Raw genomic sequence first — 57,671 nt, forward strand, 5'->3', positions numbered from 1 at the left:
TTACCAAAAATTGGCGATGTGTTAAATCATGGTATTTATGAATCATTTAAGAAAAGCCTGCAAAATTTATCACTAAAAAAAGGTTACTTTGATGCCAATATGCCTAAACATCAACTAGCTGTATCTATGTCTGAACATCAAGCCTTTTGGAATATTGATTATACAACAGGTAGACGCTATCGATTTGGTAAAGTTACTTTTCATAATGCCAAAATTCGTGATGACTATTTAGCTAATATTGTGCCGTTTAAAGACGGTGAAGAATATACAGCAGAACAATTGTCATTACTAAATAGACGCCTTACTTCTACAAACTGGTTTAATTCAGTGGTTGTTGTCCCAAATTTTCCTCATCTAACCGAAGATAGAGTTCTTCCCATTGATGTAGAAACCTCACCCCGAAAAAAAAATAATATGGACTTAGGGTTGGGCTTTTCAACAGATAACGGCGTGCATGGTAAGATTGGTTGGAATAAACCTTGGATCAATAGTCGAGGGCAAAGTTTTCAAAGTAACTTATCGTTATCTTCGCCAGAACAATTGGTGACCATGAGTTACAAAATCCCTTTAAAAAAATCACCTTTAGAGCAATATTACACTATTCAAGGTGGTTATAAAAAGATAGATAATAATGATACCTACTCACGTTCTTATACGTTCGGGGCTTTGCGAAACTGGGATAATTTTTATGGATGGCAAACGGCATTAGGATTAAATATGTTAAATGATGACTTTACCCAAGGTGATTCAAGTTTTAAAACATTTTTGTATTACCCATCGCTTAGCATATCAAGAATCCGTTCTGATGGTAGTTTATTAGCAATGTGGGGCGATTCACAACGTTATTCTATTGAAGCAGCTGGAGAACAATTAGGTTCAGATATTAATCTAGTGCGATTTCAGGCACAACAAGCATGGATTCGCTCCTTAAAAAAATCGCATCGATTTATAGCTCGTGGCAATTTTGGCATTATACAAGCGAGCAATTTTGACCGTGTTCCACCATCATTTAGATTTTTTGCTGGTGGTGAACGCAGTATTCGAGGTTACAGTTATCAGTCTATTTCGCCTAAGGATAAAAAAGGTAAATTAAAAGGAGCTTCTAAACTCATCACAGGTTCACTTGAATATCAATATAATTTATCTGGATCATGGTGGGGAGCTGCATTTGTAGATACAGGTGAAGCTATAGATAAAGTTGATAAAACTAAATTTTATACAGGAACTGGTTTTGGCATTCGTTGGGCTTCTCCGGTTGGACCAATAAAGGTTGATTTAGCAACACCACTTAACAAAGATACAGGCTCTATTCACCTATACATTGGCTTAGGAAGCGAATTATAATATGACTAAAAATTCAGCTAGAATTAAAAAAGTAAAAAAATTAAAGCGGATACGTAAATGGAAAAAACGAAGCATCGCCATTTTATCTGTTATCGCCTTTCTAATTGTTTTTGTTATTTTGTTTATATACACCAGTCTTGGTGTAAAATTAAGTACCTATGTTTTAAATAAATTTCTACCTGAGTTAAAAATAGCTCAAGTTGAAGGCTCCTTTCATGATTTGCATATACAAGGACTTTCGCTTGAATTACCGAGTATTAATGTTCAAGTTAATGATGCTTCATTTTCACTCACAGGACTTTGTTTATTAAAGACTGAAGTCTGCGTCAATCAATTCAATGCCAATGGTGTAAATGTTTCAATTAACACTAAAGAAATCGAAAGTTCACCAAGTGAAACTACTATTGATACTACCGCAAAACAACATTTTGTTCTCAAAACTCCATTACCTATAGAGCTTAACAGTACACACCTTATTAATGTAAAAGTCACTGTTGATGATATGCAATTTGGAATGTCTGACTTTACGGGTAAAGCCACATGGGTTAATAATCAGATTCATGTTTATCCTGCTGTTGCCACAGGGTTAAAAGCTATTTTTACAGATAATAAAGCAGCAAATGTACCAGTAAAAACAACCGATAAAGATATCGCACTTAATGAAAAAATAGCCCAACTTTTTAATCAACCGCTGATTGAATCATTACCTCAAGTTAATATTCCATTAGATATTAATGTAACTAATTTAAGAGGGACTAACTGGCTATTACATATGGGGGGGCATGATTACCTATTTGATAACGTTGCAATTCAAACCAATATTGTTAACAGCCGTATTATTATAAAACAATTAGATACTGATGCTATAACACCCTATGCTAGCGGACATGCTTCACTTTCAGGCGAAATAACATTACACGATGACTGGCCAATATTAGCTTTAATAAAAGCAGATACTGAACAAAACCGATTGGAAGCACAGTTTTCTGGTAAATTGCTTGGTGAGTTATTAACCAATATAAACCTTGATGGTTCGAATCAAATGGTGATGAGTGGACATATCAATTTTATTGAAAAATACTTACCTGTAATCACTCAAATTGAAGGTAAGCATATTCAATGGCCAATTGAAGGAAAAGCTCAGTATCAATTAAATGATTTTTCCGCATCAATAAACGGTAATGTAAAACAGTTTCAAATGTCAGCCAAAGGTATTATTGAAGGAAAAGAATTAACTAATACCTCGTTTGATATTGTTGGTAAAGGAACTAATCAAGATGCAAGTATTGATCATGGCATCATTAAATTACCTCAAGGTGAAATTAATATAGATGGAAATATAAGTTGGCTACAAGCATTACAATGGGATATCAGCATAAAACTAAATAATGTTGATATGTACAAAGAACTACCTAACTATCCGATTCGATTAAATGGTCAATTTAAAACTACAGGCGTACTAGACAAAGATAAATGGGCGTTTGATTTTTCCAATCTACAATTAAAAGGTAATATTAACCATGCTAATTTTTTAGCATCTGGTAACGTATATGTTGATTCTGAAAACTTAGCCACTGCAAATAATTTTGCAATCAATTGGGGTAAAAATCAGATCGATTTAAATGGTTCAGCAGAAAAAGGCAATTTACTGGCAAAATTAAATCTCGAATCATTATCCTTATTAGTTGATGGTATGCAAGGTTCAATTTTGGGTAGTATAAAACTTAACCGCATACCTAATAATGCAATTATAGATACTAATTTAGCCATTAATTCACTGTCTTTTAATACTATCAAAGTAGCTAAAGCTAATCTTACCGGTAAAGTTGAGTATAAAGAACAGGCCAGTGGCAACATTAAACTCACTGGGCAATCAATAGAACTTTCAAGCCAAACTATAAAAAGATTAAATGTAGATCTAACTGGAAGTGAAAACCAACATATATTAACCGTTAATATTGATGGTGAACCTGCATCACTAAAAACATCGTTAACAGGAAAACTTGATAAGAAACGCACAAAGTGGAACGGAACCATTTCAGGTGCGCTACTCAATTTAAACAAAAATAACAGTTGGCAATTAGCTAAATCTGTTGACTTATCTTATGATGTTAAAAATCAAATCCCAGCAATTAATGCTCATTGTTGGATTAATGGGAAGTCAAGCATTTGCCTCGATAAGCAATTTTTGTTAGCCAAAAACACTAATACAAGTATCACTTTAAAAGACATTAATCTATCTAAGCTACCAATACAAAATGACGGTGAAACCAAACTTGCTGGTAGTATAAATGGAAAAATAACTATTCAATTTAATAATGACAATACAATACCATTAATAAAAGCAAATTTAACAAGTTATGATGTTTATATTCAACAAATGGTTACCTCTCAATCATTACTATTGCCTTTTGATGTTTTCAAAATAGATGCTGAATTTAATGAACAACAAGCTAAATTGGATTGGAAATTTGGTCTAAATAAATTAGGAAAAATAAACGGTAATCTTGTTATTACTGATCCAATTGAACAAAAAAAATTAAGTGGTCAATTAAGTATCGATCACTTAGCTTTAGCAATTATTAACCCATTATTAGATAGCAAAGACTATGCTAAAGGGGCTATTAATGGTAACGTTAAATTTTCTGGCTCATTAAATGAGCCATTGCTAACAGGAAATATTAACTTACAAAATAGCGAAATCAAATCTAGCCAATTACCAATTGATATTAAATCAGCTAAATTTGACCTCAATTTCAATGGTAAATCATCCTCATTAAAAGGTATTTTAACAACTCAAGCTGGCAATGTTAATATTAATGGTAATGCCAGCTGGAATACTATAGATAAATGGCAAGCCTCGTTAGCTGTTAATGGCGCTGCCATGGAAGTTACTGTGCCACCAATGATTGTTATGTCAATTGTTCCCGATATTAAAATCAATGCAACACAAGATGAATTAACGTTATTAGGTAAAGTTAGCATTCCAAAAGGAAAAATAACAGTTGAATCACTACCAGCATCAAGTGTTGATGTCTCACCAGATGAAGTAATGCTCGATATAAATCGGAAACCTCTGAGGCCTCAGGAATTTGGCATTAAAATCAATAGTTATCTTGAAATCGATATTGGAGATAAAGTTGTCGTCGATGCATTTGGGCTAAAGGCATCACTTAAAGGTAACTTAATTGCAGCACAAACTAATAAAGGACTTGATCTACATGGTGAAGTTTTGACTCCAACAGGTCGATTCCATGCCTATGGACAGGATTTGGTTATTCATAAAGGTATCATTACTTTTTCAGGATCGGCAGATCAAGCTACACTCGATATTGAAGCAATTCGTAATCCAGAGGCAATGGAAAATAGCAATATCATGGCAGGAATTCGTATTACAGGATCTTCTGAATCGCCAAAAATTGAAGTATTTTCAGATCCCGCCATGTCACAGCAAGAAGCGCTCTCTTACTTAATCCGTGGACAAGGTCTTGATAGTGCAGAACAAAACGATAGCGATATGATGACAGCATTGCTGGTTGGTATTGGCACAGCGAAAACAGGTAAATATATTGGCGATATTGGTAATGTATTTGGTATTAAAAATCTAACACTTGATACTCAAGGTGCTGGTAATAACTCTAAAGTTGTGGTTAGTGGCTACATATTACCTAATTTACAACTTAAATATGGTGTAGGTATATTTGATTCGCTGGCAACCTTTACTTTGCGTTACAGACTAATGCCTAGTCTCTATTTAGACGCTACATCAAGCTTAGCGCAAACACTGGATCTGATTTATCAATTTGATTTTTAACATTAGCCCAAAGAACTCTATGTCATTACCTTATGCTGTATCTCAATGGAGTAAAATGCTAAAATCAGCCTAGCCTAAAACGTGCACTAAGTTTTACGCTCTAATTAGTGCCAACGAACTCGCTTTTAGCGAGTTCTTTGGCGCTAATTTGTTCCTGTTTAACATGGAGCTATATTAGGTTATTCTTCAATTTTTTTATCAAACCAAGAATACCCCATTCCTCTTTTCGTATAAGCATCCTTTACCTGACTACAAGGATATCCTTCTTTTATTGCTTTTTGTAATTTACTTTCTTTATTCCAGTCTAATTTTTGAGATTTAATTGCTTCTAATTTATCTATGCATGAGTTATATGTAGTAATAAATTCCGCATTATTTTCTGTATAGAATTTAATGTACTTATCATTTTCTTTTTTCCATGCTTTTTCCCAACTAATACTACAAACTGGTAAAAAAACTAGGTCATCTGCACAGTATAGTGATTTTGTTGATTCAATGGTTTGGATATCAGCATTAGCTAATTCATCAGCCGCCTTTTCCTCTAACGCTTTTTCGGCAACACTACAATTAGAACCAGTTCTTTTATCTAATTTACATAAAGACTGCATTTTTTCTTTAATTTCATTAAAAGATAGTTGTTTTAACTCTTTTTTACCTTCATCTACTTGTTCTTTATAAATCGTTTCCCAAGCTTCACATTTCGGGCTTTTATTAAACGAAAAACTACTTTTACATTCATCTACCTTTAAGTATTCATTAACTGATTCGCCCCACGACATACCAGAAATTTGTTTTTTGATAGCACTCATTTCTGATTCTACTGCTTGTTTTCTTTCGTCTTCTTTCCGTTTCTTTTCTAATTCATATTTTATCTTTTTGTCTTTTTTAATTGCAGACATTGCAGCACGACATTCAAGATCTTTTTCTATCTTTTCGATACCGCCTTTATCTCTTGCCATAAATGCCTTTTCTAGATCCTGATTACATTGCTCTACTTTTTTATTTGCTGAGTCTATATTGTTTAAATAATATTCCTCATTTTTTTCTTCACAACCAGTTAAAACCATAGCGGTGGTTAATATAATTAAAACGTTTTTTAAGGCCTTCATCTATTCTCCTATTTAACTTACTTTTATTTTCATAAGTATAATATAAATAATAAATTGTTATTATTGGTTAATATTTTATATGAATTACCTTACCATTTCTAGAAAATTACTTAATAGTGCAAATTACTCATGTTGTTTATCTAATTTGCGAAAAGACTGTAACAAATATACATAAAAACATACTCACTTATAGCCAACTAACATTTCACGTTTTGAACCAAATCCTTTTCGTTTTTGAACGATAAATCCTGCATTAATAAAATGACGACGAACAAATCCTGCTGCAGTAAAAGTAGCAAAACTACCGCCAGATGCTGTCAGGCTAAAACAATTTTTAAATAAACGTTCTGTCCACATATCAGGATTCTTAGCTGGTGAAAACCCATCAAAAAACCAAGCATCAATCAAAACATTTTGCTTTGTTAAAAAATCTGAAAAATTGCTAATATCATCATTACATATCTTTAAACTAACATCGTCAAACTGGAAAGTAGAATCAATTAAAAAAGCCTGAAGTCGTTTTGATAACGAAAGTAATATTTTACTTTTAAAAAACACATTATTATGAATCTTTATTAATTCATCTAACGATAACGGATACTTTTCAACACTAAAAAATGCAAGATGTTTAAGTCTATGATTCGGGTATTGACTTCTAAAATGTAAAAATTTTTCCCATAAAATCAAAAAACTTAGCCCTGAACCAAAGCCTGTTTCGCCAACTATAAATGTATCTTGCTTATGATTCAAAAAACGCTGACGTAAATCATTACCTTCAATAAATACATATCTGGTTTCCTCAATTGCGCCTTCAGTATTAAAATAAACATCATCGAAATGGGTAGAGATAGGAGTTTGATTTTCGTCCCAAGTTATAGTTGGTTTATACATAATCATCCTTTAGAAGAAGCCGTTAACGAACTGTATATTAGCTTAGATTAAGTATATAATACGTAAATTAACTTATGAGGTAAATTATGCTATTTCTTTTTCGCTTAATTAGTGGTGTTATAATTGGTATTATTGTTTGTGTATTAGGCGTCATTTTTTGCCTATTTAACCCAAGAAATCCCAAGAACGTAGCAAGATTTGCTCATTTATTTAGTTTTTTCTTTAAACCTATATTGGGTGTAAAAGTTGATACTCGCACTATCCCTAATATCAATAAAATAGCTAGCTGTATCTATATTGCTAATCATCAAGATAACTATGATATAGTTGTAGCGGGTGATGTTGTGCAATCTAAAACGGTAACAGTAGGAAAAAAAAGTCTAGCTTGGATTCCTTTTTTTGGGCAACTTTATTACCTTACAGGTAACATTCTTATTGACCGAAACAATAAATCAAAAGCTCACGATACAATTGGGCAAGTTGTTAATGAAATTAAAAAGCGTGGCATATCTATTTGGATGTTTCCTGAGGGTACTCGTAGCCGTGGACGGGGATTATTACCGTTTAAAACAGGTGCTTTTAAAGCTGCCATTGCTGCTGGAGTACCAATTGTGCCGATCTGTGTATCGCAAACCAATAATATTAAATTAAACCGCCTAAATAATGGACATATCATTGTTGAAATGTTAGAACCTATCGAAACAAAAAATCTTGGCAAAGAGGATACTAGAGTCTTAATGGAACAGTGCTATAGCCTAATGGCAACTAAAATAGCGCAAATAAATGCTGAAGCAAAACAACTAAACAATCAAAAATAATTCATGAATAAACAAGATCGTAATTTTGATGATATCAGCAATAAATTTGCACAAAATATTTATGGCACAACCAAAGGTCAAATTCGCGAAGCAGTAGTATGGCAAGAATTAGAAAAAGTTTTAGCTACCTATCCACACAATAAATCATTAAATATTCTAGATGCTGGTGGAGGACAAGGTCAGCTCGCCTGTCGGCTGGCCAAACTTGGGCATCAAGTAACGCTTTGCGATATCTCTGAACAAATGCTAGAACTGGCAAAACAAAAAGCTCAATCCGAAAAGATAAATATAGATTGTCTTTGTTGCCCTATTCAGCAGCTTGATAACTTAATAAACAAACAGTTTGATTTAGTCATTTGTCATGCTGTATTAGAGTGGGTTGCTGAACCAATTGAATTAATAAAATCATTAAAACAACACCTTAAATCTGATGGTTTTTTATCGTTAATGTTTTATAACTATCATGCGCTTTTGTTTAAAACGGTCACATTAGGCAATTTTGGTTACACAAAATCAGGGTTAGCTAAGCGTAAGAAAAAGACACTTTCTCCCGATTATCCAAGAGTTCCAACAGACGTATATCACTGGCTTACACAACTTGATTTTGATATTTTGCAAAAAACGGGGATTCGTATTTTCCATGACTATCTAATCAACAAATCCAAAGCAGAAACTCATTTTGAACAACTATTAGAACTTGAACAAAAATACTGCCAAACTGAACCTTATCTTAATTTAGCAAGATATATATTAGTTACTGCAAAAAATAAAATGAATTCACAATAAACTCTTTTTACTCATGCTTTTTTAAATGAGCACTCGTAAAATTTATCATAAATCGTTATTATAAGCAGATTAGTTTTATTGATTAAGGAAAATAATCATGATTGTTGTAACGGGCGGTGCTGGGTTCATTGGTAGTAATATTGTTAAAGGTTTGAATGACCTTGGGCATAAAGATATTTTAGTGGTTGATGATCTAACTGACGGCACTAAATTTTCTAATCTAGCTGATCTAGATATTGCCGATTATATGGACAAAGATGAGTTCATCGCAGCTATTATTAGTCATGAAGATCTTAATATTGAAGTTGTTTTTCATCAAGGTGCCTGTTCGTCAACCACAGAATGGGATGGCAAATTTATGATGGAAAATAACTATGACTATTCTAAAGACTTGTTGCATTACTGTCTCGATTTCAATATTCCATTTTTATATGCTTCATCAGCCGCTACTTATGGTGGGCGCAGTGATAACTTTATTGAAGATCGCTCTTACGAAAAGCCATTAAACGTATATGGATATTCTAAATTCTTATTTGACCAATATGTGAGACAATTACTACCCCAAGCTAATTCGCCTATTTGTGGATTCCGTTATTTTAATGTCTATGGACCACGTGAATCACATAAAGGTAGCATGGCAAGTGTCGCATTTCATCTAAATGAACAAATTAATAAAGGTGAAAAACCAAAACTCTTTGCAGGTAGTGAAAACTTTAAACGTGACTTTATTTATGTTGGTGATGTCGTTGCGGTCAATTTATGGTTCTGGAAAAATAAAATATCAGGAATTTATAACTGTGGAACAGGTCGAGCAGAATCGTTCCAAGCTGTCGCTGATGCGGTTCTTACTTACCATAAAAAAGATGAAATTGATTATATCCCCTTTCCTGAACACCTAAAAGGACGGTATCAAAGCTATACCCAAGCAGATCTGACTAAATTTAGACAAACTAAATGCCCAATTGAATTTAAAAATGTTGCAGAAGGAACTACTGAATATATGAAATGGCTTAATGAACAATAAGATGGAATTGATTAAATGAAAACACTCATTATTGGTCCTTCATGGGTTGGCGATATGATGATGTCGCAAAGCCTGTATCGTACATTAAAACAACTTGATTCTAATAACGAAATTGATGTTTTAGCGCCGGCTTGGTGTCGAGCGCTATTAAATAAAATGCCAGAAGTGAATCAAGCAATTGCAATGCCATTAGGCCATGGTGAGTTTGCTTTAAAAAAACGTCATGAAATAGGTAAATCACTGCGTGATAACCATTATGATCAGGCTATTGTATTACCTAATTCATTCAAATCAGCATTGATTCCATTTTTTGCCAAAATTCCTAAACGTACAGGTTGGAAAGGCGAGATGCGTTATGGTTTATTAAATGATCTTCGTAAACTTGATAAGCAAGCATTTCCGTTGATGGTTGAACGCTATATTGCTCTTGCTTATCCTGATAGACAGATTCATTCGGCTTCCGATTTACCACAACCACTACTATGGCCAAAACTCAATGTCGAACAAGATGAAATAACCCAAGCTCTTTCAACTTTTACTATAACACAAGATGAACCATTAATTGGCTTTTGTCCTGGTGCTGAATTTGGCCCTGCAAAACGCTGGCCCGATTATCATTACGCGGCACTTGCTGATATGCTAGTTAAACAGCACGCTAAAATTATTATTTTTGGGTCCCAAAATGATCGTGAAGTAGGAGAAAAAATTATTGCTAAAATGATACATCGCGATAAATGTATCAATCTAGCAGGTCAAACACAATTAGAACAAGCTGTTAACCTAATTGCTGCTTGTAAAGCCATTGTGACTAATGACTCTGGACTAATGCATGTTGCAGCAGCTTTAGACAGACCACTGGTTGCTCTTTATGGGCCAAGTAGTCCAGATTTTACCCCTCCACTATCAGATAAAGCTGAAGTTATTCGTTTAATTACCGGATACCACCGTGTTCGTAAAGGCGATGCAGAACAAGGTTACCATCAAAGCCTGATCGATATTAAACCCGATATTGTTTTCGAAACCTTGATGAAACTCATCATGCGCTGTAAGAAGAGTAATGAATAATGAGAGTATTAGTGGTTAAAACATCATCCATGGGGGATGTACTTCATTCTTTACCAGCATTAACTGATGCTGCTAACAATTTACCAAATATATCCTTTGATTGGGTAGTAGAAGAAAATTTTGCCCAAATACCTAGTTGGCACTTTGCTGTAAACCAAGTGATACCGGTTGCAATAAGACGCTGGCGAAAAAATTGGTTCGCTAAAGCAATTCGTCAAGAGCGCCATGATTTTATTGATACCTTAAGACGACAACATTATGATGTGATTATTGATGCACAAGGACTCATTAAAAGTGCGTTTCTTATTACTCGTAAAGCACGGGGTATTAAACACGGTTTGGATCGCAAAAGTATCAAAGAACCAATTGCTAGTTGGTTTTATGATGTAAAACACAATGTACCTAAACAAATGCATGCTATTGAACGCGTTAGATTACTGTTTGCAAAAAGCCTACAATATAAATTACCTGATTCAATGGGTGATTATGCAATTGCGCGTCACTTTTTATCTTCATTACCTATCGATAATCAGCAATATCTGATTTTTTTACACGCAACAACACGAGATGAAAAGCACTGGAGTGAAGATGCTTGGCGGAAATTAATTAAATTAGTTGAGCCGACTGGGTTAAAAATAAAATTACCTTGGGGAGCACCACATGAGCAAGCACGAGCAATTCGTCTAGCACAAGGATTCCAACACGTAGAGGTACTTCCCAAACTTTCACTTTCTGATATAGCAACCGTTATTGCGGGAGCAAAAGCCGTTGTTTCGGTAGATACTGGTTTAAGTCATCTAACCGCTGCACTAGATCGTCCGAATTTTACTTTATTTGGCAAAACCGATCCAAAATTAATTGGTGGCTATGGAAAAAATCAATTTAGCATTATCTCAAATGAAAAATGTATGCAAACCATTCAAGCCGAGCAAGTTTACAAACAATTAGCTGGCTTTTTATAAGTGAAATAAAAAAATGAATTTAATGAATAAATATAGCGATCTTATTTATGAAAAATACGCACAAATTGGCAGTAATGATCTCGGTTATATTGATGATGCCTTAGGTGCTGTTATGCAAGTATTAGACGAAGTTGTTCGTAACGAAAATGTCCCACAAGAACTAAAAGATAAAGCCGCTTATGCAGCGGCTAATTTACTGATCAGCGACTTTGATGTTAAATAGTGGTTGGTAAATTAATAATAAAACGGGTTGATTGCTCATCAGACTCAGCGTAAATTGAACCTTTGTGTGTTTCAATAATGGATTTGACGATAGCAAGCCCTATTCCTGTGCCCGAACTATCATTACGATGACGTGATTCGTCAACTCGATAAAACCGATCAAAAAGGTGTGGCAAATGTTTACTGTCAACTTTCTTGCCTGGATTAGAAATAATGATTCGAACGCGCTTTTCACTTACTTGACTTAAAGTTATAGTAGTTGTTTGATTTTCAGGTGTATAACGGATTGCATTGGATAAAATATTACTGATTGCCCTACTTAACATCATCTTATCACCTTGAATATGAGAACAATTACCTTCAAGATTAATAGCAATATTCTTCTCATCGGTAAGTGGCTCAAAATATTCACACATTATTGTTATCAAGCTATGTAAATCAATATCGATTAAATTAGGCACCAATTGATGATTATCTGCTTGTGCTAAAAATAGCATATCAGAAATCATCTGCGACATTTTTTCGTATTCTTCTAAATTAGAATATAAAATCTCACGATATTCATTAGTCGTTCTGGCATTACTCAGTACTATTTGCGTTTGAGTTGTTAAATTGGTAATAGGCGTTCGCATCTCATGAGCAATATCCGCTGTAAAATTACGTTGCCGTTCAAACACATCCTCCATTCGATTAAGCATATCATTAAATGCTTTCACTAAACTGACGTATTTAATTGGTACTAAAGAAGTAGGAATACGGTAATTGAGACTTTTAAAATTAATCTTTTCGATTCTTTTAATCAACCGATTAATCGGTTTTTGAGTAAAATAGACACTAACAAATGAGCCAATTAAAGCCAAAATACAAGCAATAGCAATAAGCAACCCTAAACCATCGTGTAATCGCCGAATGAACTCAAGATGTAAATCACGACCGACAGCAACTATGGTGGTATATTGTCTATCATTTTCAATAGCGACACGAGAAGCTGCAACTCGATATGATGCTTTATCTTGATTCCAAATATCAGTTCTGTGATTTTCAATTATAGTATCAAAATCAATATAATTTTTAGCAACGGTTAGATTGGGACCACGTGTTCGATAAACAATTTTACCATTCTCATCAATGATATAAACAAATAGACGGTGATGTCCAGTCAAAATTAATAATAAATTTTGAATAAATTCGTCACGATTCTCATCTGGAGAATAATAAACAAGTTCACGTTCTATAGAATCAATAACCGAATTAAGTTCAGATACATTTTGTTGGATCGAAATTTTCTCAAAAGAACGTTCAATAAAAAAACTAAAGCAATAAAGTAAGCCACAAGTTAATAAACAAACAATAAGAGGCAAACGAAACGAAATTAACTTATTCTGCTTCATCCAAGACATCTAACTTATACCCCATTCCACGAACTGTATGAATTAATTTTGGCTCGAAATCAGCATCGATTTTATTACGCAACCGCCTAATTGCAACATCAATCACATTAGTATCACTGTCGAAATTCATATCCCAAACTTGAGATGCAATTAATGATCGTGGCAATACTTCACCTGGGTAGCGTAAAAAATATTCTAATAACAAAAACTCTTTATTGGTTAAATCAATGCGTTTATCTCCACGTGTTACCATACGTTTAGGAAGATCCATGACTAGATCCGCAATACTCAATTGAGAATTATTGACTTGAGGAACATTACGTCGAAGCATAGATTTTACACGAGCTAATAATTCAGCAAACGAAAATGGTTTTACTAGATAATCATCAGCACCTAAGTTAAGTCCTTTAACTTTATCATCCACACTCCCCATAGCAGTAAGCAACATGATAGGCGTTTCTTTTCCAGCTTCACGCAATGATTGAACAATTTTCCAACCCACTATATCAGGCAACATAACGTCTAAAATAATTAGATCATAATCTTCTGTCATAGATCTATGATAACCATCAAGACCATTATTCGTTAAATCAACAACAAATCCAGATTCAACTAAACCTTGGCGAAGATACTCACCTGTTTTTTGCTCATCTTCAACTACTAACAATTTCATATTTGAATACTTCCTTTGTTATTTGTCTGGTTGTCGTAATTGCATAATACAACTATAGAATAAATGATAAAAACCAAACCAATCATGATGGTTTAATGACTATTTTGTAATTATGTTGTCATTAATTAGTTGGTTTGTCTTTGCTATAGTAGCTACACAATGATTCATGAGGCTAGACATTATTGTTTCATTGTTTTATTTCCTTTCATCCATTCCTTGCAATTTAATGCAGCCCTAGTTTATCTAGGGTTTTTTTTTGTTATAAATAATTACAAGTTTACATATCCCCAAAACAACAAATTCGTTAGATATAAATTGTGTATATTTTAGCTAAAATACTCTACATTGAATATTACACCCTTTTACTTTTTACACAACACAATCCCCGTCTCGACATGATCTGTATAAGGAAATTGATCAAACATAGCAAAATGTTGAATTGAATGCGTCTTTGTCAACAACTGTAAATTGTCACGCAATGTATTAGGGTTACACGAAATATAAATAATTTTTTTATAATTTTTTACTATATTAATAGTATTTAAATCCACTCCCCCTCGTGGCGGATCTACAAGTACCGTATCACACTGATAATCATCCAAATTAATTCCTTTCAAACGATTAAACTCACGTTCTTTTTTAATTGCACTAGTAAATTCTTCAGCGGACAACCGTACAATATTAAGATTATCAATTTGATTAACTAAAATATTATGCTGAGCTGAATAAACCGATGCCTTGGATATTTCGGTTGCCAATACTTTGCGAAAGTTTTGTGCTAATGCGATCGAAAAGTTACCATTACCACAATAAAATTCAAGTAAATCACCCGCCGAATTTTTAGTGACCGATATAGCCCACTGTAGCATTTTAATATTTACCGCTGCATTTGGTTGAGTAAAACTATTTTCAATCTGGCGATATATAAATGTCTTATCCATTACAGGCAAAACTTCATCAACATAATCAACATCAATTGCTATTTTTTGCTTACTTGCTCGCCCTAAAATATTAGCGATTATGCCTTGCTTAGCTAATTGCGTTTTTAATTTTTTGGCTTCTATAATCCATTCATCACTTAACTTCTTATGATACAAAAGCGTAATTAATAGCTGACCACTTAAAGTCGAAAAATAATCAATTTGAAACAAAAGATGACGCAATAACAGATTATGTTGTAAAAACGGTAAAATAGTTTGCATAGCTTGATTAATTAGCTTAGTTGCAATAGGAAATTCATCAATTCGTATTCGCTTTTTATTTTTTTTATCATACATAATATGATAAAGATCTTCACCATCATGCCAGATTCTAAACTCAGCACGCATACGATAATGGCTAATAGGCGAACAATATACCGATAATTCAGGAAGGGAAAAGTTTGATAATAATGCTTTTAAATTATCTACTTTTTTTTTCAACTGTTGATTATAATTATCATTCGAGAAACATTCGGTCATATTCATTATCTGATAGTTATTAAAGGACTATTATTTAATATGGAAATTTGAGTCAACCCGTGTTAAATCACAAAATAGTTAAACATTAATTAAGCTAATTTAGCCTCAGTAGTATAAATAGTCATTATGTATATTATCTTTATGACCGCATATCATATCACAGACAGCCAAAGATGATAAGTTTTCCCTAGATAAAACATCTATTTTTAGACATAAAACTAGGTTTTAAACGATAAAAACATCACTACAATTATACACTCTATAAAGATCGAATAATACTCCATTACACTTTTATTGATTGTAGTTATAATGATTAACGTTATAATATAACCTATAATTTTAGATAAAAAGAACACTATGACAGCACACACTTTTTCTGATTTAGAATTAGATGATATTTTAATTCATAATCTTCAAACAAAAAATATAAACACTCCAACCTTAATCCAAGCACAAACGATCCCTGTTGCTTTAGATGGCAAAGATATTTTAGGTTCTGCACCAACAGGAACAGGCAAAACGCTAGCTTTTTTAATCCCGACCGTTCAACATTTACTGGATTTTCCACGTCGAAAATCTGGCCCACCACGAATTTTAATTTTAACTCCAACTCGTGAATTAGCCATGCAAATTGCTGAACAAGCCAAATTATTAACCGAATCAACAAATTTAAGCATTGCAACTATTACTGGTGGCGTTGCTTATATGAATCACGCTGAAGTGTTTAGCAAAAACCAAGATATCGTTATTGCTACAACAGGCCGATTATTACAGTATATAAAAGAAGAAAACTTCGACTGCCGAGCGGTTGAAATGCTTATTTTAGACGAAGCCGATCGTATGTTAGACATGGGTTTTTCCCAAGATGTCGAAACTATATCAGCCGAAACCCGTTGGCGTAAACAAACCTTATTATTTTCAGCTACACTGGAAGGTGAAGGACTGCATAACTTTGCTAGCCGCATTTTGAATGATCCAATCGAAATCAATGCCGAGCCTTCACGCAAAGAACGTAAAAAAATCCTGCAATTTTATTATCGTGCCGATGACTTAACTCATAAGGTGGCACTTCTTATTCACTTATTAAAGCAAGAAGTATTAAAAAAAACAATTGTATTTGTTCGTAAACGTGAACGTGTGCATGAATTAGTTAGCCTACTGCATCAAGCTGGTATCCATAGTTGTTATTTAGAAGGTGAGATGGTACAAGCCAAACGAAACGAAGCAATAAAAAGAATTAGTACTAACACTGTAAATGTGCTTGTTGCAACTGATGTTGCTGCACGAGGTATTGATATTGATAATATTACTCATGTTATTAATTTTGATGCGCCAAAAACAGCTGATGTCTATTTACATAGAATTGGGCGCACCGCCCGTGCAGGTAAAAAAGGGACGGCTATTATGTTGGTCGAGGCTCATGATAACGAATTACTACAAAAAATTGAGCGCTATATTAAAGAACCAATTAAATTGAGAACGATTGATGAATTACGCCCTAAAACTAAAGCACCAAAACCAGTAACTAAGAGGAAGCCTTCACAAAAAGCAAAACAAAAAAGTGTAAATAAAAAGCATGAACTAGTAAAAAAGAAAAAGCTAAAACAGCGACATCGTGTCACAAAAAATAAAGGTAAACCCAAGATCAATAAATAACACCAAACAATAACCGACAATTAATAGCTTAAAATTATGATACTAATCGTTTATAACAACTTTGACAATGGATTTTAATTGCTATAATGCTCTGCAACATGAGTTGCAGTTAATTATAAAGGAGAAACACTATGACACTAGTCACCCGCAAAGCCCCAGATTTTACATCAGCAGCTGTTTTAGGCACCGGTGAAATTACAAACAATTTTAATTTATCTCAATATATTAATGGTAAATATGCTGTTGTATTCTTTTGGCCAATGGACTTTACTTTTGTTTGCCCATCTGAAATCATTGCATTTGATCATCGCCTAGAAGAATTCAAAAAACGTGGTGTTGAAGTAATCGGTATTTCAATGGACTCTGAATATGTACATAATGCATGGCGCAATACCCCACAAGATAAAGGTGGTATTGGTGAAGTTAAATTTCCAATTGTTGCCGATATTAAACACTCAATTATGCAAGCATATGGTATTGAACATCCTGAAGCTGGTGTTGCGCTACGCGCTTCATTTTTTATCGATAAACAAGGTATTGTGCGCCACGAAACAATTAACGATTTACCAATTGGCCGTAACATTGACGAAATGATTCGTATTGTTGATGCGTACCAATTCCATGAAGAACATGGTGAAGTTTGTCCTGCTCAATGGACAAAAGGTAAAAAAGGCATGCAAGCAAATCCAAATGGTGTTGCAAGTTTCTTAAAGCAACATGCTGATGAAATTTAATTTAATATTATTTTTTTATTCATTCATATCCTAATTTACGCTTTGCGTTACCGGAGTTGATCTCCGGTTTTTTTATATGTAATCATATAATCACAGCTGATTATAGAGTAGCATGTAAACCTACAACTCCAATGATGATAATTGCTAGTCCAAATAAGCGGGGAAAGTTTTTAGGTTCACTGAATAACAACATATTAGCTAACACTGCACCTGATGTTCCAAGACCAACCCAAACAGGGTATACAATACTTAATTCAAGATAATGGAGCGAAAAATAAAAAAGTATAAAAGAAACAAAAAAACCTCCCCAATACAAAACTAATCTAAACAGACTTCTTTGCTGAGCATATAATTTTAGACCTATCGCGCCAAGTACTTCAAAAACCGATGCTATTAATACCAACAGCCATCCCATGATAAAATTGTCCTTTTTATAATATTAACTGTCGGCACGTTTTAGTTGTACAACACCAATAATAATTATAACCACAAAAAAGAGTTGAATTAACTTAATCTCTTTATTGAAAAGTAGTATATCAATCACCGTTGCACCAACGGCACCAACACCAGAAAATATGGCATAAACCGTGCCTGTTGGTATTTTTTTACAAGCATTAGTTAAAAATGTAAAATCAACAATAATGAGCGATACAATAATAACCCACTGCCAAAGCTCGGTTGCAATGCTAAATCCTAATATCCAACATATTTCAAAAAAGCAGGTTAACACTACAAATGCCCACTCTTTGTTTACGCTAAACATATGGCTCCCTCGTTTATATTACTTTATTTCGTAACCAATTTTTTGCAACAATGTATTTTAAGTATAATGCTTGATTATGCTCAATTACTTATAAAGTAACAGCAAAATTGAAGATGGTTCGCAAATAGAATTTGCCGCCAAAAGATATCAATTGTTATATGACCTTAACTATTAAACCAAAACGTCTAATGCTTATAAAACATTATTACATTTTTATTATTATTTGAACGAATATATAATAAACAAATATAAATTGCAAGAAAAATCAAATAATTCTATAGTGGCAATTTTATTTTTTTATGTTTTTTATCTATAAGTTAAAAAAGAGTTAGTAGAATTTGTTTTTACCTGCTTAAGAGGTAAATTTAGCATTATGCTCCATCCTAAAAAATACTTTTATTAGGAAAAGGGATAACACTATAAGAGAAAGGTTTATTCCTATCCTCCCTCCCCTTTCATTCGCCGATAGCTTATCTTCGGCGAATGAAGACGTCAACAAAAACAATTAATTTTTCATTAATTTATATAACACTGTTAAGCATATGACTTTCTCAAAATTAGAATTTTCATTTCAATGCCAAATGGTTACGATATTCAACAATATCTTCAATAGTCACAACGGGCATATGATGCTGTTTAGCAAATTTAACAACCTCTGACGCTCTTGCCATAGTGCCATCGTCATTGGTTAACTCACACAATATTGCAGCAGGCTTTAAACCCGCTAATGTTACTAAATCAATAGATGCTTCAGTATGACCCCGGCGAACTAATACGCCCCCCTCTTTAGCAACTAAAGGGAACACATGTCCTGGATGATTAAGATCACTTGGTTTGGCGTTATCATTCACAACAGCCTTAATAGTTGTAACGCGATCGGCAGCTGATACGCCTGTTGTAACTCCATTTGCAGCTTCAATTGAGATGGTAAACGCTGTATTATTTTTACTAGTATTATTTTCTACCATCATAGGCAAATTTAACTCATCACAGCGTTTTTTAGGCAAACATAAACAAACAATACCACTGCCATAACGAATGGTTAGAGCCATTTGTTCACTGGTAATGGACTCGGCAGCCCAAATAATATCACCTTCATTTTCGCGATCTTCATCATCTAAAACTAGTACACCTTGACCGGCTTTAATAGAGGCAATTGCTTTTTTAACACGTTCAATGGGCGTTCCAAATTCATTTAAATTAAACTGATTCATGGTAAATACCTATATTTTTATTAACTTATTTATTTCATTATTTATCTAATTAAATTTAAATGGCTATTTGCTATCTAATTAATTAAGTATAAATAAAATACCAGAATCAGGGCAGTGCTTGACCAGCATGACTTTGCCTTTCAGCAAATATTGGAAAGATAAGCAACTCTCTTTTATCCAGACTTTTACTGTCGGCTTTGGAATTTCACCAAATCTGCTTGTCCCCAATCTATCAAAATCTAACCGAGCAATAAAATAACTACTACAGTTAACAAAATAAATTAAGCGCTCGTGGGCTATACCACCGGTGGGGACTTACACCCCGCCCTGAGAATTTTGCCAAAAAATTGACGAATCACACTATAATACAAAATGATAAAAAAGACACGGAGTTTTAAAACGAAATATTGCCGCAAACAGCGGCAATAATAGAAAGAGCAGAGTTTAATTAATGCCTACGAGTTTCACTTATGCGACGCCGTTCGGCTTTACGCATCCATAGCCACGAAATAAAGCCAATAATACCAACAATTAGCAATATAATTGTTGCTAAAGCATTAACCTGAGGATCAACCCCTAAACGTACTTTTGAAAATATCAATTTAGGTAACGTCATAGCACCTGGTCCAGTCACAAAATTAGCAATAACCACATCATCAAGTGACAATGTAAATGCTAAAAGCCAACCTGACACTAACGCTGGTGCGATCATTGGTAATGTGATAATAAAAAATACCTTTAAAGGGTTTGCACCAAGATCTAATGCGGCTTCTTCAATTGACTTATCTAATTCACGCAACCTAGCACTAATTACCACACTCACATAAGCGGTACAAAATGTAGCATGAGCCATCCAAATAGTTATAGCACCACGGTCTTTTGGCCAACCAAGTACCTGTCCCATTCCCACAAATAACAACAGCAAAGCCAAACCAGTAATAACATCTGGCATAACCAGCGGTGCTGTAGTCATAAACGAAAATAAATTAGAGCCTCGGAATCCTCTAAAACGAATGATAGCATAAGCCGCTAATGTACCAAGCACAACAGCAAAAGTTGCAGCACCTGCAGCAATAGATAAACTTAGCCCAACAGCTTTAAGTAATATTTCATTATTAATTAACTCAAAATACCATTTGGCCGAAAAATCCGCCCAAACTGTCACCAAACGCGAACTATTAAACGAATAAACAATCAAAATAATCATTGGGACATATAAAAACGAAAATACCACCAAAAAGATAAGTCCTTTCAAACACCGGAATAACAACGCAATGGTAACTAAAACTGTAATAATGAAACTAAAAACAAAACAGCCATAGTAAAAGCTCCATTCACCCAAAAGCGATAATCCCGATGATGAAATCAAAATACTCAATAAAATCGCACCAAGCAATGACGAGATAAAAACAATCAAAGCCGATCGCATAATAACGGGCAAATCGTTCATCTATTTACCTCCCATTTGTCGATTTTGGAATTTATTGAAATAATAAATAGGCACAATCAATATCATCAACATCACACTAGCTACAGCCGAAGCAGCTGGCCAGTCATGATTATTAAAGAACTCAGTCCAAAGCTGTGTACCAATCATAATCCCTTCTGAAGGGCCTAATAATTCAGGAATCACATACTCACCTACAGCAGGAATAAACACTAACATCCCCCCAGCAATCACCCCATTTTTGGTTAAAGGTACAATGATCTTAAAAAATGTCTTTATCGGTTTACAACCTAAGTCTAATGCTGCTTCGATTAACGTTGAATCGACCTTACTTAACGACGTATAAATTGGCAATACCACAAATGGTAAATAAGAATAAACGATACCAATATATACAGCAAAGTAGGTTTTCATAATAATCAAAGGCTGATCAATAACCCCTAACCACATTAAAAAATGATTTAATAAACCATTAGGATTCAAAATGCCAATCCACGCATAAACACGAATTAAAAACGATGTCCATGAAGGTAAAATGATTAACAACAATAAAATATTACGGGTTGACTGTTTGCATTGAGAAATAGCCCAAGCCAATGGATAACCAATTAAAATACAAAGCACGGTTGAAATCGCAGCAATCTTAAGTGATTGCAAATACGAATCAATATAAATCGTATCGCTAATTAGATTTAAATAATTGCCAAAATTTAACGTAATATTAAGTAAACCATCGTCATAACTTAACAAATCAGTATAAGGTGGTACAGCTAAAGCAATTTCAGAAAAACTGATCCTAAATACAATTAAAAATGGTAACAAAAACAGTAATAGCATCCATAAATAAGGGATCGCAATTACGGTTAACCGTCCATAAAGAGTCATTAAATCCGAATCATCTCGTTGTTGACGCAATTTTTTATATGTATAAAAAATTACAACTAACCCTGCTGGAATAAATAAAATACTGCCAGCAATAATAAGCCGATAAGCAAATTTAGACGGCCTATAATGCGCTAAAAAACAACCAAAGCATGACAATAAAAAGCTCAATGTCATTGCGGTAAATAGCGCATCTAAAAATAAATTGTCAAATGCACCTGTTGTTACAAAACGCCAATAAACATTGAGCAACACAAATGCATTTAACAACAATCCCAATACAATGGATCGCATTATGATATCCTCTTTTGTTTATTCAGTAAGCACAACACAACTGTCAACTTCCCAGCTTAAGTTAACTATATCACCCCAAGTTGGCATTCCTTTACGATAACGATGCTCATTTTGCAATTGTGCAATAATAATTTGCCCACTTGGCAATTTGACATGATAAATCGATAAATCCCCAAGATAAGCGATTTCAACAACTTCACCTGTAGCACAGTTATAGCCATCTTCAGGTAATTGTTCACATAATTGAATTTTTTCTGGGCGCAGAGCAACTTTAATCGGCACACCTTCCACCGCTGGAGAATCATAATCCACTTTAAATGGATGTTTAATAGTAGGACAACTCAAAATCAAACCATCTTCTAACGTATCTTGCAAGATACCGTCAAAGATATTAACCGAACCGATAAACTCAGCGCTATAACGGCTATTTGGATGTTCATAAATTTCTTCTGGCTCACCAATTTGCACAAATTGACCTTTATTCATAATAGCAATACGACCAGCCATAGTCATAGCTTCTTCTTGATCATGGGTAACCATAACGCAAGTTGCACCCACTTGTTCTAAAATGCTCACCACTTCAAGTTGCATTCGATCTCGAAGTTGTTTATCAAGTGCACCCATTGGCTCATCAAGTAACAATAATTTTGGTCGTTTGGCTAAGCTTCTTGCTAAAGCTACACGTTGGCGCTGACCACCTGATAATTGGTGTGGTTTACGTTTACCAAATTGCTCCATATGTACAAGTGCTAACATCTCTTCAACGCGATGTTTAATTTCGCTATTGCTTAATTTATCTTGTTTTAAGCCAAAGGCAATATTTTGTTCAACCGTCATGTGAGGAAATAAAGCATACGATTGGAACATCATATTAATAGGACGATTATAAGGCGGAACCTGTGATAAATCTTTTCCATCTAAAATGATTTGCCCCGAAGTCGGTTGCTCAAAACCAGCAAGCATACGCAATAGTGTTGATTTACCACTTCCAGATGCACCTAATAATGCAAAGATTTCACCTTTATATATAGTCAAATTTACATCATCAACGGCATAATAATCATCATTAAAAACTTTTGTTAAATTTTTGATCTCCAATAAAGGAGTTATCATCTTTTTTTTAGGCTGTACCTGATTTGTTGTTTTATCGTTCACTCTTTTTTCCTCATAACAACAAGCCAAAAAAACGAGACGGAAAGACTCATAGCCTCTCCGTCTTGGATTATTAGTTAAGACTCGATATACAAAATATCGCTTATCTACCTGTTTTGAGCTTAGTCCACGTGCGGGTAATTACACGCTCAAGTTTTGGATCTTTAACTTTTAAAGTGAATAAATTTTTCATCACTTCTGGTTTTGGATAAACTGCTGGATCATTTTTCACTTCTGGTTTTACAAAATTTTCATTAGCAACCTGATTAGCGCTAGCAAAGTTAACATCGTTAGTAACTTGCGCTGCAATTTCTGGTTTCATAACAAAGTTTAAAAACTCATGAGCTTCATCTGGATTTGCTGAATCTTTTGGAATAGCAAAGGTATCAAAAAAGACTAAAGCGCCTTCTTTTGGTATTTGATAACCAATATGCACACCGTTATTAGCTTCGTTAGCTCTATCTCGTGATTGTAAAATATCGCCAGACCAACCCAAAATCACACAAATATCACCATTAGCTAGATCGGTAATATATTGTGAAGAGTGAAAGTAACGAATATTTGGACGAACTTTTTCTAACAACTCATAGGCAGCACCAGTATAATCCTTGGCATCTGTACTATTTGGATCTTTACCTAAATATTGAAGAGCACTAGCAAAAATTTCGGTAGGCGCATCTAAAAATGCCACACCACAATCTTTTAGTTTTTCCATATTTTCTGGTTTAAACACTAAATCCCAGCTATCAACTGGTGCATTATCACCTAAACGCTCTTTAACTTTATCAATGTTATAACCGATACCTGTTGTCATCCATACATAAGGGATAGCATATTTATTATCAGGATCATGCGTTGCCATTAATTTCATTAGATTAGGATCTAAGTTTTTCCAATTAGGCAATTTACTTTTATCTAATGGAAGATAGATATCAGATTTGATTTGTCTAGCTAAAAAGCTATCTGAAGGCGAAACCACATCAAAGCCAGAATGACCCGCCATTAATTTACCTTCAAGAGCTTCGTTAGAATCATAAACATCATAAACCAGTTTAATACCAGTCGATTTTTCAAAATCCGAAATCGTATTAGAACCAATTTGCCCTGCCCAATTGTAAAAATGTACGACACGATCTTTAGCAATAGCAGATTGAGATAACGCTAGTGAAACACCAGCCACGATTGAAATAATTTTTTTACGTTGAGTAAACATGCTCACCACTTCTCCTCTAGTTGTAGGGATATTACATGTTAGACACAAGCCCATTGCAAAGACACAACGGACCCCCAAATTTTACTATCGACATTGTTAACAATAACCAAAATTATCAAAATAACAACCGTCTAGCGAAACCGAGATAATCAGGCAATCACGAGTCATTAATAAAACAAATGAACTAGTAGAGCTAACCTTGCATTACGAGGGATAAAATACCTTTTTTTTTAAAGATGTCCACTTAAAAAATCAAATATTGAAAGTTTAAAGATTGAGTGGTTGTATTTTAACCACTCAGAAAATAAAGAACAGCCAATTAACAATCAAATAACAAAATTATTCAGCACTTGCTTGCATAATTTTAGCATTTGGTTGCCACACACGATATTTAACTTGCAAATCGTTCGGGACATAAAAGACTAAAGGTAATTGGCTGTTATAGCTAAACAAACCTAAATTATGGTTGATTGTCACAAATTGATTTTTATTAGTACCTTCAGGACAAGCCATTAATGTTGAAATATTACCAATAGTTTTTTCAACTACGTAATAAGAGTATCCCCAACCTTTGAGCTCTTCTTGTTTAACAAAACCACCTATATTTTGCAAATTACAGTCAACATTCATTTCTTTACCAATGATCACCTCAACTTTCGCATTATTTTCATCTGCAATAGTTGGTAAATGAATAGCATAACGCGTAAAGCCGACTTGAGCAGCTGGGAATGGTGCTATATCATTGATATTTTGTACAACAGGTTGCTTTTTTGGTGAATTTGCACATGCTGTTAATGCTACACCTAATAATGTTAATAACAATAATTTTTTCATTTTTAATCTCCATTAACTAATTAATCATAAACACCATCATATTAATTTTCAGCGATAATGCGTATAATAACGCTAACTAGATTAATAAATATGGTGTAAAAATGCCAGCAGAAAAAAACACTACCGATTTACTCAAATTGATTTTAAACCTGTTAATTATTGGTTTACTAATCATTATTACCTATCGTGTTGTTGAAGTTTTTTTATTTGGATTTTTCTGGGCTGTTATGGTGGTGATTGCTACTTGGCCATTAATGATAAAAATCCAACAAAAACTGTTTAACAAACGCTGGCTATCACTACTGGTAATGGCACTAATATTGGCCTTTGTTTGCATTATACCTTTCATATTAATTATTAGCTCGGTAGCACAAAATGGTCATCATCTTATTGAATGGGCAAAAACACTATCTCATCAAAAACTACCAACACTTGATTGGCTTGAAAGAGTACCGGCCTTTGGTCTTGAACTACATCAAAAATGGTTAAATTTAATACAAACTGATGGTTCTGATTTAGTTTCAAGCATACAACCTTATATTGGTACCATGATAGGTTGGCTACTTGAGCAAGCTACCAATATTGGTATATTCATCTTTCATGCAGGTGTAATGATTATTTTTAGTCTATTACTCTTTTTAAATGGCGAAAGTATCACCAAATACATTTACCTACTAGCTAACAGATTATCAAAACAATATGGCCAAATCACCGTCACATTAGCAGGGCAATCCATTCGAGCTGTAGCACTTGGTGTTGTGGTTACCGCAATCACCTTAGCCTTAATTGGTGGGTTAAGTTTTATAATAACGGACATGCCTTTACCGGGAGTACTAACACTAATCTTATTTATTTGCTGTGTTGCACAAATTGGTCCCGTGGTTGTAATGCTGGGATGCATCTTCTGGCAATTTTGGGCAGGTAACACCATTGCTGGTATCGTATTAATTGTTGTGGCAATTATCTTAACCACCTTAGATAGCGTAATGCGGGCTTACTTAATAAAAAAAGGTGCCAATTTACCATTTTTACTTATATTATTTGGTGTGATTGGCGGTTTGCTTGGCTTTGGTATAATGGGATTATTTATTGGTCCAGTCGTACTAGCTTTAACTTACAAAATAATTCAAACATGGGTTGATGAACAATCATAAACAATTTATTATCACTCAGTAGGAAGCATAAGAGCATAAAAAAGTTGCTAAAGACATTACTCGACTTAAAGCAACTCAGCTACAATGCATACAAATTAAAAGGAGTGTTATTTTACTGGCTTAACTTATCTTACATTTGAAAACAATTTTTTAATGTAACTTAACAGTTATAATGACAAATAAATCATGCGAATACCATTTATAAAATACAATCACCAAAAACACCTTGACGAATTAGATAAAATTCAGCAAGATGCCGAGCAATATCATATCTGCTATAACCCCAAAGCATATCGACTGGCTTTAATTGAAAATATCAAAAAAGCCCAGCACCGAATCTATATAGTTACACTCTATCTAGAGCAAGATGAAGCAGGTCAAGAAATTCTTAACGAACTGTACCAAATCAAACAGCAACATCCTGATTTAGATATTAAAATATTTGTTGATTGGCACCGTGCACAGCGTGGAAGAATTGGTGAGGACAAAGCCCATACCAATGCTAATTATTATTACCAACTAAAACAGCAATATCCTGATATTGACATTCCCATATATGGTGTACCAGTTAATCGCCGTGAAGTATTAGGCGTGCTGCATCTAAAAGGTTTTATTATTGATAATACTGTCATTTACAGTGGGGCTAGCATTAATAATGTCTACCTACACAAACGTGATAAATATCGTTACGACCGTTATCACTTTATTACCAATCCGTTATTAGCCGACAGCATGGTGCAGTTTATTCACGATCACTTTTTACCATACCAAGCGTTGCAACTACTTAATATTGGCACTCATAAAACTAGAAAACAAATCAAATCTGAAATAAAGGTGTTACGCCAACATTTAATGGATGCCAATTATCAATATAATGCCAATACCGACAACCAAACATTATCGGTTGCACCAATAATGGGGCTTGGTCGCAATAACACATTAAATAAAATCATCCATAACCTAATCAACGTAACCGAACGAAAAATCACCTTTTGCACGCCTTACTTTAATTTGCCAAGCATTTTAGTGCGCGATATCATTCGCTTGCTTCGTAAAGGTCGCCAAGTTGAACTGATTATTGGTGATAAAGAAGCCAACGACTTTTATATTCCACCAGACCAACCTTTTAACATATCAGGTGGATTACCCTACTTATACGAAATCAATTTAAGAAGCTTTATTGAGCGCCTACAATCTTTTATTGACAAAGAGCAACTCATCATACGCCTGTGGAAGGATGGAGGGCAAACCTATCATCTTAAAGGTATCTGGGTGGACAATAATTGGGTACTTATAACAGGTAACAACCTAAATCCACGCGCTTGGCGACTTGATCTGGAAAATGGCATATTAATACATGATCCAAAGCAAGAATTAAGCCATAAATTTAACCAAGAACTTGACACTATTCGTCAAAAAACCACATTGGTCACACATTTTCAACAAATCCAAGCGAGCCAATTTTATCCGAGCCAAGTTCATAAATTAATAAAACGAATTAGCCGCATAAAAGTGGATAGAATTATTAAGCGGTTGCTATAAAAGTTTTCAACTAGACTTTTGCTGAAAAGCTTTGATACTTTTTAGGTGACATTTTCCCTGATAAATAAAGCCCTCCAGAAATGCTTATGTTTCGTGGGCTAACGTTCTTCCTTGTCAACACATTCTGACATAAGATTAATAATTATATTAACCTTTTTAGATTATAAAAATCATCATTTAACGTATTGTTTCTTATTTAACTTTACAAATAAGGGCAAATCATTATAGAGTCTTTAGGTTTCAAACATCATGATCTCTTGATGAAATGAATAACAGTAGTGACAAAACCTGATTTAGCGAGTTCATTTCCCTCTATTAACTTACTCACACATTAGCTATAGAATATAACCTTCAGTTGCCTTCCTCTGTTACTCGTGTCATCCATGTTTGATGCACTAATCAACTCCCTTTGTCGACATATTGTAAGCGCTAGGATAAGGCACCTCAAAACAAACCATCATAAAATCAAACTGAATCATAACAATTTGATTTAAATAAAAATAAAAAAATAAATATTTCAATTAAATTCAAGAAAGAGGAAAATTCCTCCTCTCTCTTTTTATGCTCCAGCTCTGTAATTAGGTGACTCTTTGGTGATAAGTACATCATGCACATGGCTTTCTTTCATTCCAGCACCAGTAATGCGATAGAATTTGGATTTAGTTTTTAATTCATCAATTGTTGCACAACCAGTTAATCCCATGCAAGATCTTAATCCACCCATTTGCTGATGAACAATTTCTTTCAAAGGACCTTTATAAGCAATACGTCCTTCTATACCTTCTGGAACAAGTTTATCTGCAGCATTGTCAGTTTGGAAGTAACGGTCAGAAGATCCTTTTGTCATCGCGCCAAGCGAACCCATTCCGCGATATGATTTATATGCTCTGCCTTGGAATAGTTCTATCTCACCTGGCGCTTCTTCAGTACCTGCAAACATTGATCCAACCATCACACAAGATGCACCTGCTGCAATAGCTTTAGCAATATCACCTGAATATCGAATTCCACCATCAGCAATAACTGGAATATTGTATTTTTGTGCAATTTCGACAGCATCCATTATGGCGCTAATTTGCGGTACGCCAACACCAGTTACAATACGTGTAGTGCAAATTGAACCAGGTCCAATACCTACTTTAACAGCACTAACACCTGCGTCAATTAAGGCTTTAGCACCTTCAGCTGTGGCGACATTACCGCCAATAATTTGTAAATTTGGATAGGAATTTCTTGCTTGGCGAATACGTTCAAGCACACCTTCTGAATGGCCGTGTGATGAGTCAATCAATAATACATCTACACCAGCTTCTACTAATGCTGCAATGCGTTCTTCATTACCTGCCGCTGCACCAACGGCGGCTCCAACAAGCAGACGACCTTGCTCGTCTTTACATGCATTGGGTTTTTGTTCGGCTTTGTTATAATCTTTGACCGTGATCATACCCTTTAGGTGGAATCGACCATCAACAACAAGGACTTTTTCAATCCTGTATTCGTGCATTTTTTGAAGAACGATTTCACGTTGTTCACCTTCATTTACAGTAACTAAGCGTTCTTTTGGTGTCATCACAGCAGTAACAGGTAAAGAGAGATCCGTTGCAAATCGTACATCGCGTGCAGTGATAATGCCAACTAGTTCTTGAGTTTCAGTCACAACCGGAAAACCAGCAAAGCCATATTCTTTAGCTAGTTCGATAACTTGTTGTATAGTCGCAGTTGGTAAGACTGATACAGGATCTTGCACTATGCCACTTTCATGTTTTTTAACACGTTTTACATGATTGGCTTGATTTCCAATTGACATATTTTTATGAATAAAACCAATACCACCTTCTTGAGCTAGTGCAATAGCTAAATCTGATTCAGTTACAGTATCCATTGCGGCAGAAAGCATTGGAATATTGAGCTTGATGGTTTGAGTTAGTTGAGTACTGATATCAGCCGTGTTAGGTAATACAGTTGAGTGTGCTGGAACTAATAACACGTCGTCAAACGTGAGAGCTTCTTTCACTATACGGGACATGACAATATTCACCATTGAGTTAAATTGTTGATAAAATATTGCCTAGGTATTCTACTTACTTTTAACTTAAAAGGCTAGGAGAATTTTATTCTATATTGAAATAAAAAAATAAATAAACATGAAAATACAAAGAAACTAAATATAAATGAAAATATATTGCTCCCCCTCACCAATTAAATAAAACTGATGAGGAAAAAATATACTCTTGATGTTTTATTAAATAAACATATTAATAGCTAAGCATCCTACTAACCCACATACGGAAATTATGGTTTCTAATAGTGACCAAGATTTCATGGTTTCAGAAATGCTTAAATTGAAATATTCTTTAAATAACCAAAATCCAGGATCATTTACGTGCGAAAATACAACACTTCCGGCACCTGTTGCAATAACCATTAATTCAGGACTTACCCCTGTTGAAGCAATTAGAGGGAACACAATGCCACCAGCTGTCAACGCGGCAACGGTGGCAGAACCAAGCGCTAATCGAAGTAATGCAGCAATAAACCAAGCCATTAAAATAGGTGAAATATTCGATGAATGCATCATTTGTTCAATGTAAACTTTTACACCACTATCAACAAGCACTTGTTTAAATGCTCCGCCACCACCAATAATTAATAACATCATGGCAATAATCTTGATTGAATCAACTAAAGTAGCATTAACTTCTGCCATGGAGCGTCCACGTAAAAGCCCAAATGTAAATACCGCAACTAATACAGAAATCAAAGTTGCAATGACTGGATCGCCTAGAAATTCTATATAAGGTAGCACTGCATGTCCTTTATCTAAAGTCATATCGCAAACCGCACGAACTGACATTAAAATAACTGGAATTAAAGCAGTAAAAACACTGACGGTAAAACTTGGCATTTGCTCATCAGTAAATTTTTTAGAATTATATAAACCTTCTTCAATTGGATGATTAATTACGCGAATAAATGGTAATCCTGCTAATACTGGGCCTGCTAAAATTACCGTTGGGATACCGATGATAGTACCATAGAGTAAGGTACGCCCCATATCTGCTTTAAAAATTTCTGCAATAGCTGTAGGACCAGGATGTGGAGGTAAAAAGCCATGCGTCACAGATAAAGCCGCAGCCATAGGAATACCAATATATAGTGGCGATATACGTAACGTTGCGGCAATAGTTAATACTAATGGTAATAAAAGAACAAAGCCAACTTCATAGAAAAGTGCAAAACCAACAATAAAACCAGTAAGTGTAACCGCCCATTGGATTTTCTTGTCACCAAATGTTTCAATTAGTGTTGTTGCTATACGTTGAGCCCCACCACAATCGGCCAATAGTTTTCCTAACATTGCCCCAAAGCCCATAATTAAAGCTAAACTACCAAGTGTACCACCTACTCCATTTTTTATGGATTTCACCACATCCATAACAGGCATACCTTCCATTACACCAACACTTAATGCAACTAGAATTAGAGCAATAAAACCATTGACTCGAAGCGGTAACATTAAAATAAGTAGCAGTGCTACGCCAATAGCAATTATTAATAACGGCATAAATAAATCCTTTAAAATAAAATGGCCCGTGTTATCGGTAACGCGCGAAATTATAGAGAATTTTAAAAAAAATACAGGAAAAAATATCTAAAATGAGAATTTGATCACATTTTTAAAGCAAATCTGATTTTCGTGCCATTAATATATAATTTATATCCACATTTGAACTTAATTTGAATTGATTTTTAAATAAAAGATATTCCATACCAATAATATCCTCTACCTCTAATTTTGCTTGCTCAACAAGTGCCATTAGCTCTGATGGGCGGATAAATCGATTAAAATCGTGTGTACCTTTAGGTACCAAATGAGCAATATATTCTGCACCATAAATCAATAATAATTTGGCTTTATGATTTCGGTTAATAGTTGATAAAAATAGTTTACCTTTTGGTTTAAGTAATTTGGCGCATGCTTGTATGATTGAAAACGGCTCAGGTACATGTTCTAATAATTCCATACAAGTAATGACATCATACTTGGCAGGGTGTTGTTGGGCATGATCTTCAACTGTTTGTTTTTGATAATCGATCGATAGATCATTTTGCGAGGCATGTAATTTGGCAACGGTTAGCGATTGCTCGGCAAGATCAATAGCTGTAACTTTAGCGCCTAATTTTGCTAGACTTTCAGACAATATTCCACCTCCACAACCGACATCAAGCACCAGTTTGTCGGTTAGTGATCCGCATTTTTGTTTTATATAATCCATACGCAATGGATTGATGATGTGTAACGGTTTACATTTACCATTTGGGTTCCACCAATCGGCAGCAAGTTGTGAAAATTTGTTGATTTCGTTTTGGTCGATGTTTTGCGACATAGTGGCTCTTTAATATCAATAAAATCTAAAAATTAACTATATGCTATGTGCTTGTGATTATCAATAAATCAGCCTAATTAATCTTGTTTATTTAAAATAATAACAGATTAAACACTATTGTTTATTATATAATTTATCCTACAAAATATGATTGCGCCTATTAATGAAGCTGTGAGAAGGAATCGTTCTTAAATATGTTTATTTAGTTCAAAACATATCATTATTGTTTAACAAATATAATTGACATTCCTTTAGGTATGGCGCTTTTATTATTTTTTATTGCAGATTTTAACTTTTTAACTGTTTTGAAGATGTTTAATATGGTATAGTAATTACTATAATCACCTTAAAAATAAATATTATACATTCCCATCACTACTCGCTAAATTTTTATACAGATATAACTAATAATTTGCATAATATCTTGTTTATAGAAGTCTTTCATGGCATGATTGAAAAATTCACTTATAAAAGACATACTTTTTTCACAACGCTAATTAAACTATTTTGAGAATAAAGGAAACAATATTAATGAGTACGGGTACTATGAAAAAAAGTCACTCACAGTGGAGTTCGCGCATGGGATTTATGCTTGCCGCAGCTGGCTCTGCTGTTGGATTAGGCAACATTTGGAAATTCCCCTATATGGCAGGTGAAATGGGGGGCTCTGCATTTGTGCTTACCTATTTAATATTTATGTTTATTATTGGCTTGCCAATTTTAGTTTTAGAATGGTTAATTGGTCGTCGCGGGCAAAAAAATCCAATTCATACAATGGAAGATGTCGCTGTTTCAGAAGGCCGTTCAAGATCTTGGCGCTGGGTCGGTATTATTGGCGTAATAGGTTCTTTTTTAATTCTATCATTTTATAGTGTTATTGGGGGTTGGGCGACCGATTACATTGTTTTGGCTACTCAAGGTTCTTTCGAAGGTGCTAATGGCGAAGCTACTGGTCAACTTTTTACCCATTTCCTTGGCGAGGTTAACAGTCTACTAACTTGGCACACCATATTTATGTTTGCTACAGCATTTATTGTTGCTCTTGGTGTTGGTGCTGGTTTAGAACGCGGTTGTAAATTGATGATGCCTGGGCTAGGTGTATTATTACTTGTTTTAGTTGGTTATGCTGCTTATGTTAGCGGTCCATCTTTTTATGATGCTTTTAAATTCTTGTTCACCCCTAATTGGTCTGCAATTAACGGTACAGCAGTATTGGCGGCATTGGGACATGCATTCTTTAGTCTATCTTTAGGTATGGGAATTATGATGGCATATGGTTCTTATCTGGGTTCAGATGTGAACTTACTATCAACTGCACGTACTGTAGTTATTTTAGATGTAATTGTAGCAATGCTATCTGGTATGGCGATTTTCCCACTGGTATTTGCTAACGGTTTACAACCTGGTGAAGGTCCAGGACTTATTTTTGTCACCTTACCGATTGCTTTTGGTAATATGGCTGGCGGCACTGTTTTAGGTGTTTTATTCTTTATTTTTCTTACTTTTGCTGCATTAACTTCTTCTATTTCATTACTTGAACCAACAGTTGAATTGTTAGAAGAAAAAACACCATTGGGTAGAAAATCAGCAACAATTTTAAGTAGTTTAGTTATTTGGGCATTAGGTATCGCATGTATTTTATCATTTAATGAATGGGCTGAAGTGAAACTATTTGGTAAAAATATATTTGATTTGCTTGATTACTTAACTAGTAAAATAATGTTACCTGTTACAGGTTTAGGCACTGTGATATTTGGTGCTTGGATGATGAACCAAAAACGTATCCGTGAAGAATTAAATCTAAGTGATTTTTGGTTTAGTGTTTGGACGGTATTAACTCGTTATATTGTTCCTGTTGCGGTAATCATCATTTTGGTTTATGGATTTTTATAAAACCTAAAGTTAATTTTTAATCCAAATAAAAGCCTTGAGTTATCAAGGCTTTTTTGTTTAAATAAAAAACGATTAGCTTAGAATAAAAGCTATGTGTACTACAATTACATCCATAACAATAACTAGAATATATGCATAAATTTTGTAGGGGGAAATAACTGAAATGAGTAAATTGAACCAAAAATTGGCTGTTCTTATTGATGCGGACAACATATCTTATAGTTTCATATCACTACTACTTGATGAAATTGCTAAATATGGAGTAATTAGTGTCAAACGCATATATGGTGATTGGAGTTCACCTCGATTAAATAATTGGAGAGAACAATTATTAGCTCACGCAATTACACCCGTTCAACAATTTGCTTATACAAAAGGTAAAAATGCTACGGATATGGCTATGGTAATTGATGCCATGGATTTATTATATAGCAATCATTTTAATATCTTTTGTATTATCTCTAGTGATAGTGATTTTACTCGTCTTGCTTCTCGAATAAGAGAAAATGGTATCGCCGTTTATGGTTTTGGTACTGATAAAACCCCCGAATCATTAATAAAAGCATGTGATAAATTTATTTATCTTGATATCCTAACAAAAATTGAAAAAAACGCAACAGTAGCGATATCTGGGCGTAAAACTGCTGATGAATTAAAGAAAGATGAAAAATTAATTAATTTTATTAAAAAAGCCATAAAAGAGAAAGAGGATGAACAAGGGTGGTCACAGCTAGGGGAAGTTGGTCAGTATATGAATAATATTAAATCTGATTTTGACTCTAGAAGTTATGGCTACGCCAAATTATCAGGTTTAATAAAAGCACTTGATGATATATTTGAACTCAGATCAGATGTTTCTACAGCAAAAGTTAGAATTATTTCTAAAGAAAAACACTTTCCTGCTCCCCAAAATACCAATTCCAATAAATTAAAACAAAAAACGGAATTAATTAATCTTATTAAAAAAGCTATTGAAAAAAGAAAAGATAATCTTGGTTGGGCAACACTAGGACTAATTGGTACCCATATTAAAGATACCAAACCTGATTTTAATGTTAAAGATTATGGTCATGCTAAGCTAATAAATTTAATAAAAGCCATTGATATCTTTGAATTTAAATTAGACAAAAATACAGCAAAAGTCAGAGTATGCCCAAAAACAGAAAAATAATCTTTTATAAATAAAATTTAACAGATTAAATCTTGTGCAGGATTTATCTCTATTTGGTATCCTACAAAGTTATGTTTATATATATACATATAACAGTTAAAAAATGTAATCATATTAATTTCATTAATATTCTCCCTTGAAATTCCATTTTTTATTCCCATATAACAATTCATCAATTATTAAACTATTAAACAACTTGTGTCCAAATAGTGTTAAAAATAATTTTATAAAGCAGTACATTAAAAAAATAGAAGGTTAAAATCTATATTGCTGATATTTATTTTTATATTATTAGGGCTAATTAATTTTATGTGAGGAACTCATCGATGAGCAAAATTGGTACTGAAACTCGTGGATTTCAATCCGAAGTTAAACAAATTCTACATTTAATGATTCACTCTTTATACTCAAATAAAGAGATTTTTTTAAGAGAACTTATTTCAAACGCATCCGATGCAGCCGACAAACTTCGATTTAAAGCGTTAGAAAATCCAGATCTATATGCTGGCGATGGTGAACTTGGTGTGCGTATTTCGACCAATAAAGAGGCAGGCACTTTGACTATTGCCGATAATGGTATTGGTATGACTCGTGATGAAGTGATTGAAAACTTAGGTACTATTGCTAAATCAGGTACCAAAGCATTTTTAGAGTCTATTGGTAGCGATCAAGCCAAAGATAGCCAACTAATTGGTCAGTTTGGTGTAGGTTTTTATTCTGCTTTTATCGTTGCCGATAAAGTCACAGTTAGAACGCGCGCAGCCGTCGCAAAAGCCGACGAAGCAGTTATGTGGGAGTCAACAGGTGAAGGTGAATATACCATATCTGACGATAATAAAGAAACTCGTGGTACAGAAATTACTTTACACTTAAAAGAAGATGAAAAAGAGTTTTTAGACGATTGGCGTTTACGCTCTATTATCAGCAAATATTCTGATCACATTTCACTGCCGGTTGAAGTGCAAACTACTGATGAAGAAAGCAAAGAAGTCAAATGGGAAAAAGTTAACAAAGCACAAGCTCTTTGGACTCGTAGTAAATCAGAAGTGACTGACGAAGAATACAAAGAATTTTATAAACATCTATCACATGATTTTGCCGATCCATTAAGTTGGAGTCATAACCGTGTTGAAGGTAAACAAGAATATACTAGCTTACTTTATATTCCAGCAAAAGCGCCTTGGGATATGTGGAATCGTGATAATAAACACGGCTTAAAACTGTATGTACAACGTGTATTTATTATGGATGATGCTGAACAATTTATGCCTAACTATTTACGTTTTGTAAAAGGCTTAATTGATTCAAATGATTTGCCATTAAATGTCTCGCGCGAAATTTTGCAAGATAACAAAATCACCCAAAACTTACGTAATGCATGTACTAAGCGTGTGTTACAAATGCTTGAAAAACTTGCTAAAGACGATAAAGAACAGTATCAACAGTTCTGGAATGAGTTTGGTTTAGTATTAAAAGAAGGTACTGGTGAAGACTTTGCCAACCGTGAAGCAATTGCTAAATTACTTCGTTTTACGTCAACTAACACTGATAGCGATGCGCAAACTGTTTCGTTAGATGATTACTTTAGTCGTATGCAAGAAGGTCAAGAAAAGATCTACTATATTACTGCTGATAGCTATGGTGCCGCTAAATATAGCCCTCATCTTGAGATATTCCGTAAAAAAGGCATTGAAGTATTATTGTTGTCCGATCGTATTGATGAATGGATGATGAGTAACTTAACTGAATTTGATGGCAAACAGTTCCAATCTATCAGTAAATCAGACGAATCAATCGAAAAACTAGCCGATCAAGATAGTGAACAGCAAAAGCAAGTTGAAAAAGAACTTGAGCCATTTATTGAACGTGTTAAAACTGTATTAGGCGATAAAGTGAAAGAAGTAAAATTAACGCATCGCTTAACTGATACACCTGCGATTGTTACCACAGCCGCCGACGAAATGAGCACACAAATGGCTAAATTGTTTGCAGCAGCAGGTCAAAAAGCACCAGAAATCAAATACACGTTTGAAATCAACCCAGATCATAAGCTGGTTAAAAGTATTGCTGATACGCAAGATGAAAGCGCATTTAATGATTGGGTAGAACTACTACTAGATCAGGCTTTACTTGCTGAAAAAGGATCACTTAGCGATCCAAGTAAATTTATTCAAACCATGAATAAATTATTAGCACAATAATAAAATAATAGACTAACCAGCCTCGATACATTAACCCTATCGGGGCTTTTTTTATAGTAAAAGAAAAACAATATTTTTTAAAATATGATGTTTATCACATTTCTCTATATTTTTGCTTCCGATTTTTCTATTGCTATTCATAATAAATAAACAGCTATAATTAATCATATTCAATGAAAGTTTATAAAATATTAAACAACAATGTTATTGTTACACTTGATGCTAAAGGTAATGAATTAATTGTCACCGGCCGTGGAATTGGATTTAAAAAACGTGAAGGTGACTTAATTGATACAAGTCTTATTGAAAAGCAGTTTTCACTCGATAATAAAGAAACATACCCTAAATTTGAAGAATTACTTTCAAAAATTCCTTTTGAGGTATTGACCACATCTGAAATTATTATTAATCATACAAAACAATGCATAGATGGCAAATTACAAGACAGCATTTATATTTCGCTGACCGACCATATCCATTTTGCCATTGAACGCCATAAACAAGGTTTTGATATTCCTAATGGATTTCTATGGGAAATCAAAAAGTTTTACCCTAAAGAATTTCAAATCGGTTTGTATGCATTATCAATAATAAAAGAACGATTATCTGTTGAATTACCTGAAGACGAAGCTGGTTTTATTACTTTTCATATTATCAATGCGCAATTAAATGACACAATGCCCAATATTGTTAATATGACTAAAATCATGCGCGAAATTCTTAATATAGTGAAATATCACTTTAACTTTGAATATGACGAAAATTGCCTATCTTATCAACGTTTTGTTACTCATTTGAAATTCTTTGCTCACCGTATTTTAATAAGCCACAGCAAGCAAACACAACAAGATAATTCTTTGTATGAACTAGTACGACAAAAATACAAACTAGCCTATCTTTGTACTAAACAGATAGATTTACATTTAATACAACAATATCAACATCCACTTTCTGATGATGAAAGTCTCTATTTGACTATTCATATTGAACGATTACGAACTGAACTGAAAAATCAATAATGTGATATAACTCACATTTTAATCATTATATTTAAATAAACTATATTCATTATTCTTAAATCATGCTAATTTTATTAAATCATTTTTGGATTGTTATTGCATAGAAAAGCAGTTAGCTATGCGAGCAAAACCTAAATTCCTTAAATTAAAGGGATTTAGGTTTTTTTTTGCATTGAAAAGGATAAGGTATGAAAAACAAACAGCTTGCCGAATCAATTATTCAACATGTTGGGGGTAAGGACAATGTTATCAGCTTAGTGCATTGTGCTACTCGTTTAAGATTTGTATTAAAGGATGATAACAAAGCCGATGCAGAAACATTAAAAAAGCTAGCCGGTGTGATTACTGTTGTACAAAGTGGAGGACAATTTCAGGTTGTTATTGGTAATAATGTTGCTGATGTATATAGTGACATTATGCAACTGACAAATCTTAATGAAAATAATCAACCAGCCTCGCAATCAGGCAAAAAATCGGGGATTTTCTCTAAATTGATTGATCTGGTTTCGGGCATTTTTATTCCAGCACTTGCTATACTTGTTGCTGGCGGGATTTTAAAAGGTATAATCTCGTTGTTACAAGTAATCAATGTTATTATCCCTGAAACACCTACTTATAATTTCCTATTTGCCATTGCTGATGCACCTTTTTATTACCTACCTATTATTTTAGGATTTTCTGCTGTTAAAAAATTTGGCGGTAACCCCTATGTAGGCATGGCAATTGGCGGTGCATTAGTTCACCCTAATATTGTCGGTATGATGAGAGGCGCATTAGAATTACAAACTGAATTCTTTTCAATCCCAATTAGTCTAATCCCTTATGCATCATCGGTATTTCCAATTATTTTAGCGAGTTGGGTATATTCTATATTTGAACGAGCTTTTAATAAAATATTGCATGATTCATTTAAAAAATTTATCTCGCCATTACTCAGCATATTAATTACCGTACCGTTAACTTTTGCGGTTATTGGCCCAGTTGTGTCAATGTTAAGTGACCTTATTGCCTCTGGAATTATCTTCATCTATCAATTAAACCCTGTAATTGCTTCAATGATTTTAGCCGCTAGCTGGCAAATCATGGTGATATTTGGGGTTCATTGGGGATTAGTACCATTTTCAATGAATAACTTGGCTCTTTATCATGAAGACTTTATGTTACCTATTTTATTACCAGCTGTTTTTGCACAAACAGGAGCTGCATTGGCGGTAATGTTACGTTCTAAAGATAAACAATTTAAAGCATTAGCAAGTTCATCTGTATTATCAGGGATTTTTGGTGTGACAGAACCCGCAATCTATGGCGTGAATTTACCATTAAAAAAACCATTTGTTATTGGTTGTTTGTCTGCCGCAATTGGTGGGGCTATTGTTGGTTATCATCACACTGTCACTTATTCGTTTGGTATGGTTAGTATATTTTCATTTTTACAATTAATTCCAATTGAAGGGGTTGATGCAAGATTTTATGCGGTTGTTATTGCTACAATTATTTCCTTTACAATTGCAACAATCGTTACTTACTTCTTTGGTATATATAAAGATAAATCTCAAACGAATGAAATTGATAATTCATCTTCTAACAACATCGATACTGAAAATAAAACCACGATTTATAGCCCAATGTCAGGCAAAGTCAATCCATTAAGTGAGGTAAAAGATCCAACATTTGCCAGTGAATTAATGGGTAAAGGTATTGCAATCATTCCAACTGTTGGTCAAGCTGTTGCACCTGATGATGGTGAAGTTGTGTCATTATTTCGAACTAAACACGCAATTGGCTTTCAAACCGAATCTGGAGCTGAAATATTAATTCATATCGGTATTGATACCGTTAAATTAGATGGTCAACATTTTGAGGCTCACGTAGAAGCTGGTAGCAAAGTAAAAAAAGGTGATTTGCTAGTCAGTTTTGATATAGAGGCAATTAAGCAAGCTGGTTTTGAAGTTACCACACCAATTATCATTACTAATAGTGATAGTTATCAAGATATACAATGTATCTTTGAACAAGATAATATTCAAAGTGGAGAGGCTTTATTAGCGTTATCCCAAAATAAGGAGTAAAACATGTCAACAAAATTTCCTAATGATTTTCTTTGGGGCGGTGCCATTGCCGCTAATCAAGTTGAAGGGGCTTACCGTGAAGGTGGCAAAGGTTTATCTACATCAGATTGTACGCCAAATGGTTTATTTGGTGACATCATCAATCGCAATGAAACTGATATTGCGAGTATTAAAGACAAAGCTATCGATTTTTATCATCGCTATCCTGAAGATATTGCTCTATTTGCTGAAATGGGTTTCACTTGTCTACGCACATCAATTGCTTGGACACGCATATTTCCTAATGGCGATGAAGAACAACCAAATGAAGTTGGTTTAGCCTTTTATGATAAATTATTTGATAAAATGGCAAAACACAACATAAAACCACTAGTCACTTTATCACATTATGAAATGCCCTATTATCTTGTTACTCAATATGGTGGATGGGAAAATCGTAAAGTCATTGAATTTTTCACTCATTACGCTAAAACTGTTTTTGAACGCTATAAAAATAAGGTTAAATATTGGCTTACCTTCAATGAAATCAACATGTCATTACATGAACCTTTCACCGGTGTTGGTTTGGACAGAAATAGCACCAAACAGCAAATCTACCAAGCAATCCATCATCAATTAGTTGCTAGCAGTCGAGCGGTTAAACTCTGTCATCAAATCATTCCAGATGCAAAAATTGGTAACATGTTATTAGGTGCTGTGGCTTACCCTCTTACACCAAAACCTGAAGATGTTTGGGAAACTCATCAAGAAAATCATGGTTGGTTATTTTTTGGGGATGTTCAGGTGCGTGGTTATTACCCAACCTATATGAATCGCTTCTTTAAAGAAAATCATATTAAGCTTGATATTACTGAACAAGATAAACAAGATCTAAAAGAAACAGTCGATTTTGTTTCATTTAGTTATTACATGAGTTGCTGTGCAACAAATGATGATTCACAAAAAACCAAAGGTAATATTTTAGATATGGTGCCTAACCCTTATCTTAAAGCTTCCGAGTGGGGATGGCAGATCGATCCAATTGGGATTCGTTATCTTCTTAATTTACTTTATGAGCGTTATCAAAAACCGTTATTTATTGTCGAAAATGGCTTAGGTGCTAAAGATAAATTAGAAGTAGACAATACAATTAATGATGATTATCGGATTAATTATATGAATGATCATTTAGTACAAATCAGAGAAGCCATTAACGATGGTGTTGAAGTCATGGGATACACCAGTTGGGGACCAATAGATCTTATCAGTGCATCTAAAGCCGAAGTCACTAAACGCTATGGATTTATTTATGTAGATCTAAATCAAGATGGCACAGGCACATTAAATCGTTATAAAAAGAAAAGTTTCTACTGGTATCAATCCGTGATTTCATCACAAGGTAAAAATTTGAAAGCATAAAATAATCTGGGAGGATTGATGCTACTTATCCCCCTATTATTTTTTAATAAACATGTAACAAGGTAAATAACTAATCGAATAGAGATATAAATTATTTAAATTAATCATATTACTATAAAAACATATATACATAAAAATAAAACAAAACTTTAAATTATTAGATTGTTACTGCTTTTTGGCAGGCAAAACCTAAATATTAATTAGAGAGTTATCTCTGATTTGGTATTTAGGTTTTTAATATAAAAACGATTAGGAAAAAGAACAATGAAAATAAAATATCTCACAACAATGCTATTAGGGATATCAAGTTATTCTATTCTAGCAAATGCAACAACCCAAAACTCAATCCTCGATGATACATTTTTTAAAGACACCAAATTTATATTTTCTACCCGAAACCATTGGAAATATTTAAAAGAAAATGCATCCCAACCTAAAGAGGTACACAGCGCTTGGGGGCAAGCATTTAGTTTTGATTATAAATCAGGTTACTTATTTGACATGATTGGTTTTGATGTCACCTATGATAACATAATAAGATTAGGCGCTAGTGATTACTTTGCGACCCGTAACCTACTTTATAACGATGGTAAAGGCTATAACAAACATAACGCTCACGGATTTAATAAATTTACCCAACGTTATGCCAAAATAAAATTAGGTAATGATGACATTAACTTTAATGGTAAAGCAGGATGGCATAGCTTGAAAGATTTAGGCGTCATAAGTTCAACCAAACATCTTACTCGCAATAGCTATCTTGGTTATAGCGGAATTCTAAAATATGATAACGTTTATTTTTCATTAGCTTATATTGATAGCACCCTACCCCGAGAATCTGCTAAAAAATTGCGTTTTTTAACGGCAGATCGTAAAAAAGTCATTAATAATATTTCAACAGCTGAGATCGCTTATAAAGATAAAGATCTCACTTTAGATTATTCTTATGGTGTTGCTAAAGATTATTTAAGACGCCATGTAATTGAATTGTCTTATAAACCAATACAAAAATTAATCTTAGGTGGACAATTCTACGGAAGTTATGCTCTTGACAATTATGATGCCATGAAACAAAACAAAAAGGAGTTTGAAGATCACGCATGGCACTATGCAACCGATGTCGAATGGAAAGAAGAAGACTGGAGTATTAAAGTCGGTTTAGCTTATACAGATGCTAACAAACATAACGCTATCGGATATTATAATCGACATTTGGGTAAAAATACTCGTGCTCGTTTTAACGGTCTTGCCGCTGCTGGCGCAGATTATTTGCGTGATGGTGAACTGGTACTAACAACAGTAATGAGTTATGATTTTGTTAAAGATAATAGTACAGGCTTATATATGAATTATGGCCAATTTAACTACAAACATAATACATTAAAAAATGGCGAAATTAACGTTTTTGATATATGGAAACCAACTAGTAGCGCTTTTAGAAATTTTTCTATTTTATCGAAGGTTGGATATGGTTGGTCTTATAAAACAGTCAGTGCTTCGGATCTAACACCAAAACTTAGACACGGAAAATACCAACGTTCACCTTCACTTTCGGCGGAAACGGTAATTGATTACCGATTTAATTTATTATAAAGAGGACAAAACAATGAAAAAATTTATTATATTAATTAGTTCATTAATTATTTCAATAACGACCTTATCGCAAGCTTTTGCGGATGATGTATATATCTATGTCACTCGCCATGGTAAAACTATGTTTAATAACGTACACCGTGCCCAAGGATGGTCTGATACACCGCTAACAAAGCCAGGTGTCGAGGTTGCAGAACAATTAGGACGAGGGTTGAGAGATGTCAAATTTATTTCAGTTTATTCAAGTGATTTAGGTAGAGCACGACAAACTGCTAGCATTGTTTTAGAAACTAAAGGCGATAAAATTCAAATTAATGAAATGGAAGGCTTGCGTGAACAGTGTTTTGGCGATTATGAAGGAGATTTTGATCCGAACATGTGGACACCAGCTGCACAGCATTTAGGTTATGCATCAGATAAAGAGCTAATGGCGGATATGGCTCAAGGCAAGGTTACCCTAAAAGCAATGATGGATGCAATCGTCGCAGTTGAGAAATCAGGCGAAGCCGAAGACTACAATAAAGTAAAAAATCGTATGCAAGCATCATTAAAAGCCATTGCTGAATCAGCCAAAGCACAAGGTGGTGGCAACGTGCTTGTGGTATCTCACGGTTTAGCAATTATGGCTATGGTTCAAGAATGGCAAGATAAACCAATTACAGCTGGATTAGGTAACGCAAGTGTTACTAAAATTCGTTACACCGACGATGGTAAATTTATTGTTGAAAGCCTTGGAGATATGAGCTACGTCGAAAAAGGTAAAAATTAAGCAAAATAACTTCAAAATGTATGGCTCACCAATGAGCCATATTCCACATTTACTATTAACTCATAATATTAATCGATAAATTTGTAGTATTTATCGCTATAAACAAGCATAATTTAATAGTGTATTTATTAAATATTACTAAAAGGCCAATATGTTTTATTTATGCAATTACTCATCTCCAGTGGGACTAATAACCCTAGCCAGTCAACAAAATAAGTTAGTTGGGGCTTGGATTGAAGGTGAAAAATATTTTGGTCATATACTCAATACACGAACAGAAGAAAAATCTAATTTAACCATTTTTAACTCAACAAAAAAATGGCTTGATGATTATTTTTTAGAAAAAAGACCGAATCCATACCAATTAGAGCTCGCACCAAATGGCACGCCTTTTCGAAACTTAGTATGGGAAATTTTATGCAAAATTCCATATGGCCAGGTCATTACTTACGGCGATATCGCAAAACAGATCGCCATTAAAACAAACAAAGCAAGCATGTCTAGCCAAGCCGTAGGCGGGGCAGTTGGTCATAATCCCATATCAATCATTATTCCTTGCCACCGAGTTATCGGCGCAAACGGTAATTTAACAGGTTATGCTGGTGGAATAGATAAAAAAATAAAGTTATTAACATTAGAAAGTATTAACACGGATCAATTCTTTATTCCAACCAAAGGGACTGCACTTTAATTTACAAATAGAAAACTGTTGCCAATGTTTTAAGAACACAATCAAATTTTTATTAAAGTGTATGAAAACGCCGAGTTGTTTACACTTCATGGTTAAAATAATCCTCTAAAAACTCATAAGGCGTTTTTCCAAAAATTATTTTATGCGGTTTAACGGTATTATAAAAATTAATAAAGCGTTTAGGCTTTTGTTTTCTCTCATTTGAATCGCTAAATATATTCTGATTATGCCACATCGCAATTCAAAGTTCGTATCACTCTTTCGGCTTTCCCATTAGTTTGCGGACGGGCGGTGTAAATACCCCATAGTTAGTACAAAACAGACGTAGAAAATCATGCTGCTTGTTTTTATATTTTAAATTCAATGGGCGTCATATTATTTAGTGCCTCATGTGGTCTTTCAGTATTATGTTGGCTTGGCTTTCTTTAGGCTAAAATCCACCATAGTTAAATAGCGTAATAAATATCGGCATAATTAGTGTCAATAAAAAACCTTGGGCAATAGCGGCAGGTACAATGGCTATTCCACCACCTTTTTGTAGCATGGGGAGTGTAAAATCCATTGATGTTGCACCACACAGACCTAATGTGGTTAATTGGTAGCGTTTAATTAGTGTTGGGATTAAGATAATTGCGCATAATTCACGCAGAATATCATTTAAAAACGTAGCACTACCAATAATTGGACCATGGGCTTCTGCCATTAAAATACCCGATAACGAATACCAACCAAAACCCGATGACATAGCAAGACCAACTCGTGCGGGCAAATCTAAAACAAATGACACAACAATGCCCCCCCAAAATGCACTTATCGTAACTATTAGCGTTGTAATTATGCCTATTTTGTTGAGCAGAATATGCTTGATTGAAATATTATTACTGCGTAATTGAATACCGACTAAAAACAATAAAAAAACCAATACAACTTGAGTGGTACTTTCTGCATATTGCCAAATAAATAATGGAAATAATCCGCAAATAAACCCGATAATTAATGCAATACAAACACGCAATGACTCAAAAATCATTTTAAAACGTGATTCGTAAGTTTGATCTGTTTTATATGCTTTGGTAGAAAGAAAATAATCAAAAATAATTAAAACAACAAAATTACCGCCAAATGTACAAACAAAAAGAACACCGGTATAACATAAAATCATTTGTAAATCTGTAGTTAAGTTATCTAAATGTGCAAGTTCAGATCCCATAATGAATAAAATAAGGTAAACCATCCAACTCAATGTTTGGTTAATCTTGGTCATCAAATTATCATTTTTAATCTTAATTAAATAACCAATAAACAATGGCACTAACGCAATAAGAATACCAAAATACATATTTTATTCCTTAACTATTCTTGATTTTTATTTTTAAATAATTGGATCAAACCTATGTTTTAAAATATTACTGCTAATCATCAAGACAATGATGCTAATTTTTGCTCAATATTAAGTTGAAGCTGATCCAATAAAGCGTAACGATTTCGATATTCTGAACGTTTTTTACTGGCGATTTCTTCAATGGATTTTCGATTAGTTTGGCTTGGTAATATAAATAAACCATTGGCATCTTGTTTGCTATCAAGTGTTAACCAAAAATCATCATAATCAGACAAAATACGCTCCTGACGGCTGTTATAACGCCAATTATTATATATATGGGTTTTATTGCCCACAGCAACAATTTGCTTTAACTGATAATAACGTGCAATCGTCAACGTAGCCTCAACAGCAATACGTTTAGGAAACAACCCATAGCACGCTTTAGTTGCTTTTTGCACACGCGTGCGCGCATCATCATACCCTGTACCTTGTAAGCCAGCAATAAACAGTGTTGGTTTGGCTTGATATTCAACAATTGAAAACGTCAAAGTGGCTAAGTCGATGCCATCACTATCATAAAAATAAAGGCTGATTTCGCCCTCTCTTGCAAATTTATTACGGGCTTGCACTGCTATTTGAATGTTTTGTTCATTTTTAACCGTTACATCAGCCAATACAAAAGGAAATTGTGGATTATAAAAAGCCTTACTTACGCTGTCAGGTTGTTTAGCTAAAAAATCATAATGATATGCCAAAGCGTCATAACGGGCTTTTTGACTCAAGCAAGAAGCTAAATAAGGCCGCTGTAATTTACATGGCAAATTTGTTTGGCACGAAAAATAATCGCCAAGTAGTGGGTACTGTCTTAATTTATCAAGCCATTTTAAAGTAATTGGACTTAAAAACAAGGTTCTGAAAAAAAACTTATAACGATAAGTCGGATTAAGCCATAATTCGTTTAATGGTAATTTACCAGTATAAAGCCAGTTAAAAAGTTGCCATTTACTTTTTGGCCTAGACATATTCGTAATATTATTCATAAGTAGAAATTAAAATCGAGTTAGTTATTCTGTCAATTACTGGCGATTAAATCAATACGCATTGATATTTATAATCAGCCATAAAAAAATCAAACGATAAGAGTACAACACAACCTAAGTTGGTGCAACTGTTCCTATGATTATGTAAGATTAAATTAAATAAAAATAAAAAACGGTGAGCTAGTCACCGTTTTTTAAGCAATAATATCTTTTATAAACAAGAATTATTGACCTTTAACTTCTTTTAAACCGTTAAATGGTGCTTTTGAACCTAAAGCTTCTTCAATACGGATTAATTGGTTGTATTTAGCAACACGGTCAGAACGGCTCATTGAACCAGTTTTGATTTGGCCAGCTGCTAAACCTACTGCTAAATCAGCAATTGTTGAATCTTCGGTTTCACCGCTACGGTGAGAAATAACTGCAGTATAGCCTGCATCTTTCGCCATTTTAACTGCAGCGATAGACTCAGTTAATGTACCGATTTGGTTTACTTTAACTAAGATAGAGTTAGCGATACCTTTTTCAATACCTTGTTTGAAGATTTTAGTATTAGTTACAAATAAATCATCACCGACTAATTGGATTTTGTGACCTAAAGCTTCAGTTTGGTAAGCCCAACCTTCCCAATCGCTTTCATCTAAACCGTCTTCGATAGATACGATTGGATATTCATTAGTTAAACCTTCTAAGTAATGAGTAAATTCTTGAGCAGTGAATTCTTTGTTACCTTCACCTTTCAATACATATTTACCAGTTTCTTTGTTATAGAATTCAGAAGCCGCACAGTCCATCGCTAAGGTGATATCTTTACCTAAAACATAACCTGCTTTTTCTACTGCTTCTTTAATGCATGCTAATGCTTCAGCATTTGAACCTAAATTAGGTGCAAAACCACCTTCATCACCAACTGCAGTATTCATACCTTTAGCGTGTAATACTTTTGCTAAGTTATGGAATACTTCAGAACCCATGCGAATTGCTTCACGAACTGTTTTAGCACCAACTGGTTGGATCATGAATTCTTGTAAATCAATGTTGTTATCAGCATGCTCACCACCGTTGATGATGTTCATCATTGGTAATGGCATTGAATATTGACCAGGAGTGCCGTTAAGATCAGCAATGTGTTGATAAAGAGGAACACCTTTAGCGGCTGCAGCAGCTTTAGCTGTTGCTAAAGATACAGCAAGAATTGAGTTAGCACCTAAGTTAGATTTAAAATCAGTTCCATCTAAGCCAAGCATGATTTGGTCGATAGCTGCTTGATCTAAAGCATCTTTACCAACAACGGCTTTAGCGATTGGTCCATTTACATTTTCAACCGCTTTTAATACGCCTTTACCTAAAAAGCGAGATTTGTCACCATCACGAAGTTCTAACGCTTCACGTGAGCCAGTTGACGCACCAGATGGCACGATTGCAAGACCAACAAAACCACCTTCTAAATGAACTTCGGCTTCAACTGTTGGATTACCACGAGAGTCGATCACTTCACGACCATGTACTTTAACGATTTTTGCCATGTTATTTTCCTCTATATGACAGATATATTACAATATGTTAATTCAAAACTATTTTTGTTGCTGCTCTTGATAAGCTTTGGCAGCTTTTATAAAACTACTAAATAGTGGATGTCCATCTCGTGGTGTTGATGTAAACTCTGGATGGAACTGACACGCAACAAACCATGGATGATCTGGAATTTCTATGATTTCAACTAGCTTTCGATCCGTTGAAAGACCAGTGACCTTCAATCCTGCTTTAACCACTTCTGGTAATAAATTATTATTTACTTCGTAACGATGTCTATGACGCTCGGTAATCGATTCATTTTTATACATATCATATACTAATGAATTTGGCTCTAAATGACAAATTTGCGAACCTAAACGCATTGTGCCACCTAAATCACTGTTTTCATTACGTTGTACTACATTACCCGATTCATCGCTCCATTCTGTAATTAAAGCAATGATTGGGTTTGCACAATCTTTGACAAATTCAGTTGAGTTAGCATCTTTAATACCCGCAACATTACGTGCATATTCGATCATAGCCACTTGTAAACCAAGGCAGATACCTAAGTACGGGATCTTGTTTTCACGGGCATAGCGAGCTGCCATAATTTTGCCTTCAACACCACGATAACCAAATCCACCAGGAATTAAGATAGCATCTAAACCTTCTAGCAAATCAGTACCGCGTGACTCAAGATCTTCTGAATCAATATAACGAATATTCACCGTTAAACGATTTTTTAATCCACCGTGTTTTAATGCTTCGTTCACTGATTTATAAGCATCGGGTAAAGCAATATATTTACCCACCATACCAATAGTCACTTCACCAACTGGGTTAGCTTCTTCATAAATGACTTGTTCCCATTGAGAAAGATCGGCTTCTTTACAGTCGAGATTGAAACGTTTGCAAACAAAAGTATCTAAGCTTTGTGATTTTAATAATGCCGGAATTTTATAAATAGAATCGACATCTTTAAGTGAAATCACTGCACGCTCAGGCACGTTACAAAATAGTGCAATTTTAGCTCGTTCATGAGCAGGAATAATGCGATCGGAACGGCAAATTAACACATCGGGTTGAATACCAATTGACAGCAACTCTTTTACTGAATGTTGCGTAGGTTTGGTTTTTACCTCACCTGCAGAGGCCAAATAAGGTACTAAGGTTAAGTGCATAAATAATGTGTGTTCACGGCCAACATCAACCGCTAATTGACGAATCGCTTCTAAAAACGGAAGTGATTCAATATCACCAACAGTACCACCAATTTCAACAATTGCAACGTCAAACCCCTTTGCGCCATCAATTACACGTGATTTAATTGCATTAGTGATATGAGGAATGACTTGAACTGTAGCCCCTAAATAATCACCACGGCGCTCTTTTCGTAACACATCAGAATAAATGCGCCCTGTAGTGAAGTTATTTTTTCGCGTCATTTTAGTGCGAATAAAACGTTCATAATGACCTAAATCAAGATCGGTTTCTGCACCATCTTCAGTCACAAACACTTCACCATGTTGAATAGGACTCATTGTGCCCGGATCGACATTAATGTAGGGATCAAGTTTGAGCATGGTGACATTTAAATTGCGGGCTTCTAAAATTGCAGCTAGAGATGCTGCGGCAATGCCTTTACCAAGGGAAGAAACGACACCGCCTGTAACAAAAATATAATTCGTGACCATTAATACCAGACCATTATTAATTTATTAGAACAATATTGCATCGATTTTAAGACATCAAAACCAATACAACATACAAGAATCAGACGGGAATGTAGTATAACAGAATCTGCCTTATCTCACAATTGAATAATGAGTTTTAACTAATTCTTTTAAAAGGGAGCATTAGCCAAATTTGCTCCCATTTTTGAGTTAGCACTTTAACAATATACCAAGAATTTTATTACGTCCATCTAAATCGAGTTATCCTTTATAATTAGCTTCAACACATCACTCTGTCATTTTTTAAGGTGTAAGAATTACTCACGTTGCTTACAGTAATTTGAGAAACTACTGTAATGAATATAAATAAAAAACAAAACTATGATCCTCGCCAAAATATTAGACAGTGCCCACCTCTATCATTTTTTCGTTTTGGTAATATTGTTGTTCATATTGTTCAGGTGATACCCAGCCATTGGCTGAATGACGGCGTATCCGATTATAATAGATTTCAATATATTCAAATAGTGCTTTATTAGCCAGTTTCCTCGTTTTGTAGTAACAGTCATGAATAATGTGTGTTTTGAGTGTATGAAAAAACTTTCAACAACCGCATTATCAAAGCAGTTTCCTCTTCGACTCATGCTTTGCCTTAGCCCATATTGTAACAATAATTGCTTGAAATCAGCACTGCAATATTGGCTTCTTTGGTCACTATGAATGAGTACATTTTTAGGAAGGTGACGCCGAAATAAGACTTGTTTTAATGTATTACACACTAAATGGCGGTCTATGTAGCAACTCGTTTGCCTAGCAATCACTTTTCGTCCATATAAATCGATAATCACCGACAAATATAACCAATCTTCACTCGTTTTGATATAAGTAATATCGGTTACCCCTGTTTTATTAGGCTTATCAGGATTAAATTGCCTATCTAACGTGTTGGGCACAATATTGTGATGAGCCGTGTCTGTTTTATACTTGAATTTACGTGCGGCTTTACTATGCAATCTTAAACTAAGTAATCCCCATTGTTGCAAAACACGGCAAGCTGTCCTTTCTGAAACTTGATAGCCCGCTTCCCTTGCATCATGAAGCAGGATTGGCGCACCTAAACGGGCTTTATGTTGCCAATACTGTTTTTGGATATACTCGCTGAGTTTAGCTGATTTGTTTGCTCTTTTTAACCAAGCATAATAACCCGATGAACTGACACCAAGTAATGAGCATATCCTAGTAACGGGATAGCAGGTTAAATGATTTTTCATATAAGTGTACTTCATCGACTTGGATTGTTGATGATATGCACATGCGCCTTTTTTAGTATATCATTGGCCATTTTCTGTTCTTTAATCTCTTTTTCTAACGCCATAATCCGCTGTTGCTCAGCGGTTAACTCTCGACGGCTAGTTTTATTCGGGGAAAGTTGCCTAATCCATTTATCTAGGGTTGATTTACCCACACCTAGATGATTGGCAAGTTCGCTGATAGAAAGGTGTACATTAGATAACGCATAATCCATTGATTGTTGTTTGAATTCAATACTAAATTTTTTAACCATGATATTTGTCTTCTATGATTCTTGTTTATATCATAGAGGCGACTTTTGTCCACTTTTTTGGCGAGGATCATTAGAATATCTTTTTCCATACGAAGTTGTTTTAGCTCTTTGCACAAAGCGATTAACTCTTGTTCTTGTGGACTGCGATTATCTTTTGTTTTAAATGAGCCACTTTGGCTTGCTTGCGTTATCCAATGGTTCAATTCTGATGGTGTCAAATCATATTCTGCAATGATTTCACTATGTGATTTATATGTTGATAAAGACTGAACATTTGGTGTTTAAAATCGTTATTGAATGCCGTCTTTTGTGTTTAATCTTATTCATATTTGCTCCTTTTTTAGTTGTGATAAGTTTACCTTACCCCTTAAAAAAGTTGTATGATTTAGTGTAGCCGATCCAATATCGATCCCCAAGGACGGTATCGGGTTAAATTTAACTTTGATTTAAAAGCGTGGAAAAGTGGCACGGAAAGCTTATGGCTACGCTTAGCCAAACCGTATGCGGGCAACGCCTATGGCTTTCACTTCCCGTTAATTGACGGCACCGAAGTGGCCATCGCCTTTATGCAAGGCAATCCTGATAGGCCGTATGTTGCCCATGCGATGCATGATAGTGTTCCACCACCATTAACAAACACCGCAATGTCATTCGCACCCCCGCCAATAACAAACTACGCATGGATGATAAACGTGGGCAAGAGCATATCAAACTGGCTATTGAATACGGCAAAAGCCAACTTAATATTGGTCACTTAGTTAACGAAAAAAAAACAACCCCGCGGTGAAGGTTTTGAACTACGCACTGATGAATGGGGGGGGCGATTGCTGCCAATAGAGGCCTATACTTAACCACCCAAACCCAGCCCAAAGCGCAAGGCAAACAGCTCGATATGCAAGCGGCAATAAGCCAACTTGAAAATGCTCTCTCGATTGCAAAATCCCTACAAACGCCACCCAGTCCGAGTCGCACAGCGCCGATACCGACAGCCAAGAGCAACTTAAAGCTAACTTAACTCAGCTAACCCAAAGTGGCCTATTAGCCTATGCGCAAGAAGGTATCGCCCTAACCAGCCCTGAAAACATCCAACTATCGACAGCTAACAGTTTCACCTTAACCAGTGAAGACCAAACCGACATTAACGTCTTAAAAAACGTCACCCTCTCATCGGGCGAGGTGTTTGGCTTATTTGCCCAACAAACAGGCATGAAACTATTTGCCAACCAAGGTGATATTGAGGTACAAGCCCAAAACGCCAACCTCAATATGGCCGCCAAGCAAGATATCAAAGTAGATAGCGTGAATGGTAAGGTGACCATTACCGCCAAAGACAACCTCACCCTTATTTGTGGTGGCTCTTATATCAAAATCAGCAGCGAAGGCATTGAACTGGGCACACAGGATAATGTTTATCTTAAGTGTAATGTGATGCAAAAGGTGGGGCCGGCAACCCAATCTAAAACAATTAGATTAAATTCAAGTGAACTGAATGTAAAACGCTGTGCAGAAACCGATTAAAAATGATTACTGAATTAAATAATCAAAATAACTTTAACAAATATCGCTATTTACTAGTCGATAATTTAGTGTCACTTAATTCAATAAACCCATTGTCACACGACTCATTAGTGAATCAATTTGGTGAAGAAAAACTATTTGGTGAACATAAACTCACTCAGGTATTACGTACCGATTTAGATTATGATCCAAGCATATACCCAACACTAATTAAACTGGCAGAGCCCAATGAATTTTTAGACAGTCCGATCCTTGATGAAATTGGTAAACAGGCTGAAATCGAATGTTTTTGGTCAAAGCGTTATATTTGCGCTTATATTGTTAGCCCCCTTAAACCGTCGATATTGGCAAAACAGGTTGATAGCTATAGGTAATAACATCGCTAAAATATTGCAACAGCCTTATTATCCTTTCTTTGAACCGTTTCGTATGCAATTTTTGCACGAAGTTGCTACCAACCAAGACACCGCATGACTAAAATCGCAATTTGCTCAAATTGAAAACTATTATTATCCGTCCATTCATGCTGGGCAGTTTGTTCGTTTCACGGCCGATAGTGAACTTGAAACGCAAGACCGTTGGAGCACTCATTATTGTCAGCGCTTAAAAAGCTTAAGGTACCAAACTGCTTTTACTCAGCATCCTAAAGTACTTGAGAAAATTGCCAAAGCGCAAAAAGAGCCGAGCACATTGTCAAAACACATTATTGACGCCAATATTAACCTTGAAAACCAATTACTTTCTATTAACGAATAAGACAAGCATTAAAGAGTGTAAGATGAAAAAAACAGCAAACACCGCGATAGAAAATAAAAATGAAGCAGCCGGTCGTTGCCTTGCCTGTGAACGAATAGGATTACAGGTCTTTTTACTGCGTCAAGCAGTGATAAAAACAAAATTAAATAAAATTAAACAGGTTAACCAGACTTATCAAGAACTGGCAGATTATACTAAAACATTAGATGTAGGAAAACGCCGAGTTGTTTATACTTCATAGTTAAAATAATCATCTAAAAACTCATAAGGCGTTTTTCCAAAAATCTCTTTATGCAGTTTAACGATATTATAAAAATTAATAAAGCGTTTAGCCAAAATCAGTGACAGTTATTTTTTCTTTATGATATAAACGCCATATCTATTATCTGTGATAAGGCGTTAGTTTTGTTTTTTTATGTATATTCATTACAGTAATTTCTCAAATTACTGTAAACAACGCTAATAAATCCTACACATTGTTTGATGCAATTTATTATATACAGCTAATAATTTTTGGTGCATTTCAAACTGTTCTAGATTGTTATTGGTCTGTTTTTCGATTTTCTTATAATCAGCTAAATCAAAAAATATTTTGTCACCATTAGCGTATTGCCACATATCATCAACACAGTTTTTACCATACATTTTATTAAATGCGGCTTGATAATTATTAAACTGATTTTTGTCTCGTTGTAAAATAAAATTAACTAATGTCTGTAAACAACGATAAGCATCATTGCGCAATGGCGTGAATATAGATTCGTTCATTTCAATCGTCCAATTAATCCACTGTTGTGCTTGTATTAAGTCTTTACCTGCCAATGCCAGCATTGCTTTTAGCTCGCCAACACGAAGAGTTAACCAAGCATTATCGTTACCTGTTGCAATGCCTAGCAGTTCGCGAACTCGAGCATAATCATCAAACCCTTCATCATCAAGCTGTTCAATAATTGCTAGGTACTGTTTAGCTGTACGTTTTTGGTAAGGTAATGACAAAATAAGCTTTCGTAATCCAATAGCCATATTGTTATTGGCAATTATAAGATCTTCAGGAGGATAAATTTCAGACATACCAACGGCCAGAATTCGGCAAGCATAAACACCAAGGTGTTCGTAGTCCATAATTAACACTTCAGTTTTATGGTGGGTAAAAATAGTCATCAAATTTGCAAATTCTTGGTCGGTTGTACCAGAAAAGTCCCAATCGACAAATTCATAATCTGCTTGTTCATTAAATAGATCCCATGAAATCAAACCGCTTGAATCAATAAAATGCGTTTCTAAATTACTAAGATCAGCAATATCATCATTATCAAAACTTGGAGCTGAAAACACATCAAGATCTTTTAAACTGCGTCCTTGTAGTAATTCTGTTACTGTTCTTTCAAGCGAAACGCCAAAATTTGGATGCGCACCAAATGAGGCGTAACACGTTCCATTTTGTGGATTAAATAACACTACACAAATAACCGGAAACTCTCCACCCAATGAGGCATCAAAACAGTAAAGCGGAAAGCCTTCGCTTTCAAGCGCATCAATTGCAGCTAAAACGGTGGGGTAACGGTTAATCACTTCAGTTGGGATAATTGGTAAGCTAATGCCTTCGGCTATAATCTTATTTTTAGTATAACGCTCAAAAATTTCAGATAACCCTTGTACTCGGGCCTCATTACGAGTATTACCAGCTGACATTCCATTAGAGGCATATAAATTAGCAATTAAATTAACTGGTACATAAATAGTTTTTTTGTCAGACTGCTGTTCAAATGGTAAAGCGCAGATACCTCGATCACCATTACTTGATTGTAAATCAATTAAATCTGTTGCACTCAATTCATGATCAGGATCATAAAACTTAAGTAGTTCTTTGGATAATAGTCCTTTAGGTAGTGAATTATCTTCAGGAATAGTGAACCATTTTTCACTTGGATAATGCACAAAATCGGCATTCGCTATTTGCTCTCCTAAGAAAAAATCTGAAAAAAAGTAATTGGTTGATAACCGTTCAAAATACTCTCCTAAAGCCGATGCTAATGCTGCCTTTTTGCTTGCACCTTTACCATTAGCAAAGCACAGTGGACATTTAGTATTTTGAATATGCACTGACCACACATTAGGTACCGGATTTAGCCAAGAAGTTTCTTTTACTTCTAAATCATATTTTGCTAATTGCTGCTGAAAATAGTTAATGGAATCTTCAAGAGCAGCATCTTTACCGGGGATATAAGTTTTCATAAGTTAATCTCAAAATATTTTTATGTTATAATTTTTTGCATTTTACCGCTTTCAATAATTTATTACTTTATACGCAAATATAAAATACGCAAATATAAAAAAATAGAAGTAATAAAATTAACCCACATAAATAAGGAAATAAAATGAACAAAAAAATAGATTTTAAAGATCTTACCATTAAAGACTTATTCTGCTTTGATAAAATGTTAACACCTTCATTTATTATTATCGTGTATTGGATCGCATTAGTTATTATTGGCTTTAGTGCATTCACTATAATACTAAGTAGTTTTGCTTTATTTACTTATAGTTTTACCGCCGGTTTATTTACCTTTTTTACTGGCATTATTACCTTTGTTGTAGGATTTATTTCAACTCGTATTGGTTTTGAATTGATTTGTGTGCTA

47 protein-coding genes, 3 pseudogenes and 1 riboswitch (2 of these 51 cut by a window edge) are annotated in these 57,671 nt (G+C 34.4%); of the genes and pseudogenes, 28 read left to right on the forward strand and 22 right to left on the reverse strand.

Annotation, left to right across the window (positions count from 1 at the left end; genetic code table 11):
- Both tamA and tamB read left to right on the forward strand, forming a co-directional pair.
- Positions 1-1,344, forward strand: partial view of an autotransporter assembly complex protein TamA gene (tamA, locus tag A9G43_RS08520; protein WP_065608293.1) — the 3' portion only. It extends 372 nt beyond the left edge of the window; only the last 1,344 of its 1,716 coding nucleotides appear in the window; its start codon lies off the left edge, out of view; the stop codon is at positions 1,342-1,344.
- Position 1,345: 1 nt separating this feature from the next.
- Positions 1,346-5,158, forward strand: coding sequence for an autotransporter assembly complex protein TamB (gene tamB / locus A9G43_RS08525; RefSeq protein ID WP_065608295.1), 3,813 nt, complete (start codon positions 1,346-1,348; stop codon positions 5,156-5,158).
- A gap of 179 nt (positions 5,159-5,337) precedes the next feature.
- Here the strand turns inward: tamB and A9G43_RS08530 are convergent, their stop codons facing one another.
- On the reverse strand, positions 5,338-6,267 hold the full coding sequence (locus tag A9G43_RS08530) for a hypothetical protein (RefSeq protein ID WP_065608297.1): 930 nt from the start codon (positions 6,265-6,267) through the stop codon (positions 5,338-5,340).
- A gap of 183 nt (positions 6,268-6,450) precedes the next feature.
- On the reverse strand, positions 6,451-7,158 hold the full coding sequence (gene mnmD / locus A9G43_RS08535) for a tRNA (5-methylaminomethyl-2-thiouridine)(34)-methyltransferase MnmD (RefSeq protein ID WP_065608299.1): 708 nt from the start codon (positions 7,156-7,158) through the stop codon (positions 6,451-6,453).
- 86 nt (positions 7,159-7,244) lie between these two features.
- On the opposite strand from mnmD, the gene A9G43_RS08540 reads away from it, so the two are divergent.
- The 6 genes from A9G43_RS08540 to A9G43_RS08565 all read left to right on the forward strand — a co-directional run bounded on the left by A9G43_RS08540 (position 7,245) and on the right by A9G43_RS08565 (position 12,036).
- The gene (locus A9G43_RS08540; RefSeq protein WP_065608301.1) at positions 7,245-7,976 is read left to right on the forward strand and encodes a 1-acylglycerol-3-phosphate O-acyltransferase; all 732 of its coding nucleotides are present in this window, start codon (positions 7,245-7,247) and stop codon (positions 7,974-7,976) included.
- A gap of 3 nt (positions 7,977-7,979) precedes the next feature.
- Positions 7,980-8,762: a methyltransferase domain-containing protein gene (locus tag A9G43_RS08545; protein ID WP_065608303.1), complete on the forward strand. Its 783-nt coding sequence runs from the start codon at positions 7,980-7,982 to the stop codon at positions 8,760-8,762.
- A gap of 97 nt (positions 8,763-8,859) precedes the next feature.
- On the forward strand, positions 8,860-9,786 hold the full coding sequence (gene rfaD, locus A9G43_RS08550; protein ID WP_065560142.1) for an ADP-glyceromanno-heptose 6-epimerase: 927 nt from the start codon (positions 8,860-8,862) through the stop codon (positions 9,784-9,786).
- Between the two features lie 15 nt (positions 9,787-9,801).
- Entirely contained in the window at positions 9,802-10,851 is a 1,050-nt protein-coding gene (rfaF, locus tag A9G43_RS08555; protein WP_065560143.1) for an ADP-heptose--LPS heptosyltransferase RfaF, read from the forward strand.
- Complete coding sequence (gene rfaC / locus A9G43_RS08560) at positions 10,851-11,813, forward strand: lipopolysaccharide heptosyltransferase RfaC (RefSeq protein WP_065608305.1); 963 nt, start codon at positions 10,851-10,853, stop codon at positions 11,811-11,813. Before rfaF ends, rfaC begins: the two co-directional genes overlap by 1 nt.
- A 22-nt stretch (positions 11,814-11,835) precedes the next feature.
- Positions 11,836-12,036, forward strand: a complete 201-nt coding sequence (locus A9G43_RS08565; protein ID WP_065560145.1) for a YaeP family protein — start codon at positions 11,836-11,838, stop codon at positions 12,034-12,036.
- Here A9G43_RS08565 and A9G43_RS08570 read toward each other — a convergent pair.
- The 3 genes from A9G43_RS08570 to trmA form a co-directional block, all read right to left on the reverse strand.
- A complete protein-coding gene (locus A9G43_RS08570; RefSeq protein ID WP_065608308.1) occupies positions 12,029-13,435 on the reverse strand; it encodes a heavy metal sensor histidine kinase in 1,407 nt (468 codons plus the stop codon). The genes A9G43_RS08565 and A9G43_RS08570 overlap by 8 nt on opposite strands.
- Positions 13,413-14,099 carry a heavy metal response regulator transcription factor gene (locus tag A9G43_RS08575; protein WP_065608312.1) on the reverse strand — a complete coding sequence of 229 codons (687 nt, stop codon included), beginning with the start codon at positions 14,097-14,099 and terminating at the stop codon, positions 13,413-13,415. Before A9G43_RS08575 ends, A9G43_RS08570 begins: the two co-directional genes overlap by 23 nt.
- A gap of 362 nt (positions 14,100-14,461) precedes the next feature.
- Positions 14,462-15,559 (reverse strand): tRNA (uridine(54)-C5)-methyltransferase TrmA, encoded by a 1,098-nt coding sequence (gene trmA, locus A9G43_RS08580; protein WP_065608314.1) that lies wholly within the window; start codon positions 15,557-15,559, stop codon positions 14,462-14,464.
- A 357-nt stretch (positions 15,560-15,916) separates the two neighbouring features.
- Here trmA and srmB point away from each other — a divergent pair, with 357 nt between their 5' ends.
- Both srmB and A9G43_RS08590 read left to right on the forward strand, forming a co-directional pair.
- On the forward strand, positions 15,917-17,215 hold the full coding sequence (srmB, locus tag A9G43_RS08585; RefSeq protein WP_065608316.1) for an ATP-dependent RNA helicase SrmB: 1,299 nt from the start codon (positions 15,917-15,919) through the stop codon (positions 17,213-17,215).
- Between the two features lie 131 nt (positions 17,216-17,346).
- Complete coding sequence (locus tag A9G43_RS08590) at positions 17,347-17,949, forward strand: peroxiredoxin C (RefSeq protein WP_065608317.1); 603 nt, start codon at positions 17,347-17,349, stop codon at positions 17,947-17,949.
- Positions 17,950-18,049: 100 nt separating this feature from the next.
- Here A9G43_RS08590 and A9G43_RS08595 read toward each other — a convergent pair whose 3' ends face one another.
- The 8 genes and pseudogenes from A9G43_RS08595 to eco all read right to left on the reverse strand — a co-directional run bounded on the left by A9G43_RS08595 (position 18,050) and on the right by eco (position 25,748).
- Positions 18,050-18,364, reverse strand: a complete 315-nt coding sequence (locus A9G43_RS08595; protein ID WP_065608319.1) for a DMT family transporter — start codon at positions 18,362-18,364, stop codon at positions 18,050-18,052.
- 24 nt (positions 18,365-18,388) lie between these two features.
- Positions 18,389-18,712, reverse strand: coding sequence for a DMT family transporter (locus tag A9G43_RS08600; protein WP_065608321.1), 324 nt, complete (start codon positions 18,710-18,712; stop codon positions 18,389-18,391).
- A 566-nt stretch (positions 18,713-19,278) separates the two neighbouring features.
- Positions 19,279-19,926, reverse strand: a complete 648-nt coding sequence (ribB, locus tag A9G43_RS08605) for a 3,4-dihydroxy-2-butanone-4-phosphate synthase (RefSeq protein ID WP_065608323.1) — start codon at positions 19,924-19,926, stop codon at positions 19,279-19,281.
- A gap of 161 nt (positions 19,927-20,087) precedes the next feature.
- A riboswitch (FMN riboswitch) is annotated at positions 20,088-20,265 on the reverse strand.
- Positions 20,266-20,374: 109 nt separating this feature from the next.
- Positions 20,375-21,133, reverse strand: coding sequence for an ABC transporter permease subunit (locus tag A9G43_RS08610; RefSeq protein WP_141674053.1), 759 nt, complete (start codon positions 21,131-21,133; stop codon positions 20,375-20,377).
- A 243-nt stretch (positions 21,134-21,376) separates the two neighbouring features.
- A pseudogene (locus A9G43_RS08615) lies at positions 21,377-22,246 on the reverse strand (ABC transporter permease subunit); the annotation flags it as partial.
- A gap of 321 nt (positions 22,247-22,567) precedes the next feature.
- Positions 22,568-23,704 (reverse strand): putrescine ABC transporter ATP-binding subunit PotG, encoded by a 1,137-nt coding sequence (gene potG, locus A9G43_RS08620; RefSeq protein WP_081298093.1) that lies wholly within the window; start codon positions 23,702-23,704, stop codon positions 22,568-22,570.
- Between the two features lie 100 nt (positions 23,705-23,804).
- On the reverse strand, positions 23,805-24,914 hold the full coding sequence (locus A9G43_RS08625) for an extracellular solute-binding protein (protein ID WP_065608325.1): 1,110 nt from the start codon (positions 24,912-24,914) through the stop codon (positions 23,805-23,807).
- 339 nt (positions 24,915-25,253) lie between these two features.
- Entirely contained in the window at positions 25,254-25,748 is a 495-nt protein-coding gene (gene eco, locus A9G43_RS08630) for a serine protease inhibitor ecotin (RefSeq protein WP_065608327.1), read from the reverse strand.
- A 101-nt stretch (positions 25,749-25,849) separates the two neighbouring features.
- On the opposite strand from eco, the gene ydiK reads away from it, so the two are divergent.
- A complete protein-coding gene (ydiK, locus tag A9G43_RS08635; protein WP_065608329.1) occupies positions 25,850-26,902 on the forward strand; it encodes an AI-2E family transporter YdiK in 1,053 nt (350 codons plus the stop codon).
- Between the two features lie 186 nt (positions 26,903-27,088).
- The gene (gene pssA, locus A9G43_RS08640) at positions 27,089-28,444 is read left to right on the forward strand and encodes a CDP-diacylglycerol--serine O-phosphatidyltransferase (protein WP_065608331.1); all 1,356 of its coding nucleotides are present in this window, start codon (positions 27,089-27,091) and stop codon (positions 28,442-28,444) included.
- Positions 28,445-29,003: 559 nt separating this feature from the next.
- On the opposite strand, the gene guaB is transcribed toward pssA, so the two are convergent.
- From guaB to ubiG, 3 genes are all read right to left on the reverse strand, one after another.
- Entirely contained in the window at positions 29,004-30,470 is a 1,467-nt protein-coding gene (gene guaB / locus A9G43_RS08645; RefSeq protein WP_065608333.1) for an IMP dehydrogenase, read from the reverse strand.
- A 216-nt stretch (positions 30,471-30,686) separates the two neighbouring features.
- Positions 30,687-32,009, reverse strand: a complete 1,323-nt coding sequence (gntT, locus tag A9G43_RS08650) for a gluconate transporter (RefSeq protein ID WP_065608335.1) — start codon at positions 32,007-32,009, stop codon at positions 30,687-30,689.
- A gap of 112 nt (positions 32,010-32,121) precedes the next feature.
- Positions 32,122-32,832 (reverse strand): bifunctional 2-polyprenyl-6-hydroxyphenol methylase/3-demethylubiquinol 3-O-methyltransferase UbiG, encoded by a 711-nt coding sequence (gene ubiG / locus A9G43_RS08655; RefSeq protein ID WP_065608337.1) that lies wholly within the window; start codon positions 32,830-32,832, stop codon positions 32,122-32,124.
- Between the two features lie 531 nt (positions 32,833-33,363).
- On the opposite strand from ubiG, the gene A9G43_RS08660 reads away from it, so the two are divergent.
- The 9 genes from A9G43_RS08660 to A9G43_RS08700 all read left to right on the forward strand — a co-directional run bounded on the left by A9G43_RS08660 (position 33,364) and on the right by A9G43_RS08700 (position 45,636).
- Positions 33,364-34,725, forward strand: coding sequence for a sodium-dependent transporter (locus A9G43_RS08660; protein WP_218058652.1), 1,362 nt, complete (start codon positions 33,364-33,366; stop codon positions 34,723-34,725).
- 163 nt (positions 34,726-34,888) lie between these two features.
- Positions 34,889-35,896, forward strand: coding sequence for an NYN domain-containing protein (locus tag A9G43_RS08665; protein WP_065608338.1), 1,008 nt, complete (start codon positions 34,889-34,891; stop codon positions 35,894-35,896).
- Between the two features lie 326 nt (positions 35,897-36,222).
- A complete protein-coding gene (gene htpG / locus A9G43_RS08670) occupies positions 36,223-38,097 on the forward strand; it encodes a molecular chaperone HtpG (RefSeq protein WP_065608340.1) in 1,875 nt (624 codons plus the stop codon).
- 173 nt (positions 38,098-38,270) lie between these two features.
- Positions 38,271-39,116, forward strand: a complete 846-nt coding sequence (gene licT / locus A9G43_RS08675; RefSeq protein WP_065608342.1) for a BglG family transcription antiterminator LicT — start codon at positions 38,271-38,273, stop codon at positions 39,114-39,116.
- A gap of 188 nt (positions 39,117-39,304) precedes the next feature.
- The gene (locus A9G43_RS08680; RefSeq protein WP_065608344.1) at positions 39,305-41,185 is read left to right on the forward strand and encodes a beta-glucoside-specific PTS transporter subunit IIABC; all 1,881 of its coding nucleotides are present in this window, start codon (positions 39,305-39,307) and stop codon (positions 41,183-41,185) included.
- A gap of 3 nt (positions 41,186-41,188) precedes the next feature.
- A complete protein-coding gene (locus A9G43_RS08685) occupies positions 41,189-42,583 on the forward strand; it encodes a glycoside hydrolase family 1 protein (RefSeq protein ID WP_065608345.1) in 1,395 nt (464 codons plus the stop codon).
- 264 nt (positions 42,584-42,847) lie between these two features.
- Positions 42,848-44,176, forward strand: coding sequence for a hypothetical protein (locus tag A9G43_RS08690; protein ID WP_065608347.1), 1,329 nt, complete (start codon positions 42,848-42,850; stop codon positions 44,174-44,176).
- A gap of 13 nt (positions 44,177-44,189) precedes the next feature.
- Positions 44,190-44,945, forward strand: a complete 756-nt coding sequence (locus A9G43_RS08695; protein ID WP_065608419.1) for a histidine phosphatase family protein — start codon at positions 44,190-44,192, stop codon at positions 44,943-44,945.
- A 151-nt stretch (positions 44,946-45,096) separates the two neighbouring features.
- A complete protein-coding gene (locus A9G43_RS08700) occupies positions 45,097-45,636 on the forward strand; it encodes a methylated-DNA--[protein]-cysteine S-methyltransferase (RefSeq protein WP_065608349.1) in 540 nt (179 codons plus the stop codon).
- 430 nt (positions 45,637-46,066) lie between these two features.
- On the opposite strand, the gene A9G43_RS08705 is transcribed toward A9G43_RS08700, so the two are convergent.
- The 5 genes and pseudogenes from A9G43_RS08705 to A9G43_RS08725 form a co-directional block, all read right to left on the reverse strand.
- Positions 46,067-46,975 (reverse strand): lysine exporter LysO family protein, encoded by a 909-nt coding sequence (locus A9G43_RS08705; RefSeq protein WP_065608351.1) that lies wholly within the window; start codon positions 46,973-46,975, stop codon positions 46,067-46,069.
- Positions 46,976-47,055: 80 nt separating this feature from the next.
- On the reverse strand, positions 47,056-47,982 hold the full coding sequence (locus A9G43_RS08710) for a VirK/YbjX family protein (protein ID WP_176701717.1): 927 nt from the start codon (positions 47,980-47,982) through the stop codon (positions 47,056-47,058).
- 242 nt (positions 47,983-48,224) lie between these two features.
- Positions 48,225-49,526, reverse strand: coding sequence for a phosphopyruvate hydratase (gene eno, locus A9G43_RS08715; protein ID WP_065608355.1), 1,302 nt, complete (start codon positions 49,524-49,526; stop codon positions 48,225-48,227).
- Between the two features lie 48 nt (positions 49,527-49,574).
- Entirely contained in the window at positions 49,575-51,212 is a 1,638-nt protein-coding gene (pyrG, locus tag A9G43_RS08720) for a glutamine hydrolyzing CTP synthase (protein ID WP_065608357.1), read from the reverse strand.
- Between the two features lie 378 nt (positions 51,213-51,590).
- Positions 51,591-52,755: pseudogene (locus A9G43_RS08725) on the reverse strand (IS3 family transposase).
- Positions 52,756-53,159: 404 nt separating this feature from the next.
- Between A9G43_RS08725 and A9G43_RS11405 the strand changes: the two are divergent.
- The 6 genes and pseudogenes from A9G43_RS11405 to A9G43_RS08750 all read left to right on the forward strand — a co-directional run.
- Positions 53,160-53,303 (forward strand): annotated as a pseudogene (locus A9G43_RS11405) (phage baseplate assembly protein V); the annotation flags it as partial.
- Between the two features lie 131 nt (positions 53,304-53,434).
- Positions 53,435-53,542 carry a type VI secretion system Vgr family protein gene (locus A9G43_RS10770; protein WP_081298094.1) on the forward strand — a complete coding sequence of 36 codons (108 nt, stop codon included), beginning with the start codon at positions 53,435-53,437 and terminating at the stop codon, positions 53,540-53,542.
- A gap of 24 nt (positions 53,543-53,566) precedes the next feature.
- Entirely contained in the window at positions 53,567-53,770 is a 204-nt protein-coding gene (locus tag A9G43_RS11410) for a type VI secretion system Vgr family protein (RefSeq protein WP_065608361.1), read from the forward strand.
- Positions 53,695-54,273: a DUF2345 domain-containing protein gene (locus tag A9G43_RS10775; RefSeq protein WP_081298095.1), complete on the forward strand. Its 579-nt coding sequence runs from the start codon at positions 53,695-53,697 to the stop codon at positions 54,271-54,273. Before A9G43_RS11410 ends, A9G43_RS10775 begins: the two co-directional genes overlap by 76 nt.
- Positions 54,274-54,275: 2 nt before the next feature.
- Complete coding sequence (locus tag A9G43_RS08745) at positions 54,276-54,647, forward strand: hypothetical protein (protein ID WP_065608365.1); 372 nt, start codon at positions 54,276-54,278, stop codon at positions 54,645-54,647.
- 404 nt (positions 54,648-55,051) lie between these two features.
- Positions 55,052-55,270, forward strand: coding sequence for a hypothetical protein (locus A9G43_RS08750; RefSeq protein WP_065608367.1), 219 nt, complete (start codon positions 55,052-55,054; stop codon positions 55,268-55,270).
- 218 nt (positions 55,271-55,488) lie between these two features.
- Here the strand turns inward: A9G43_RS08750 and ycaO are convergent, their stop codons facing one another.
- Positions 55,489-57,264 carry a 30S ribosomal protein S12 methylthiotransferase accessory factor YcaO gene (gene ycaO, locus A9G43_RS08755; RefSeq protein ID WP_065608369.1) on the reverse strand — a complete coding sequence of 592 codons (1,776 nt, stop codon included), beginning with the start codon at positions 57,262-57,264 and terminating at the stop codon, positions 55,489-55,491.
- A gap of 143 nt (positions 57,265-57,407) precedes the next feature.
- Here ycaO and A9G43_RS08760 point away from each other — a divergent pair, with 143 nt between their 5' ends.
- Positions 57,408-57,671 carry the 5' portion of a DUF4282 domain-containing protein gene (locus A9G43_RS08760; protein ID WP_218058653.1) on the forward strand. Its footprint extends 93 nt past the window's final position, so the window shows 264 of its 357 coding nt (coding positions 1-264); it begins with the start codon at positions 57,408-57,410; its stop codon lies off the right edge, out of view.

It is taken from the genome of Gilliamella sp. Occ3-1, from assembly GCF_001690655.1.
In the GTDB taxonomy this organism is placed as follows: domain Bacteria; phylum Pseudomonadota; class Gammaproteobacteria; order Enterobacterales; family Orbaceae; genus Gilliamella; species Gilliamella apicola_P.

What these genes read in the sequence shown, in the direction of transcription:
- tamB (WP_065608295.1), top strand. Translation starts at nt 1,346, where the DNA reads ATGACTAAAAATTCAGCTAGAATTAAAAAAGTAAAAAAATTAAAGCGG.
- A9G43_RS08530 (WP_065608297.1), bottom strand. Translation starts at nt 6,267, where the DNA reads ATGAAGGCCTTAAAAAACGTTTTAATTATATTAACCACCGCTATGGTT.
- mnmD (WP_065608299.1), bottom strand. Translation starts at nt 7,158, where the DNA reads ATGTATAAACCAACTATAACTTGGGACGAAAATCAAACTCCTATCTCT.
- A9G43_RS08540 (WP_065608301.1), top strand. Translation starts at nt 7,245, where the DNA reads ATGCTATTTCTTTTTCGCTTAATTAGTGGTGTTATAATTGGTATTATT.
- A9G43_RS08545 (WP_065608303.1), top strand. Translation starts at nt 7,980, where the DNA reads ATGAATAAACAAGATCGTAATTTTGATGATATCAGCAATAAATTTGCA.
- rfaD (WP_065560142.1), top strand. Translation starts at nt 8,860, where the DNA reads ATGATTGTTGTAACGGGCGGTGCTGGGTTCATTGGTAGTAATATTGTT.
- rfaF (WP_065560143.1), top strand. Translation starts at nt 9,802, where the DNA reads ATGAAAACACTCATTATTGGTCCTTCATGGGTTGGCGATATGATGATG.
- rfaC (WP_065608305.1), top strand. Translation starts at nt 10,851, where the DNA reads ATGAGAGTATTAGTGGTTAAAACATCATCCATGGGGGATGTACTTCAT.
- A9G43_RS08565 (WP_065560145.1), top strand. Translation starts at nt 11,836, where the DNA reads ATGAATAAATATAGCGATCTTATTTATGAAAAATACGCACAAATTGGC.
- A9G43_RS08570 (WP_065608308.1), bottom strand. Translation starts at nt 13,435, where the DNA reads ATGTCTTGGATGAAGCAGAATAAGTTAATTTCGTTTCGTTTGCCTCTT.
- A9G43_RS08575 (WP_065608312.1), bottom strand. Translation starts at nt 14,099, where the DNA reads ATGAAATTGTTAGTAGTTGAAGATGAGCAAAAAACAGGTGAGTATCTT.
- trmA (WP_065608314.1), bottom strand. Translation starts at nt 15,559, where the DNA reads ATGACCGAATGTTTCTCGAATGATAATTATAATCAACAGTTGAAAAAA.
- srmB (WP_065608316.1), top strand. Translation starts at nt 15,917, where the DNA reads ATGACAGCACACACTTTTTCTGATTTAGAATTAGATGATATTTTAATT.
- A9G43_RS08590 (WP_065608317.1), top strand. Translation starts at nt 17,347, where the DNA reads ATGACACTAGTCACCCGCAAAGCCCCAGATTTTACATCAGCAGCTGTT.
- A9G43_RS08595 (WP_065608319.1), bottom strand. Translation starts at nt 18,364, where the DNA reads ATGGGATGGCTGTTGGTATTAATAGCATCGGTTTTTGAAGTACTTGGC.
- A9G43_RS08600 (WP_065608321.1), bottom strand. Translation starts at nt 18,712, where the DNA reads ATGTTTAGCGTAAACAAAGAGTGGGCATTTGTAGTGTTAACCTGCTTT.
- ribB (WP_065608323.1), bottom strand. Translation starts at nt 19,926, where the DNA reads ATGAATCAGTTTAATTTAAATGAATTTGGAACGCCCATTGAACGTGTT.
- A9G43_RS08610 (WP_141674053.1), bottom strand. Translation starts at nt 21,133, where the DNA reads ATGATTATTTTGATTGTTTATTCGTTTAATAGTTCGCGTTTGGTGACA.
- A9G43_RS08625 (WP_065608325.1), bottom strand. Translation starts at nt 24,914, where the DNA reads ATGTTTACTCAACGTAAAAAAATTATTTCAATCGTGGCTGGTGTTTCA.
- eco (WP_065608327.1), bottom strand. Translation starts at nt 25,748, where the DNA reads ATGAAAAAATTATTGTTATTAACATTATTAGGTGTAGCATTAACAGCA.
- ydiK (WP_065608329.1), top strand. Translation starts at nt 25,850, where the DNA reads ATGCCAGCAGAAAAAAACACTACCGATTTACTCAAATTGATTTTAAAC.
- pssA (WP_065608331.1), top strand. Translation starts at nt 27,089, where the DNA reads ATGCGAATACCATTTATAAAATACAATCACCAAAAACACCTTGACGAA.
- guaB (WP_065608333.1), bottom strand. Translation starts at nt 30,470, where the DNA reads ATGTCCCGTATAGTGAAAGAAGCTCTCACGTTTGACGACGTGTTATTA.
- gntT (WP_065608335.1), bottom strand. Translation starts at nt 32,009, where the DNA reads ATGCCGTTATTAATAATTGCTATTGGCGTAGCACTGCTACTTATTTTA.
- ubiG (WP_065608337.1), bottom strand. Translation starts at nt 32,832, where the DNA reads ATGTCGCAAAACATCGACCAAAACGAAATCAACAAATTTTCACAACTT.
- A9G43_RS08660 (WP_218058652.1), top strand. Translation starts at nt 33,364, where the DNA reads ATGAGTACGGGTACTATGAAAAAAAGTCACTCACAGTGGAGTTCGCGC.
- A9G43_RS08665 (WP_065608338.1), top strand. Translation starts at nt 34,889, where the DNA reads ATGAGTAAATTGAACCAAAAATTGGCTGTTCTTATTGATGCGGACAAC.
- htpG (WP_065608340.1), top strand. Translation starts at nt 36,223, where the DNA reads ATGAGCAAAATTGGTACTGAAACTCGTGGATTTCAATCCGAAGTTAAA.
- licT (WP_065608342.1), top strand. Translation starts at nt 38,271, where the DNA reads ATGAAAGTTTATAAAATATTAAACAACAATGTTATTGTTACACTTGAT.
- A9G43_RS08680 (WP_065608344.1), top strand. Translation starts at nt 39,305, where the DNA reads ATGAAAAACAAACAGCTTGCCGAATCAATTATTCAACATGTTGGGGGT.
- A9G43_RS08685 (WP_065608345.1), top strand. Translation starts at nt 41,189, where the DNA reads ATGTCAACAAAATTTCCTAATGATTTTCTTTGGGGCGGTGCCATTGCC.
- A9G43_RS08690 (WP_065608347.1), top strand. Translation starts at nt 42,848, where the DNA reads ATGAAAATAAAATATCTCACAACAATGCTATTAGGGATATCAAGTTAT.
- A9G43_RS08695 (WP_065608419.1), top strand. Translation starts at nt 44,190, where the DNA reads ATGAAAAAATTTATTATATTAATTAGTTCATTAATTATTTCAATAACG.
- A9G43_RS08700 (WP_065608349.1), top strand. Translation starts at nt 45,097, where the DNA reads ATGTTTTATTTATGCAATTACTCATCTCCAGTGGGACTAATAACCCTA.
- A9G43_RS08705 (WP_065608351.1), bottom strand. Translation starts at nt 46,975, where the DNA reads ATGTATTTTGGTATTCTTATTGCGTTAGTGCCATTGTTTATTGGTTAT.
- A9G43_RS08710 (WP_176701717.1), bottom strand. Translation starts at nt 47,982, where the DNA reads ATGTCTAGGCCAAAAAGTAAATGGCAACTTTTTAACTGGCTTTATACT.
- eno (WP_065608355.1), bottom strand. Translation starts at nt 49,526, where the DNA reads ATGGCAAAAATCGTTAAAGTACATGGTCGTGAAGTGATCGACTCTCGT.
- pyrG (WP_065608357.1), bottom strand. Translation starts at nt 51,212, where the DNA reads ATGGTCACGAATTATATTTTTGTTACAGGCGGTGTCGTTTCTTCCCTT.
- A9G43_RS10770 (WP_081298094.1), top strand. Translation starts at nt 53,435, where the DNA reads ATGGATGATAAACGTGGGCAAGAGCATATCAAACTGGCTATTGAATAC.
- A9G43_RS11410 (WP_065608361.1), top strand. Translation starts at nt 53,567, where the DNA reads ATGGGGGGGGCGATTGCTGCCAATAGAGGCCTATACTTAACCACCCAA.
- A9G43_RS08745 (WP_065608365.1), top strand. Translation starts at nt 54,276, where the DNA reads ATGATTACTGAATTAAATAATCAAAATAACTTTAACAAATATCGCTAT.
- A9G43_RS08750 (WP_065608367.1), top strand. Translation starts at nt 55,052, where the DNA reads ATGAAAAAAACAGCAAACACCGCGATAGAAAATAAAAATGAAGCAGCC.
- ycaO (WP_065608369.1), bottom strand. Translation starts at nt 57,264, where the DNA reads ATGAAAACTTATATCCCCGGTAAAGATGCTGCTCTTGAAGATTCCATT.